The 57,671-nt window shown below is 37.0% G+C and carries 50 protein-coding genes (2 of these 50 running past the window's edge); 26 read left to right on the forward strand and 24 right to left on the reverse strand.

Translation table 11 applies throughout. The features are described 5' to 3' along the window. The 4 genes from SOLCA_RS22580 to SOLCA_RS20425 form a co-directional block, all read left to right on the forward strand. A protein-coding gene (locus tag SOLCA_RS22580; protein WP_014682377.1) for a site-specific recombinase crosses the window boundary here: on the forward strand, positions 1-258 show its end. The gene continues 1,767 nt to the left of window position 1, outside the view; the window shows 258 of its 2,025 coding nt (coding positions 1,768-2,025); its start codon lies beyond the left edge, outside the window; the stop codon is at positions 256-258. Then, complete coding sequence (gene fcl, locus SOLCA_RS20415) at positions 251-1,177, forward strand: GDP-L-fucose synthase (protein WP_014682378.1); 927 nt, start codon at positions 251-253, stop codon at positions 1,175-1,177. Before SOLCA_RS22580 ends, fcl begins: the two co-directional genes overlap by 8 nt. Positions 1,178-1,247: 70 nt before the next feature. After that, entirely contained in the window at positions 1,248-1,937 is a 690-nt protein-coding gene (locus tag SOLCA_RS20420) for an HAD family hydrolase (RefSeq protein WP_014682379.1), read from the forward strand. Beyond that, positions 1,934-2,563 carry a chloramphenicol acetyltransferase gene (locus SOLCA_RS20425; protein WP_014682380.1) on the forward strand — a complete coding sequence of 210 codons (630 nt, stop codon included), beginning with the start codon at positions 1,934-1,936 and terminating at the stop codon, positions 2,561-2,563. Before SOLCA_RS20420 ends, SOLCA_RS20425 begins: the two co-directional genes overlap by 4 nt. A gap of 151 nt (positions 2,564-2,714) precedes the next feature. Here the strand turns inward: SOLCA_RS20425 and SOLCA_RS20430 are convergent, their stop codons facing one another. The 12 genes from SOLCA_RS20430 to SOLCA_RS20485 all read right to left on the reverse strand — a co-directional run bounded on the left by SOLCA_RS20430 (position 2,715) and on the right by SOLCA_RS20485 (position 14,207). Then, positions 2,715-3,143 (reverse strand): hypothetical protein, encoded by a 429-nt coding sequence (locus SOLCA_RS20430; RefSeq protein WP_014682381.1) that lies wholly within the window; start codon positions 3,141-3,143, stop codon positions 2,715-2,717. Next, entirely contained in the window at positions 3,124-3,492 is a 369-nt protein-coding gene (locus tag SOLCA_RS20435) for a phage holin family protein (RefSeq protein ID WP_014682382.1), read from the reverse strand. Before SOLCA_RS20435 ends, SOLCA_RS20430 begins: the two co-directional genes overlap by 20 nt. 50 nt (positions 3,493-3,542) lie before the next feature. Further along, on the reverse strand, positions 3,543-3,773 hold the full coding sequence (locus tag SOLCA_RS20440) for a YtxH domain-containing protein (protein WP_042481783.1): 231 nt from the start codon (positions 3,771-3,773) through the stop codon (positions 3,543-3,545). 76 nt (positions 3,774-3,849) lie between these two features. After that, positions 3,850-4,875, reverse strand: coding sequence for an AI-2E family transporter (locus tag SOLCA_RS20445; protein ID WP_014682384.1), 1,026 nt, complete (start codon positions 4,873-4,875; stop codon positions 3,850-3,852). Between the two features lie 94 nt (positions 4,876-4,969). Continuing rightward, positions 4,970-6,238: an OmpA family protein gene (locus SOLCA_RS20450; protein ID WP_014682385.1), complete on the reverse strand. Its 1,269-nt coding sequence runs from the start codon at positions 6,236-6,238 to the stop codon at positions 4,970-4,972. 131 nt (positions 6,239-6,369) lie between these two features. Next, positions 6,370-9,033, reverse strand: coding sequence for a PAS domain S-box protein (locus tag SOLCA_RS22585; protein WP_052308674.1), 2,664 nt, complete (start codon positions 9,031-9,033; stop codon positions 6,370-6,372). A 128-nt stretch (positions 9,034-9,161) separates the two neighbouring features. Then, positions 9,162-10,604 carry a sigma-54-dependent transcriptional regulator gene (locus SOLCA_RS20460; protein WP_014682387.1) on the reverse strand — a complete coding sequence of 481 codons (1,443 nt, stop codon included), beginning with the start codon at positions 10,602-10,604 and terminating at the stop codon, positions 9,162-9,164. 104 nt (positions 10,605-10,708) lie between these two features. Next, positions 10,709-11,068, reverse strand: a complete 360-nt coding sequence (locus tag SOLCA_RS20465; protein WP_014682388.1) for a response regulator — start codon at positions 11,066-11,068, stop codon at positions 10,709-10,711. A gap of 178 nt (positions 11,069-11,246) precedes the next feature. Next, positions 11,247-12,026, reverse strand: coding sequence for an AMP nucleosidase (locus SOLCA_RS20470; RefSeq protein WP_014682389.1), 780 nt, complete (start codon positions 12,024-12,026; stop codon positions 11,247-11,249). Positions 12,027-12,263: 237 nt separating this feature from the next. Beyond that, a complete protein-coding gene (locus SOLCA_RS20475; protein ID WP_014682390.1) occupies positions 12,264-12,791 on the reverse strand; it encodes a hypothetical protein in 528 nt (175 codons plus the stop codon). Positions 12,792-12,989: 198 nt separating this feature from the next. Next, positions 12,990-13,766 carry an enoyl-CoA hydratase/isomerase family protein gene (locus SOLCA_RS20480; protein ID WP_014682391.1) on the reverse strand — a complete coding sequence of 259 codons (777 nt, stop codon included), beginning with the start codon at positions 13,764-13,766 and terminating at the stop codon, positions 12,990-12,992. Positions 13,767-13,799: 33 nt separating this feature from the next. Beyond that, positions 13,800-14,207 carry a cobalamin B12-binding domain-containing protein gene (locus SOLCA_RS20485; protein ID WP_014682392.1) on the reverse strand — a complete coding sequence of 136 codons (408 nt, stop codon included), beginning with the start codon at positions 14,205-14,207 and terminating at the stop codon, positions 13,800-13,802. Between the two features lie 161 nt (positions 14,208-14,368). Between SOLCA_RS20485 and SOLCA_RS20490 the strand changes: the two genes are divergently transcribed. The 3 genes from SOLCA_RS20490 (at position 14,369) to SOLCA_RS20500 (ending at position 17,423) form a co-directional block, all read left to right on the forward strand. After that, on the forward strand, positions 14,369-14,881 hold the full coding sequence (locus SOLCA_RS20490; protein WP_014682393.1) for a hypothetical protein: 513 nt from the start codon (positions 14,369-14,371) through the stop codon (positions 14,879-14,881). Positions 14,882-14,983: 102 nt separating this feature from the next. Beyond that, positions 14,984-16,657: a glutamine--tRNA ligase/YqeY domain fusion protein gene (locus SOLCA_RS20495; protein WP_014682394.1), complete on the forward strand. Its 1,674-nt coding sequence runs from the start codon at positions 14,984-14,986 to the stop codon at positions 16,655-16,657. A 331-nt stretch (positions 16,658-16,988) separates the two neighbouring features. Next, positions 16,989-17,423, forward strand: a complete 435-nt coding sequence (locus SOLCA_RS20500; RefSeq protein WP_014682396.1) for a hotdog fold thioesterase — start codon at positions 16,989-16,991, stop codon at positions 17,421-17,423. Positions 17,424-17,501: 78 nt separating this feature from the next. Here the strand turns inward: SOLCA_RS20500 and SOLCA_RS20505 are convergent, their stop codons facing one another. Continuing rightward, the gene (locus SOLCA_RS20505; protein WP_014682397.1) at positions 17,502-17,873 is read right to left on the reverse strand and encodes a DUF6249 domain-containing protein; all 372 of its coding nucleotides are present in this window, start codon (positions 17,871-17,873) and stop codon (positions 17,502-17,504) included. A gap of 309 nt (positions 17,874-18,182) precedes the next feature. Here SOLCA_RS20505 and SOLCA_RS20510 point away from each other — a divergent pair, with 309 nt between their 5' ends. The 3 genes from SOLCA_RS20510 (at position 18,183) to SOLCA_RS20520 (ending at position 19,763) form a co-directional block, all read left to right on the forward strand. Continuing rightward, the gene (locus SOLCA_RS20510) at positions 18,183-18,764 is read left to right on the forward strand and encodes an RNA polymerase sigma factor (RefSeq protein ID WP_014682398.1); all 582 of its coding nucleotides are present in this window, start codon (positions 18,183-18,185) and stop codon (positions 18,762-18,764) included. 91 nt (positions 18,765-18,855) lie between these two features. Beyond that, on the forward strand, positions 18,856-19,371 hold the full coding sequence (locus tag SOLCA_RS20515) for a hypothetical protein (RefSeq protein ID WP_014682399.1): 516 nt from the start codon (positions 18,856-18,858) through the stop codon (positions 19,369-19,371). After that, positions 19,371-19,763, forward strand: coding sequence for a hypothetical protein (locus SOLCA_RS20520; RefSeq protein ID WP_014682400.1), 393 nt, complete (start codon positions 19,371-19,373; stop codon positions 19,761-19,763). Before SOLCA_RS20515 ends, SOLCA_RS20520 begins: the two co-directional genes overlap by 1 nt. A 61-nt stretch (positions 19,764-19,824) precedes the next feature. Here the strand turns inward: SOLCA_RS20520 and SOLCA_RS20525 are convergent, their stop codons facing one another. Then, positions 19,825-20,415 (reverse strand): DUF2911 domain-containing protein, encoded by a 591-nt coding sequence (locus tag SOLCA_RS20525; RefSeq protein ID WP_014682401.1) that lies wholly within the window; start codon positions 20,413-20,415, stop codon positions 19,825-19,827. A gap of 58 nt (positions 20,416-20,473) precedes the next feature. Continuing rightward, positions 20,474-22,834 (reverse strand): prolyl oligopeptidase family serine peptidase, encoded by a 2,361-nt coding sequence (locus SOLCA_RS20530; RefSeq protein ID WP_014682402.1) that lies wholly within the window; start codon positions 22,832-22,834, stop codon positions 20,474-20,476. A 292-nt stretch (positions 22,835-23,126) separates the two neighbouring features. Between SOLCA_RS20530 and SOLCA_RS20535 the strand changes: the two genes are divergently transcribed. The 6 genes from SOLCA_RS20535 to SOLCA_RS20560 all read left to right on the forward strand — a co-directional run bounded on the left by SOLCA_RS20535 (position 23,127) and on the right by SOLCA_RS20560 (position 35,420). Then, the gene (locus tag SOLCA_RS20535) at positions 23,127-23,672 is read left to right on the forward strand and encodes an OmpH family outer membrane protein (protein WP_042480295.1); all 546 of its coding nucleotides are present in this window, start codon (positions 23,127-23,129) and stop codon (positions 23,670-23,672) included. Next, positions 23,672-24,289 carry a hypothetical protein gene (locus SOLCA_RS20540; protein WP_014682404.1) on the forward strand — a complete coding sequence of 206 codons (618 nt, stop codon included), beginning with the start codon at positions 23,672-23,674 and terminating at the stop codon, positions 24,287-24,289. The genes SOLCA_RS20535 and SOLCA_RS20540 overlap by 1 nt, the downstream gene beginning before the upstream one ends. A gap of 30 nt (positions 24,290-24,319) precedes the next feature. Then, positions 24,320-29,986, forward strand: coding sequence for a hypothetical protein (locus SOLCA_RS20545; RefSeq protein WP_014682405.1), 5,667 nt, complete (start codon positions 24,320-24,322; stop codon positions 29,984-29,986). A 2-nt stretch (positions 29,987-29,988) separates the two neighbouring features. Beyond that, positions 29,989-34,164, forward strand: coding sequence for an RHS repeat domain-containing protein (locus SOLCA_RS20550; protein WP_014682406.1), 4,176 nt, complete (start codon positions 29,989-29,991; stop codon positions 34,162-34,164). Positions 34,165-34,167: 3 nt separating this feature from the next. Then, positions 34,168-34,524, forward strand: coding sequence for a lipoprotein (locus tag SOLCA_RS20555; protein ID WP_014682407.1), 357 nt, complete (start codon positions 34,168-34,170; stop codon positions 34,522-34,524). 533 nt (positions 34,525-35,057) lie between these two features. Then, positions 35,058-35,420: a hypothetical protein gene (locus SOLCA_RS20560; protein ID WP_157604616.1), complete on the forward strand. Its 363-nt coding sequence runs from the start codon at positions 35,058-35,060 to the stop codon at positions 35,418-35,420. Positions 35,421-35,623: 203 nt separating this feature from the next. Here the strand turns inward: SOLCA_RS20560 and SOLCA_RS20565 are convergent, their stop codons facing one another. After that, a complete protein-coding gene (locus SOLCA_RS20565) occupies positions 35,624-36,307 on the reverse strand; it encodes an OmpA family protein (RefSeq protein WP_014682409.1) in 684 nt (227 codons plus the stop codon). 181 nt (positions 36,308-36,488) lie between these two features. Here SOLCA_RS20565 and SOLCA_RS20570 point away from each other — a divergent pair, with 181 nt between their 5' ends. Genes SOLCA_RS20570 through SOLCA_RS20580 form a run of 3 tightly spaced genes read left to right on the forward strand, consistent with a single transcriptional unit; the run spans position 36,489 to position 38,804 of the window. Next, positions 36,489-37,589, forward strand: a complete 1,101-nt coding sequence (locus SOLCA_RS20570) for a sensor histidine kinase (RefSeq protein WP_014682410.1) — start codon at positions 36,489-36,491, stop codon at positions 37,587-37,589. Then, a complete protein-coding gene (locus SOLCA_RS22590) occupies positions 37,576-38,040 on the forward strand; it encodes a hypothetical protein (RefSeq protein WP_014682411.1) in 465 nt (154 codons plus the stop codon). The genes SOLCA_RS20570 and SOLCA_RS22590 overlap by 14 nt, the downstream gene beginning before the upstream one ends. Then, positions 38,040-38,804 (forward strand): LytR/AlgR family response regulator transcription factor, encoded by a 765-nt coding sequence (locus tag SOLCA_RS20580; protein WP_014682412.1) that lies wholly within the window; start codon positions 38,040-38,042, stop codon positions 38,802-38,804. Before SOLCA_RS22590 ends, SOLCA_RS20580 begins: the two co-directional genes overlap by 1 nt. Positions 38,805-38,872: 68 nt before the next feature. On the opposite strand, the gene SOLCA_RS20585 is transcribed toward SOLCA_RS20580, so the two are convergent. The 6 genes from SOLCA_RS20585 to SOLCA_RS20610 form a co-directional block, all read right to left on the reverse strand. Then, on the reverse strand, positions 38,873-39,661 hold the full coding sequence (locus SOLCA_RS20585) for a hypothetical protein (protein WP_014682413.1): 789 nt from the start codon (positions 39,659-39,661) through the stop codon (positions 38,873-38,875). 102 nt (positions 39,662-39,763) lie between these two features. Beyond that, on the reverse strand, positions 39,764-40,561 hold the full coding sequence (locus tag SOLCA_RS20590; RefSeq protein WP_014682414.1) for a class I SAM-dependent methyltransferase: 798 nt from the start codon (positions 40,559-40,561) through the stop codon (positions 39,764-39,766). Between the two features lie 22 nt (positions 40,562-40,583). Next, positions 40,584-41,126: a DUF2867 domain-containing protein gene (locus tag SOLCA_RS20595; RefSeq protein WP_014682415.1), complete on the reverse strand. Its 543-nt coding sequence runs from the start codon at positions 41,124-41,126 to the stop codon at positions 40,584-40,586. Positions 41,127-41,213: 87 nt separating this feature from the next. Then, positions 41,214-42,596 carry an efflux transporter outer membrane subunit gene (locus SOLCA_RS20600; protein WP_042481801.1) on the reverse strand — a complete coding sequence of 461 codons (1,383 nt, stop codon included), beginning with the start codon at positions 42,594-42,596 and terminating at the stop codon, positions 41,214-41,216. A gap of 1 nt (position 42,597) precedes the next feature. Continuing rightward, positions 42,598-45,750: an efflux RND transporter permease subunit gene (locus SOLCA_RS20605; protein ID WP_014682417.1), complete on the reverse strand. Its 3,153-nt coding sequence runs from the start codon at positions 45,748-45,750 to the stop codon at positions 42,598-42,600. A gap of 67 nt (positions 45,751-45,817) precedes the next feature. After that, on the reverse strand, positions 45,818-46,951 hold the full coding sequence (locus SOLCA_RS20610; RefSeq protein WP_014682418.1) for an efflux RND transporter periplasmic adaptor subunit: 1,134 nt from the start codon (positions 46,949-46,951) through the stop codon (positions 45,818-45,820). Positions 46,952-47,293: 342 nt separating this feature from the next. On the opposite strand from SOLCA_RS20610, the gene SOLCA_RS20615 reads away from it, so the two are divergent. From SOLCA_RS20615 to SOLCA_RS20645, 7 genes are all read left to right on the forward strand, one after another. Then, the gene (locus SOLCA_RS20615) at positions 47,294-49,411 is read left to right on the forward strand and encodes a TonB-dependent receptor (protein ID WP_014682419.1); all 2,118 of its coding nucleotides are present in this window, start codon (positions 47,294-47,296) and stop codon (positions 49,409-49,411) included. Between the two features lie 112 nt (positions 49,412-49,523). Further along, complete coding sequence (locus tag SOLCA_RS22595; RefSeq protein ID WP_014682420.1) at positions 49,524-50,162, forward strand: hypothetical protein; 639 nt, start codon at positions 49,524-49,526, stop codon at positions 50,160-50,162. Positions 50,163-50,290: 128 nt separating this feature from the next. After that, on the forward strand, positions 50,291-50,965 hold the full coding sequence (locus SOLCA_RS20625; protein WP_014682421.1) for a hypothetical protein: 675 nt from the start codon (positions 50,291-50,293) through the stop codon (positions 50,963-50,965). 528 nt (positions 50,966-51,493) lie between these two features. After that, positions 51,494-53,725, forward strand: coding sequence for a hypothetical protein (locus tag SOLCA_RS20630; RefSeq protein WP_014682422.1), 2,232 nt, complete (start codon positions 51,494-51,496; stop codon positions 53,723-53,725). Positions 53,726-53,829: 104 nt separating this feature from the next. Beyond that, positions 53,830-54,042: a CsbD family protein gene (locus SOLCA_RS20635; protein WP_014682423.1), complete on the forward strand. Its 213-nt coding sequence runs from the start codon at positions 53,830-53,832 to the stop codon at positions 54,040-54,042. A gap of 59 nt (positions 54,043-54,101) precedes the next feature. Next, a complete protein-coding gene (locus SOLCA_RS20640; protein WP_014682424.1) occupies positions 54,102-54,383 on the forward strand; it encodes an ATP-dependent Clp protease adaptor ClpS in 282 nt (93 codons plus the stop codon). An 80-nt stretch (positions 54,384-54,463) separates the two neighbouring features. Further along, complete coding sequence (locus tag SOLCA_RS20645; RefSeq protein WP_014682425.1) at positions 54,464-56,227, forward strand: S41 family peptidase; 1,764 nt, start codon at positions 54,464-54,466, stop codon at positions 56,225-56,227. Here SOLCA_RS20645 and SOLCA_RS20650 read toward each other — a convergent pair. Both SOLCA_RS20650 and SOLCA_RS20655 read right to left on the reverse strand, forming a co-directional pair. Then, positions 56,224-56,475: a hypothetical protein gene (locus tag SOLCA_RS20650; protein ID WP_014682426.1), complete on the reverse strand. Its 252-nt coding sequence runs from the start codon at positions 56,473-56,475 to the stop codon at positions 56,224-56,226. The genes SOLCA_RS20645 and SOLCA_RS20650 overlap by 4 nt on opposite strands. Before the next feature lie 2 nt (positions 56,476-56,477). After that, on the reverse strand, positions 56,478-57,671 hold the 3' portion of the coding sequence (locus tag SOLCA_RS20655; RefSeq protein WP_014682427.1) for an elongation factor G. It continues 942 nt past the right edge of the window; 1,194 of the gene's 2,136 nt are visible here — the last part of the coding sequence; its start codon lies off the right edge, out of view; the stop codon is at positions 56,478-56,480.

Here is a 57,671-nt window from a genome sequence, read left to right on the forward strand (position 1 = left end):
GGAGATTACATTTCTGTGGATACCATACTTTCCTCTTTGATTGGTATATTTCTAATCGGACTGATGAACTTCCTGGTAAGCTTCAGTTTGTCGTTGTTTGTTGCACTTCGATCAAGAAAAGTAAACTTTAGTCAGACAGGTGCATTATTAAATCGTGTTTTTGCACATTTTTTGGCCAAACCGATGGATTTCTTTTATCCGCCTCGAAAAAGAAATTTATCTTTGAGCCCTGAAGAATCAACATCAATTCATGAATAAAAACTCAAAAATATATGTGGCTGGCCATCGTGGGATGGTTGGTTCTGCGATTTATCGCAAATTGCAAAAAGAAGGGTATTTAAATCTTATTACTCGAACATCTTCAGCGTTAGATTTAAGAGATAGTGTAGCCGTTGCTGCTTTCTTTAAGGAAGAGAAGCCTGAATTTGTTTTTTTAGCAGCCGCAAAGGTTGGAGGTATTGTAGCCAACAATACGTATCGCGCTGATTTTATTTATGAAAATCTGTGTATTCAGAATAATGTAATTCATCAATCCTACTTAAATGGTGTGGAGAAGTTGATGTTCCTGGGTTCATCATGTATTTATCCGAAGTTAGCTCCTCAACCATTGAAAGAAGAATATCTCTTAACTGGATTGTTGGAATCAACGAATGAGCCTTACGCAATAGCTAAAATTGCAGGTATAAAAATGTGTGAAGCTTACAGAGCGCAGTATGGTTGCAATTTTATTTCGGTAATGCCAACAAATTTATACGGGCCGAATGATAATTACGATCTGGAGAAATCACATGTGTTACCGGCATTAATTCGTAAATTTCATGAAGCCAAAAAGAATAAACAACCGGAAGTAGAGATTTGGGGTACAGGGTCACCTAAGCGTGAATTCTTATTTGCTGATGATCTTGCAGACGCATGTTATTACTTGATGCAAAATTATGACGGAGTTGATTTCTTAAACATTGGAACCGGTCATGATTTGAGTATTAAAGAACTTGCTTTATTGGTAAAAGATATTGTTGGTTACGAAGGCGAACTAACCTTCAATACTTCAAAACCGGATGGTACTCCACGCAAGCTTATGGATGTTAGTAAACTTCATTCATTGGGATGGAAACACACCATTGAATTGCCCGAAGGAATTAAACTTGCTTACCAGGATTTCTTGTCAAAGCAATAAAAATAAATTCATTTCACTCCCGGGCTATCATGTCCGGGAGTGTTGTTTATAAACAAAACAACTTATTGTCATGGCTATAAAAGTAGTTGCATTTGATGCAGATGATACATTATGGATAAACGAACCCTATTTTCAGGAGATTGAAAAGAAGTTCTGCGAACTACTCGAAGATTATATTCCTCATCATACAGTTTCACAAGAGCTGTTTAAAACCGAAATGCAGAACCTGGCTTTGTACGGTTATGGTGTTAAAGGTTTCATGCTTTCTATGATTGAAACTGCGCTAAGAATTTCAAATAAGACGATTAGTATTGATATTGTCGAAAAGGCTATAGCTTATGGTAAAGATCTTTTAGAAAAACCGATTGAACTGTTAGATGGTGTAGAAGAAACCATCAAGGCATTAAAAAAGGATTACCGACTGGTTGTTGCGACAAAAGGAGACTTGTTAGATCAGGAGCGAAAACTTAAGAAATCTGGTTTATCTCATTATTTTCATCATATTGAAATAATGTCTGATAAGCAAGAGGCCGATTACCATAAACTGATTAAACATCTTGATATAAAGCCGGAAGAGATGCTGATGATTGGAAATTCATTAAAATCTGATGTGCTGCCGGTAATAAGTATAGGAGGGCACGCGATTCATGTTCCCTATCACACAACATGGGCACATGAAAAAATAGACCATAACATTGAACATCAAAACTTTAAACAGGTAAGTTCTATTAATGAGGTTCTGCCATTTTTACTGTCATGAGAAAATTATTAGTTATAAATAACTGGGCAAGGAAAGAACATTTTAACTTGTTCAAAAAGTTTGAAGAACCATTTTTTGGAGTCTGTATCGATATTGATTGCACTTATGCATATAGAAATGCTAAAGAAGATGGAGTTTCTTTTTTTCTGTATTACCTGCATAAATCCATTGTTGCAGCCAATGAGATTGAATCATTTAGGTATAGGATTGTTGGTGATGATGTTTTCATCTACGATGAAATTCACGCCTCTTCTACTGTTAATCGTCCCGATGGGACTTTTGGCTTTTCCTACATTCAATATAAAAGACAATTTGATGAGTTTTTAGCTGTCGCAACGGAAGAAGTAGACAAAGTAAGGAACAGCAAAGAATTGATACCAAGTGCAGCACACAATAACATTATTCACTATTCTTCGCTCCCGTGGTTACGTTTTACGTCGCTTTCGCATGCTAGAAGCTTTTCAATAAACGATAGCATACCGAAGGTTTCTTTTGGTAAAATGACCGAGGAAAACGGGAAGAGAATTATGCCGGTATCCATTCACGTGCATCATGCATTAATGGACGGTTATGATGTAGGACTTTATGTTGATCGTTTCCAGCAATTGATGAATGAAGGTTTTTAGTCCTGAGTCTTAAGTCTTCAGTTGAGAGTCATGACTAGCCAACGAGTTTGAATCATAAGTTATTGAGTGGAAATCTTGAGTTTTTACAGGATGAATAATCCCTTCAGAACTCAAGATTCCTAACTCATGACTCATGACTCACGACTGAAAACTAAGTATATATTTCATGTTCCCAATCAATTGGGTCATTACTATCTTTCTTTTTTCCTTTAAACAAGTTACTTACAAAGCCTGCTACTTTATTAATATCAATATTACTAAGGTTTTTTAATAGAAGATCACCGCCAACAGCTGTGATTGCTCCAAAAAAGCCACGTTTTTTACCTGTTAATAAGCTGGTGAGCAGATAAGGGAATATCGATTTTATACCAGTCATAAAGGCTGACCCCAGCATGCTTCCTTCGCCTGATTTATTTCCCATAAAGAAACCTAATGCTTTATAAGCAGGCTTAATACGTTCATTTATTTCTTTAAACTGGCGGTTTAAGGCTGCTTCTTTATCATCGGCTAATATCTTTAACCTTGCTTTTTCAGCTCTTAGCTGTTCGATGTTTTCAATTTTAGTTGTTAGTCTTATCATCGCCGCTGTTTTTAAATAAATTCCTGATCACCGTATTGATTAATGGTTTCTCCAGATACTTTTCTTTAATTAAGAAGATGATTAATCCGAAGAAAAGGTATATGCCTGCAACTATTAGAAAGCCTAATGCATGATTATTCAACTCTTGTCCAAGCCAGAGGCCTAACGCAACACTGCCAAACAAGCAGAACAATAATACAAATAATAGTACTGCGGCATTGGTGATGAGGTTGGCAAGTAAATTTGCGGTAGTATCAGCTACTGTTAATGAGATAATTCTCGCTTTCAGCGAAGCATAATCCTTTAAGTTTTCTAAGAGCGTATCAAGTTGTTCTTTTTGTTCGTCCATTGGTTAGAAATAATTGAAGGGCAGTGCTCATGGCACCGCCCGTAAATTAGTTAAACGCCAAGCTCGTCTGAAGCTTGTTGCACTTTGTGAGAAAAGCGACTCTTAGCTGAGTCAATAGTGGTGTTGATTTTATCAAGGATATCATCACCTGTTTTTTTTAATGAATCACCCAGTTTTTCACGTAAATCTGAACCTTTTTCAGGTGCTAACAGAATCCCAAGGGTAGCTCCTACTGCTAAACCGGCAAAAAATGCCAGCATCGTTTTTGTGTTCTCATTCATAGCGATAAATTTATTTGTTATATTACTAATACGAATTTCTGTGCCAAAACATTGTTCGTACATTGATTTTTATTACTCAAATTGACTCTTCTTCCCTGATTATTTCGCGGTTTGTAGCATAAATATTTGCCAGGATAATAAAGCTAGAAATAAGTAATGGTCCATAGACCAAACCCAAGATACCGAATATTGGAATACCAATAATTACCCCTACAATTACTATAATAGGATGTGTATCGGCAAACTTTTTCGAAATAAAAAAGCGTAAAACATTATCAATATTGGTGATCAGTACAAACCCCCAGATTAGTATTCCAACTCCTGAAAACGTATCGCCGTTCGAAATTTGAATAATAGCGGCAGGTACAAAAATTAATGGAGCCCCTACCACCGGAAGAAATGACAAAAAGATGGTAATTGTTCCCCAAAATATTGCATCCTGAATATGAAAAATGTAAAAACCAATAGTTAATAAAGTTCCCTGTACAAAAGCGATAAAGCCTTGCCCCAAAACATTCGAATAAGTCATGTTTTCAATTTCTTTTCCAAATCTGATACTATTTGATTTGGAAAGAGGAGAGTATTTCATTAGTGCATTTTCAAAAACCCTATAGTTAGCAAACATAAAATAAAGCAAGAAGTACATAATAGAAACTTCCAATAAGACAGTACCTACACGACCCAAAACACTGGAAAAGACACTGACAGCTACAGTTTGAGCTTTAAGAAAGATATCATTTATAAGATGTGGCTGTTTTAATTTTTCGGCTGCAAACTTGTCGATATTTGCCAAAAGTTGTTTTATGTACTGAGTATCCTCACTAAAAGCTTGTATCTTATTCACAATCATAGTAATAGTGAAGAAGAAAGGAAGCACAATGATAAAAAAGGAAAGTATAATTATAAAGATGGACGACAATCCGGCACGCCAGCCTTTTTTCTCAACCAAATATTTATGCATTGGTCTAAAAATGGTATAAAAGATAACTGCCCCTAAAAGAGCTCCAATAATATCTAATGTAGCATAGAATAAAAAAATACCTAATGCCAGGAGTATTATTAAAATAATATTGTTTCGTTCTTTTAATGTATAAAGTGACATATTGGATTGGTTTTTCAGGTCAAGATAGCGATATTTTATCGCACAAAAAAAGGAGAAGCATTGCTTCTCCTTTTTATTTTAGTAAGTAGGTGTCTTATTGTAATTTAATCTCAACACGACGATTACATTGTTTACCTTCTGTAGTTTTGTTGCTGCATTTAGGTTTTTCAGAACCAAAACCACGAGATTTAATACGACTTGCTTCAACGCCATTGTTCTTAAGTGCCTGAGCTACTGCTGCAGCACGTTTCTGTGAAAGTGTTTTGTTCGTTTTTGCATTACCCACATTATCTGTATAACCATCAACGTAAAATTTATATTGAGGGTACTCTGCCATTTCGTTTGCTGCTTTTTCTAAAATTGATAATGATTCAGGGCGAATGGTCGCTTTGCCAGTATCAAATAAGATGTTTTTAAAGTCAGCATTCCATTGAGCTATTTTGTCTTCAACTTTAGGTTTAGAAACAGTTTTTGGGAATACAATAGTACGACCCGCACCGTCAACAACATTACCAGCTGGAGTGTTAGGCTCTTTGTCAAATACATCAGATACACCGTCACCGTCAGCATCTTTCTTAATGTTAGAAACATCACCTTCAGTAGCAGCTACACGAGATTTAAGAGTTTCAACTTCTTGGCGTAATTCGTTGTCTTTCAACTCATCATACATCAATGCATATGGGTTAACCCAATCTAAGTTTTTCTTAGATTTGCTGCCTAATGCAAAGTTCAAACCTGCATAACCGTATGACCACTTGTCGTTAGACGGACCAAACCAAGTTCTGTCTAAGTTGTCAGCATCTAAGAAATTCATGGTATAACCTAAATCTAAGTTAATACCTTCAGTTAATTTGAATTTCAAACCACCACCAACTGGGATAAACTGCTCAGTACGTTTGTTGCCATCTGGTTTATATCCAGTTAAACCGTAACCACCTTGTACATATAACGCAACTTTGCTATCACGTTTTAATAATAAGCTGGTTAAATCAATTTGAGCTTGTAATGAAGCGGCATAGTTGATCTTGGTAGAGAAATCATTAAATGCTGGTTTTCCCTGATTGTTTTCATCAGGATCATAGCTTCCGGAAACCTTGCCGCCTTGATAGTCAAGTTTTAGTCCGAAAGCAGGTGTGATTTGCTTCTGAATGTAGGCTCCATAACCAAAATTGTAATCCGGTTTGTTATAGTCATTATGACCGCCTAAGAAAACGAAAGGAGTAGCAACACCGGCATTAATTCCTAATTGCCATGTTCTGAATTGTTTGGCCCCACCAAACACTTTGGAGCCACCATCTTGCGCTATAGCAGGAGAAACTGCCGCAGCCGCAAAGAAGAGAGTTAAAAATTTAGATTTTTTCATTTAAACATTTGTTAATGTGGCAAATGTAAAATGAAAATATAACTCGCAAATAACGTACACAGTAGAATCTTTTACTTTTAAGCAATATGTTACTGTGTTGTAGTTATTTAAGTTTTATTGTAATAATACTGTTACGATATCTTGAATTTCACAGTAAATTTGGTGCCCTTCCCTAATTGACTTTCCACATCGATTGTGCCGGCATGTGTAAGGATAATATTTTGTGTACTGGTTAATCCTAAACCACTTCCATTTTGTTTTTCGGTATAGAAAGGCTCAAATAGTTTTCCGATATTTTCTTGTTTAATACCTACTCCGTTATCGGAAATCTCAATAATTGCATCATCGTTATTGCAGGTGGTTTTGATGATTAGCACTCCTTTTTGAGGAGCCATTGCTTCTATCGCATTAATAATGATATTTAACAAGGCAATTTTAATTTTTTCGGCATCTACAGCAATTTCACAATCAGGTGTCATGTACTCTTTGATCACCCTTATTTCATTAAGCTGAATACGGTCTATTGCTAATTCAAGTGTTTCATCAATGAGTTTATTTAGGGCACGGTCTTTTAGTTCAAGATACTCAGCGCGTGTACTATTCAATAATTGAGTAATAAGCACATTTATTCGTTTGCAATTTCGCTGAATAATGTCAAAGTAAAATTCATACGCATCGTCATCGGTACTTATTTCCAGTTTTAACTGCTCGAGGGCAAGATTAACATTGGTTAACGGATTTCTTACTTCATGAGCAATTGTGCGTGCAACCCGTTCAGTTGCATCTAATTTTTGAGATAATAAACGTGCTTGTTCGGTGCGCTTAAGATCCGTTATGTCATGTATAATCCCCTGGAAGAAAATGGATCTACCTTCGTTATCATATTGAGCAGATGCAGTGATTAATGCATAGATACGTTGACCGTCCGGTTTGGTGAGTATAACCTCCATATCGGAAACACTTCCACGTTGCGTGAGTTGTTGCTGAAAATCTAGCCAGTCAGTTTTCAGGTAAAAGAATGAACTAAGGTTTAATACTTTCAATTCTCCAAGGCTTTTACCTAATAGCCCTACCGCTGATTGATTAATGTCGATCACATCGCCATCACGGTTAATAATGAAAATAACATCACGCGACTGCTCAAATAAGCTACGGTATTTATGTTCACTCTTTAAAATTTTAGCCTGGTTAAGTTTTCGCTCAGTTATATCTTGCACTACACTTAAAACCTGTGTTGTGTTACCTTCCGTATCTGTTTTGAAAACTACCTGGCGAGAGTACAACCAACGCCATTCACCCGAACGATGTTTAAATCGATATTCATTTTCTACAACCTGGCCTTCTGCGATATTAAATAAACGTCCTGTATAATCTTCGAAACTTGAAAGATTATCTGGGTTGATTATTGAGCGTACAACATTTTCATCAGCATTGTAAAGATCTAGCTCATTAACACCTAATATTTGTGGAAGTTCTTTGTTGCAGTAAATAGGTTTGAGATTATTTATATCGATCACCATAATACCTGTAGGTGTATTATTGGCAATTTTCTCAATAAAGTTTTTACTTTCTTTCAGTTCAATCTCGTTTTCCTTAATTTCAGTTATATCGTCGAACACGATTACAAAACCATCACGATACTTAACCGCATTGATATAAAACCATCGTTTTAAGGTTGTTGAAAAATGCTGACTTTCAAAAAGTGAGTCGGTTTCTACAACTTTAATATATTCGGGGAAAAGTTCTGAATCATCGGGGCTGAAAAATATTTCTGTAAGTGTGCGTCCTCTTAATTCTCCTTCAAAGGGATATTTATATAGTTTACGAAGTAAATATTCAGCAACAGGATTAGTTACAATTGCTCTGAAATCAATCAGTTTTCCATCAATATTACGAATCGATTCAAATGCGATAATGCCATAGGTTGAACTGTTTAATACTCCGCTGATTAATTCTTCTGCTTTTTTTCGTTCCTCGGCTACCTGGTGTAAACTACTTACCATTTGCTTTTCGTTTCGGAGTGTTTCCAGGTAGTTTAGGCCTAACCCACAAAACGGAATAACATATGTTACTAGCTTCATGAAATGGGCTATCATAAAATGATTGTCAAACACCTGTGAACTAAAGGCCATATGTAATTGTGTAAATATGGCAGGGAACAAACTCAATATAAGAGTAAGAGAGAACTTGGAAGGATAGCGTTCATAAAACTTTGGAAATACAAACACTAATGCGATGAAGTAAAGTAATAAAGGAACTCCATCGGCTGGGTGCGTGTAAAACTTGCCGCTCATTGCTGAAACAGGCAAACGTTTCATATTTAAAAGTACATTAATGGTTAAAAATGTAAGCAGGATAAATATGAGGCTGATAAATGTTACAAAACGTGTATTTGAAGATTCATCGTTAGTTTTGCCTACACCACGCATTATTAAAAACATCCCTGTACCGATGATGAGAATAATAGCGTGATAACCACTACTTAATAACCATGTAAAGGACGAGATATCGACCAGTTCGGTAGTAATTGACATTAATTGTGTGGCCGACAATATATGGAACACATCAAATAGGCCAGCACAAAATAAAGCAACCCCAACAATAGGGGTTGTTATATCTCTTTTAATGCTATAATCAACAAAAGCTAATATTACAGTTAAAAAAGCAATGGCTATGGCCATGCTAACCAGTATTATGTGAATAAACCTACCTGCAAGTGCGCTGTATATCAGGTTCTGTTGGCTTTCGTAATTAAGAGTATCTAAACGTGCAATGTCCAGAATGCGATCATGCATCCCAAAATCAACGCCTAAAAGATTTAAAAAGCTAGGGAGAACGCAAAGTACAAGAGTTGACCAAATAAATTGTTTGGGTAACTCATAATTACCAAAAATCCTACTGAAACTATTTTTCACAAACTTTTTTAGTTAAGCTTCATTGCTTTCATTTTATTATAGAGCGTTTTTCGGTCTATATTTAAGATTGCTGCCGCTTTTGTTTTATTAAAATTAACTTCACGTAAAACCTTCATGATCGTGTCTAACTCGGCTTCTTGCGCTGCCGATTTTAAATCATTACGGTTATACGAAATTACACGTGTTGCCTCTTCAAAATGTGGTTCGCTAAAGCTTGAAGTAACCGACGCGTTTAACTCAAGTAATTCTAAAGGCAATGAACGGGTTTCTATTTCACGTCCGTCTTCAGTTAATAGAGCCGCTCTTCTTACCACATTTTTTAATTCACGGATATTTCCCGGCCAACTGTAACGGGTAAAATAACGAATAACATCCGGCGAGAATCCTAAAATATGTTTATTTAATTCATTACTGGTTTGTTTCAAGAAGTGCTCAGCAAAAAGCATTAAATCTCCATGACGTGTTCTTAGAGGAGGAATATGTATGCTAAATTCATTAAATCGGTGATAAAGATCTTCCCGGAATCGTCCTTTTTGAACTGCTTCCCATAAGTTCTCATTTGAAGCAACTAAAATGCGAACATCCAGATCGATTTCTTTATTACCCCCAATGCGTTTTACTTTTCGCTCCTGTATTACACGAAGTAAAGAAACCTGGATATCATAGGATAAGTTGGCTACTTCATCCAAAAAGAGCGTCCCACCATTTGCCATCTCAAAATGACCGATTTTTTGTCCCAAAGCTCCTGTGAAAGAACCTTTTTCATGCCCAAATAGTTCACTACCTGCTAATTCTTTTGATAATGATCCACAATCAAGCGGTATAAAAGGTTTATCTTTTCGTGGAGTATTCTGATGAATCATGTTTGCAACAGACTCTTTTCCGGTTCCACTTTCACCAAATAAAATAACACTATAATTTGTTGGTGCTACCAGGCTGATCTGACGATACAGTTCTCTGGCTGATTCACATTCGCCTAAAATGTAGTTTTTGGTCAATAAGTTTCCTTCAATCGCTTTGCCTGCTTTAGGTGTTTTGCGTGCGCCGTTTTCTTCGGCCACTGTTGCCACGGTTTCTTCTTTACGAACCTGAGCGGTTTCAAGTGCTTTATTAATCGTGTTTAAGATTTCATCTGGATATAATGGTTTTGAAATATAATCATAAGCTCCATTCTTAACCATTTCTACGGCAATTTTTACATCAGAATATCCTGTAATAATAATTACTACCGTTTGAGGATGAATTGCAAGTATTTTGTCAAGCATTTCACGTCCATCTGTATCTTCAAGGCGGTAATCGCATAGAACCAAATCATACTTGTTGATGTTTAGCAAGTCCATAGCTTTAGCCCCACTGGTTGCCGTTTCAACATTAAAGCCGTGTTTGGTTAAAAAACGAGTCAATAATAAACCAATGTTTACCTCGTCGTCGATGATAAGAATATTTTTCATGCCTTTTTCGATATTATTTGTCACAAATCTGGTTGCAGCATGTGAAAATCTTTATACAGCTAAATTGGGTATTTTTTTCCACACTTTTAAGCTTGTTGTAAAAATCAATGCACAATACTGTTAACAATTGAGTTTATTTCATTTATTGTAAATGGTTTCCCTATAAAATAACTTGCTCCGTTTGCTAAAGCCTTTTCTTTTGCATCAAGAGCGCTAATACTAATAATTGTACTTTGTGGATGAGATGATTTTATAGCAGGTAATGCATCTAAACCTGAACCATCCGGTAGGTTTATATCTAAGAAAATTATAGTAGGACTATCAGAAGTCAAGGTTGTTAGTCCATCACTTAAAGTATGTACATAGCGGACCTCGTAGCCATTTTTTACCAGTACAAACTCAAGTAACCGACAAATATCCTGCTCATCATCTACTATAAGTATCTTTTGTCTCAACTTATCCATTAACCTTAGTTAATGCAAAGCTTAAACCAAAAAATAAATGTTGTAAGGAATACAATATTTAAGGAAGTTGTTCTATTGATTAGGGTATAGATGATTGACGATGATTGACGATGATTAACTAAAGAAAGAGGTTGGTGTTGGTCCATGGAAGAATTTACAATTCCATAGACCTATGGCATCAATAATCTTCAAATCGGAGATGCTTGATCGTATTCCCTTTATTGATCAGCTGATACAGAGAGTCAATCCCTATTCGTAAATGTTGTTCTACAAAAGCTTCTGTTACCTTTTTGTCACTTTCGGCGGTTTTTACTCCAGTTGCAATCATCGGTTGGTCTGAAACTAAAAGTAGCGCTCCAATTGGTATTTGATTAGAAAATCCGGCAGAAAACAATGTGGCGGTTTCCATGTCGATGGCCATACTCCTTATCAAACGCAAGTAGTCTTTAAACTCATCATCATGTTCCCACACTCTCCTGTTTGTGGTGTAAACAGTTCCGGTCCAGTAATCACGATTATGCTCCCTTATGGTTGTCGACACCGCTTTCTGCAAGGCAAAAGCCGGTAAAGCAGGAACTTCTGCAGGAAAATAATCGTTTGATGTTCCTTCTCCTCTTATTGCTGCAATTGGCAATACCAGATCCCCTAATTCATTTTTCTTTTTTAATCCGCCACATTTACCTAAAAACAAAGAAGCTTTTGGCTTAATGGCAGAGAGCAAATCCATAATAAGGGCAGCATTAGGGCTTCCCATACCGAAGTTAATAATAGTAATATCCCTTGAAGTGGCATTTAACATCGGTTTGTCCTGACCTCTTAACTCAACACCTTCCCATTCAGCAAAGAGTCGTACATAATTATTGAAGTTTGTAAGGAGGATATATTCACCAAAGTCTTTCAGTTCGGTACCTGTGTAGCGTGGTAGCCAATTGGCCACGATTTCATCTTTATTTTTCATACTTTATTGATTGATTTCATCTTGTTTGCAAAAGCAACCTTTGCCTTGCAGTCAATCTTATTACTGACTATTAAAGTCACAAGATAGGAAAAAAACAACAGAGCAAGATGGTGAAAAGGCCCTTAAAGCCTATTTGTTGGATTTTAAAGAAGGTAGTGTTCTAATATTTAGATAGATAAAAAAATCCCGTCCCGGCTAACCGAGACGGGATAATAAATATCCTAATTGATCGGGTTATTAGAAACCGAAAGAATACGCGAAACGTAGTCCGAAGAATGACATACTTCCACCCTCAACTGAATGACCTTCGTAGCGTGCAGATACATCTACAAATTTGTTGTCAGCAACAGGGAATGAATAACCGATGCCTGGAGCATAAACAAAAGCAGTTGAAGCACCTTCGCCAGTTCCGAAAGCAGCACCTAATTCACCAATACCGTAGAAGTTACTTCCGAAGTAATATTTACCACCAACTTTTACAGGAACAAAACCATAGCCATCCAAAATATCCTTAAATTCTGATTTTGGTTGGAATGATGAATAACCAGCAGTACCGGTTACAGAGAATTTTTCAGAGATAGGGAATTCAGCTTGAAGAGATCCTCCTAAAACAACTGAATAAACATCCTTAGCATCACCAATAGGGAAACCTGATTCAAATGCAATGTTTAATAATTTTTTGCCAGCTGGAGCTTGAGCGTTTACGTTTTTAGAAGCTGTTAATGCAATAAATAATACTGCAGCTAATACGAAAATACGTTTCATAAGACTGTTTTTGTTTTAGTTTTTACTTTTTTACAGATAAAATGCTCTGTGAAGAGCTTTATTTAAATAGACGTGTAGAAATGAGATAAGCCAACCGGTATGATCAGCCTAACAATTCACATGATAAAAGAATTGCTAAACTGCGCCATCCATTTCTAAATGCAGGGCGAATTTAGCAATTCAACTTATATCTAATGTTTATTTTCCTGTAAAATTAGCTTTACGTTTTTCTAAAAAGGATTGGGTTCCCTCTTTAAAGTCTTCAGTTCCAAATAGTTTTCCAAATGCTTCAATTTCAGCTTTAAAGCCGTTTTTATCTTTATGATAGAAATCATTGATTACTGAAATGGCTGCTCCAATAGCTAATGGCGCTCTACTTAACATTTTTGTTAGCAACTCCTCACATTTGGCTATCAATTCATCCTGGGTAGTCACGTGATTTACCAACCCCAATGTTTTAGCTTCATCAGCAGTGATCATATCAGCGGTTAAAATCATTTCTAATGCTTTAGCTTTCCCCACTAGTTGTGTTAAACGTTGAGTTCCTCCATAACCAGGGATTAAGCCTAAGGTAACTTCCGGCAACCCTAATTTTGCATTATCACTAGCAATACGCAAATGACAAGCCATTGCCAATTCTAATCCTCCGCCAAGTGCAAAGCCATTAATTGCGGCAATGACTGGTTTAGGCGAATTTTCAATTAAATCAAATACTGATTCATGGCCATTTGCAGCTAATTGTTGGCCCTGTTCAATTGAAAAACTTGAAAATTCAGAAATATCCGCTCCGGCAACAAATGCTTTTGGCCCGTCTCCGGTAATTATCGCACCACCGACAGACTCGTCAGTGTAAAGACTTTTAACTATGCTGCTTAAGTCGGCAAGTGTTTCTTTATTTAGGGCGTTTAATTTCGTTGCACGGTCAATTGTAATGTATAAGATGCGGTTTTTTACCTCTGTTTTAATCGTATTCATCGGATTTAGTATAAAAGTGTAAATGACAAGGAATTAAAAGCTACGATGCGTTTTAGTCCAGTCAGTTATGTAATTAACAATTTCAGATGTGGTAGTTCCCGGCGGAAATAACGTGCCTACACCCATCTCATGCAATTGTCTCATATCCTCTTCCGGTATAATTCCTCCCCCTGTCAGCAACACATCATCCAACTGTTTTTCTTTCATCAGCTTCATGATCTTAGGAAACACGGTCATGTGTGCACCCGATAAAATACTGATGCCAATGGCGTCGACATCTTCTTGTAGGGCAGTATTAACAATCATTTCGGGAGTTTGGCGCAGGCCGGTATAGATAACCTCCATTCCGGCGTCGCGAAGGGATGTTGCAATTATTTTGGCGCCACGATCATGGCCATCTAGGCCGCACTTGGCTACTAATACACGTATTGGTCTATTCATTTTGATTGGTGGTCAGCGCTAAGCTTGGCTTGAGCAATGGTTACAAATGTAATTTTTTACAGGAAGATTGTGAAATTGAATAATATGAGCCTCAAAGTGCAAAATTATAAAGTCATGTTTTATAGATTTGGCGTTTTATTTAAGCTTATAACTGAAGCCTTATGGAGCGAAAAAATCAAAATGGGAAACAATATTTAAGGAGTATTTCAATTATTTTTTATGCTATTATGAGCGGTATGACCTTGTTCATGATAGCTGTACTTTTTATAACTACGACTCCGGAACAAATGGAGCGATTAGAAAATCCGCCAGTTTATTATGCTATCATTGGTGTTTTGTTTTTAATAGCGGTTTTCATCAAACTTTTTTGGAAACCTCGTCGTCTTGAAACCATTAAAAACATGGAATCAATAAAAGAAAAGCTGAACAACTACAGAAGTCTGTTGATTGTTCAATGGGCAATAGCAGAATTTATTTCTTTATTTTCATCTATGTTTTATTTACTCACTCATCAGTTATTTTTTATTGGTGTGACTATAGGTGTTATTGCGTCCTATTTGCTGCTTCGTCCGTCAAAAGACAGGTTAATTAATGAATTAACGCTAAGTGATGCAGAGGTATTTTTACTTGAAGATCAGGAAGCTGTTGTTGCTGATGTAAAAAACACTAGGTAATTTTGGTGTTTTACCTGATTATTAACTGATTTTCTGCTCCTCTCACAAAAAAATCAGGTGGGAACTGGCTATATTTGCATTTTATTTTTTTGAAGATACTATATGAGTGAAGAACGATCGCTTAATTTTTTAGAAGAGATTATTGAAAAGGATATTACCGACGGTAAACATGACGGACGTGTTTTAACACGTTTCCCTCCTGAACCTAATGGTTATTTACATATTGGTCATGCTAAATCTATCTGTCTGAATTTTAGCCTGGCAAAAAAGTATAAGGGTAAGACCAATCTTCGTTTTGATGATACTAATCCTGTAACAGAAGATACCGAATACGTTGAAAGTATAAAAAAAGATATTCAATGGTTGGGTTTCGAATGGGCAGAAGAGTTATACACTTCCGATTACTTTGATAAATTATATGATTTTGCAGTAGCACTAATCAAAAAAGGATTGGCTTATGTTGATGATTCAACATCGGAAGAAATTGCAGCGCAAAAAGGTAACCCAACTGAGCCCGGAACGCCTAGTCCTTATCGCGACAGATCTGTAGAAGAAAACCTTCGTTTGTTTGAAGAAATGAAAGAAGGGAAATATAAGGATGGAGAGAAAGTGTTGAGGGCTAAAGTTGATTTGGCATCTCCTAATATGCACATGCGCGATCCAATCATCTATCGTATTAAGCATGCTCACCACCATCGCACAGGTGATAAATGGTGTATTTATCCGATGTATGACTTTGCACATGGACAAAGTGATTCAATTGAAGAGATTACTCATTCAATTTGTACACTTGAGTTTATTCCGCACCGTCCGTTGTACGATTGGTTTATTGAAAATCTTTCGATTTTTCCATCAAAACAATATGAATTCTCCCGCTTAAACATGACTTATACAGTTATGAGCAAGCGTAAGTTGTTGCAATTGGTAAACGAAGGCTATGTAACCAGTTGGGATGATCCGCGTATGCCTACGATTAGTGGCTTGCGTCGTCGTGGTTATACCTCTGCGTCAATTCGCGAGTTTTGTGATCGAATTGGTATCCAAAAACGTGAGAATATAATCGATGTAAGTTTATTGGAGTTTTGTATACGAGAAGATCTGAATAAAACCTCATGGCGTCGTATGGCTGTTCTTGATCCGATTAAGATGGTGATTACGAATTATCCGGAGGGTCAGGTGGAGGTGCTTGAAGGAGAAAACAATCCGGAAGTTGAAGGAGGAGAAGGTTCTCGTGAATTGCCTTTCAGTCGTGAACTTTGGATTGAACGTGAAGATTTTATGGAAAATCCTCCGAAAAAATTCTTCCGCTTGGGTCCAGGGCTTTCAACTCGTTTAAAACATGCCTACATCGTAACCTGCACTGATTTTGTAAAGGATGCAGAGGGTAATGTAACAGAAATTCATTGTACTTATGCTCCAGATTCCAAATCGGGCAATGATACAAGTGGTATTAACGTTAAAGGCACCATCCACTGGGTAAGTGTTCCACATGCGAAAACGGCGGAAGTACGTTTGTATGAACGCTTATTTAAAGTAGAGAATCCAGCTAACGAAGAAGGTGATTTTAAAGATTACATTAATCCTGAAAGTTTACAGGTGATTAAAGAAGCTTATATTGAGCCTGCTTTAGCCAATGACTTTAATCCTGAGCACAGATTCCAGTTCATTCGAAAAGGATATTTTGTTATGGATGTAGATTCAACTCCTGAGCATTTAGTATTTAACCGTACTGTTACCCTGAAAGATTCATGGACAAAAGAGGTTAAAAAAGCATAATTTAAAAACGGCGCTAATAGTTTCATTAGCGCCGTTCTTTTTAATAGTAATGTTCCGTCCTGAAATAAGTTAGTTGATGTATCGAATCGTTTCTGCTACACATACTATTTTCTAAGATATTTTTTCAGACCCGCCATTTTACCGTTTCCCAAGGTTTTTATGTTGATCATTAACGAAGGCCGCAATGCCTATTGGTGCCTACTATCCTAAAATTATCTTTTTTATGCGTCAAGGTTTTATTCTCCAAGGATGCGTAACTAATAATCCATTGATGAAAAAGTTCAATAAGAACCTTAATAAGTTCTATTTTTAGGCACCAAAAAATAAATTTATGATCTGGACTAAATCATTCACGCTAGAAGAAATAAATAATCGATATAATCATTCCAAGCATCTTGGGGCATTACTGGATATTAATTTTACAGAGATAGGAGAAGATTTTATTAAAGGAACAATGCCTGTTAATGAACGAACTCATCAGCCATATGGAATTTTGCATGGAGGAGCTTCTGTTGTATTAGCAGAAACATTAGGGAGTGTGGCATCAAATCTTTGTATTAATTCAGACAAGTTTACAGCTGTAGGATTGGAAATTAATGCCAATCACCTTAGAGCAGTTAGAAGTGGATTAGTAACCGGTATTTGCAGTCCGATAAAACTAGGGCCGACACTTCATGTGTGGGAGATTAAGATGTTTAATGATGCAGGAAAGATGAATTGTATAAGTCGCTTAACAACTATGGTTGTTCCTTTAGGGAAAGTATAGTTTTAATAGAAAAAATAAAGGCCTAAGCTCGACTAAAAGCTTAGGCCTTATTTATGTTTTGTAGGTGTAATAACCAGGTTATAGGTTTATTGATTGATGTTCGTATTTTTTTTCTTCTTCAATCTCTTTTTTTGTTCTGTTGTGTGAGGCCATTAAACCTAAACCTCCGCAGATAAAGATCATTCCGAAATATACCGCTACCTGATTATCCTCGTCCATTCCAACAAAAATATATTCCGTAAATATTAAGGCTAATATCAATCCGGTTCCAACACCTATAAATAATAGACCCCATTTTAAAGCGCCTGACGGGCTTGTTTTTTTACGAATCCCCGGATCTATTCCGCGTTCGATCATTGCCATTCTTTCTTTATTCTCAAGGTATCTTAAGCCGAATACCATTAAAAATGCACCAAGTGAAATTAAAATTGGAACTAATATGCCTTCCATGACTTTTATTTTTTATTCGTTAAACAATCGTTAGTTAATTAAATAATCGTGTTGCAAGCGATCTGTTAACTATGACTACGACTTCTTCGAACAGGTTACACCTAAGTCGAATTTTTTTTGAATGCCTCAATATACAAGTATTGATGAAAATCAATCACCTCTAAATTAAATTTTATTTTAAATAATTGTGTATTGTTAAAATATATTAACTTTCAGTATTAAATCAATACTACTTATAGTGTTAAACTACCCACTTTTTTAGTGTAAATTAGTGTAACCTTGTCAATTTAAACAGCGTCATAGTTTAAAATGCTGAAACAATTATCGAATATAGAGTTAATCGACCTGGCCTTAAATGGCAATCAGGGTGCTTATGTTGATTTGTTAAACAGGCATCAGCGTTATGCATTTACCCTGGCTTTGCGTTTTACCAAGAGCCGTGAAGATGCTGAAGAAATTGCACAAGATAGTTTTCTTAAAGCGTTCAGATCATTAGCTTCATTTCAGCGTACTTCAAAGTTTACTACATGGCTGTATTCTATTGTATATACAACTGCAATGAGTAAATTAAGAAAGGGTAAACTTGAAACTGATTCTCTTGACGACGAAGAACATCCGATCGTTGTTGGTGATTTTGCATCGGAGGAGAGCAGCAGTTTGATTGAAAATAAAATAAGGAGTGAATACTTAAAACAAGCAATTGAAAAGTTATTGCCGGATGATGGTGTAATTATTACTCTGTTTTACTTGCATGAACAATCACTTGAAGAAATTGCTGCCGTGGTAGGATTGCCGGCTAATACGGTTAAAGTGAAGCTGCATAGGGCCCGCCAACGATTAAAAGTTCAGTTGGAGCTCTTATTAAAACACGAAGTAAATGAATTGCTATAAGGCAACATTATAAATAAAGCGAGTGCTCTTTACAACAAACACAGTATCTTTGAGTTTTATAGTAAGGAGATAAGATAGGAAAGGATTTATTATGAATCAGATTACGGAAGAACAACTATGGGACCTTGCCGATGGTTTAATTGAAGAACCTCTTGCAAGTGAATTGATGCAAGTTATTGCATTGAATCCTGGGTTGAAGCAAAAGTATGACGAGATAAAAGCAATTAACAGCTCTCTTGCTTCAATGCAGCTTGATACCCCTTCTGCAAACTTTACAGCCAATGTAATGGCTCAGTTTCGCACAGAAATGGGGAAGCCTGAAGCGTTAAAAACGCTGGTAAATCGTAAAATAATCTACGGTATAGCTGCTGTTTTTTCTGCAATTATCATTGGATTGTTATTCTTCACTATTTGGAATGCTCCGGCAGAACCTTCAGCTCAATTCATGGCCACCTCTAATCAGGTGCAACAGGCAGTTGATTCTCAAGTTGATTCATTATTGAATAATAAAGTTTTTTGGCGTAGCTTTTTAATGATCGATGCTGTTTTATTACTTATTTTTGCGGATAAATTGTTGAGCCGTAGAAGTTTGAAAAATATAGCATAATGAAATTTGTAAATAGGTGGCTATTAGGAATATCGGTATTGGCATTGATTGTAGCAGGATGTGTGGATTCAGGCAATGAAGATATTCGTTATAAACAAATAGCTCGTTCTTGGGTAGAAATTAAAGCAATTAAAGACGGACAAACAACCCAATTGCCAGGCAGAATGCATGTTTTTTTGGATAACATGCGATATTATCGGGTTTGTGCTGTAAATGAGGTGAATTGTGTTTCGGCAAGTGACGGGGAGTGGGCATTGTTAAATGATAGCACCTTGCAAACAAGGTTTAATACAGAAATACATATTTATACCATCAAGAAGTTGAGTGAAATAGATTTTTGGGTGGAAGACAGAGGTGAACGAGGAACAGTAATACAGATGAAATCAAGATAATTGATTGATACAGATAAAATAAAAACGTCTGCCTTGGTTAGTAAGGCAGACGTTTTTTGTTTTATAAAGAGTTTTTACTTTTTAGCACTTTGAAAGGAACTTCAACGTAGCTGGTGTCCCATCCCATAATCATCCTGATATTTTTATTTGTATCATCTTTAAACAAGATGGTAAATGCTTCAATTGGATTAATAGGCGTTTTAACAGGAACGTCAAATCTTAATACATCTTTGGCTTTGTCGTAAAAGTAAGCCCCCCATTTATCGGTAACACTATTAAGGATGATCGTCCATTTTTCTTTGTTAGGAATTGTAAACAATGAATAGGATCCGGCTTTAATTGTTTTGTCACCTACCTGTACATCCTGATAAAACTTAATCTCTGTACACTCATTTGCACCGGTTCTCCAAACTTTACCATAATCTTCTAGTTTGCCGAAAATTTCACGGCCGTTTTTTTGAGGGCGAGAGTATACTACACGGATGTTTGGAGTTTTATCTTCGTTTCTGTCAAAAGCTGCGCGACTCGGGTAGTAAACAATATCGGCCGGACTTTTGTCGATTGGAATTACTTGCATGCTGTCTTTTGACTGTGCAAGAGCGCTTGTCGCTAAGGCAATAAAGGTGATTATTGCAACACTTACTTTCTTCATCGATTAAAATAGATTCTTAGTTTTATAGTAGTAATGACTAATGAACGTACAACAATTATTAATGTTTTAGTTGCTGTTCAAATAATTTAAAAATTCGTTTATATTCATCTGTCCAGCTGCTGGGTTCAACAAAAGCGTGATCTTCCATTGGATATACGGCTAATTCCCAGTTGTCCTTTTTCAGTTCGATCAATCGCTGCGAAAGCTGAATAATATCCTGGAAGTGTACGTTTACATCCACCATTCCATGGCACATCAACAAATGACCTTTTAATCCGTTTGCAAAGTAAATCGGAGAACTCCGCTTATAAGCAATGCTATCATATGCCGGTTCATTCAGGATGTTTGCCGTATAACCGTGGTTATAATTAGCCCAGTCAGTAACTGAACGTAAAGCTGCTCCTGCTTTGAAAACCTCAGGCTGCGTAAACAGGGCCATCAGTGTCATAAAACCACCATATGAACCACCGTATATCCCAATAGCTTTAGGATTTACACCATATTTCTCTACCAAAAGCTTGGCCCCATCTACCTGATCATTAAGATCAGCCCCGCCCATATGACGATAAATGTTAGTACGACAATTACGACCATAACCAGAACTTCCCTGGTAATCTATGTCTAAAACTGTATAACCTTTATCAGCTAATAGGTTATGGAACATATATTCGCGAAAATACTGGCTCCACCAGTAATGAGCATTTTGTAAATAACCAGCACCGTGAACAAAAATTACGGCAGGCTTGTTGGGGTTAGCATTTAAAGGTTTGTACAAACGAGCAAAAACTTCATTGCCTGATCTGTTTTTAAAGCTGATAACCTCCGGAGTGCGCCATTGATACGATTTAAACTCCTCGGAAACAGAATTGGTGATTTGCTGAGGCGTAGCACCGGATTTATTTTCCTGCAAATATAATTCCCAAGGTTTATTGATAAAAGAAAATCTGATAGCCAACCATTTTTCATCCGGAGAAAGTGTTACCTCGTTAGCCCCCTTCATTGTTGTAAGCTTTTCAGGTGCTCCTCCTGACACTGGTAATCGGTAAAAATCTTTTACTCCCGGATGTTCCATGTTGGCAGTAAAGTAGAAGGTCTTTTTATTAGTCGATAGCTTAACTGTTTGTACTTCCCAGTTTCCCTGTGTCAATTGTTGCTTCTTACCTGAAACAATATTGAACGTGTATAGATGGGAAAATCCTGTTGCTTCACTTTGAAAGAACACCGTTTCATTGTCAATCCATCCAATATTGTTCTTAGCATCCCAACTGTCAATTCCCGGGCCTCCAATCCATGCATTATCCCGCTGACGATCTATCAGTTTTAATTTCCCTTCTTTAGCCTCCAAACTCAAGATCCAACGGTCTTTATTGTCGATAGAATAGGCTGTCACGAAGGCATTTTTACCATCCTCGCTCCAATAAGGTCCGTAGAAAGTAACTTCTCGTGCTTCCTTACTTTTTTCACGAGCTTTTTTTTCTGCCGGATAATCTTTTAAATAATCTGGCAAATCATAAATACCAGGAAGTTGTAATGAAGAAACGGAGTATACAGAATCACATTTTTTATCAAAAATGAAAAACTCTGAGGTAGACTGCGTACCTCCAACTTTAGAACGTGTATGAATATCTTCCGTGTACCCTGATTCTGTTACGTAATTTGGGACAATTGTATTTTTTCCATCTTCATCATTGACCAAATTGAACGTAATGTACTGTTCATCGGGACTAATGACTAAATTATCGACAGTTCTTCCTTCCAGGTAGATTTCCTTTAGACGTTTCGGCTGATCAGCCTTGCGAGCTTTGGTTGTTGCATCACGCATTTCCTTACGTTGCTGTAAAACCATAAACGCCGATAGCTTATCATCTTTTAACCATTGATCCTGATCATTCAATTTAGAATCACGAATTTTTGATCCTCTTAAAAAACTTGTAAGCTGAATTAGTTCTCCATTATTAATGGAAATGCTAAACAAGTCGTTCCCTTTTCTGAAAACAACCTTTTGTTCATCTTCTGAAAATGAAGGGAATGCCTCAATATCAGTTGTATTGGTCAACTGGCGAGTAATGCCTGTTTTCAGATCAGTAAGAAACAGATCTCCATATTTCTCAAATACCTTTAGTGTTCGGCTTTTATTGATAGTACTAAGTTTTACCAATGCCCGGCGAGCCGTTGAATTAACCTTTTCTGTTTGAGTGCCGCCTACTGTAACTGCATACAATGAATCGGCTTTGTTTTTATCCGGGTTCCAGTTAAAATAAACCGTTTTACTGTCATCACTCCAGCTGATATTAGAAGGTGAAACCCCAATCCATTTAGGATCGCGCATAATTTTCTCAACGCTTAGAGAATCCAGTTTCTGGGCTGATGAAATAAAAGGAATTAAAAAGAACGAAGCGGATAAGTATATTTTCTTCATGTATCGCAAGGATTTGGCCGCAATATACTAAGAGGTTCGTTTCTGTCGAATTTTCAACATGATTGATACAGAAAGATGGATGCTCGATGATACGCAAATTAGGTGGTCGTATGTTTTTTTGGAATATTGATTTAATATAAAATTGTTCAATATGCTTATTGGTGAGGTAATGGTTTAACCCTGCCTCAAGAAATAAGTAAACTATTTAAATACTTATATGATTTTTAGGGATAGTAGGTATTATTATCATGTTATAGCTTTGCACGGAATCTACTTAATAGACCTTTATTATATGAAAAAAAACCTTCAAGCTATTTTCAATGGAATTTCAGTATGTCTTTTTCTAATTCTTTTTTACTTCTTTTTTTTCCATAACGAAAAAATTGCCTACGTAGATTCAGCCAAATTGTTGAATGGCTATAAAGCTATGACGGATGCGCGGGGTGAATACGAAAAGAAAGCAACTACGTGGAAAGCCAACGTGGACACCTTGATGGTGGACGTGCAAAACCAGATCAAAAAGTACGAACGTGCTGCAGGTTCAATGAGTGCCAGTGAAAAGCAAATGGCCCAGGAGCTGATCCGTACCAAACAAAAACAGTTAAACGATTATCAGCAGGCCTTGCAACAAACTGCGGGAGAAGAAAATACACGTTTAACTCAAAAAGTAATCTCTCAAGTTAATTCATTTTTAGAACGTTACGGTAAAAAACACAATTACAAAATTATATTAGTGGCCAACCAAACCGGAAACATTGCCTATGCAAGTGAAGGTATGGATATCACGGAAAAAGTGGTGGAAGAGCTAAATAACGAATACTCAAAACCAACCAAGTAATGCGAAAGAGATGCTACCTAATCGGCCTTTCGATACTTCTGTTTTTTAGTTGCACCCGACATCCATTTGATGAACAACAATTACAAGCTTATGTAAGTGATGCAGATAATGGCTTGATCAAAGAACAACAAGTCAAAGGCCTGGATGTAAAGGTGATGTTCCGGCCAGCTGGTTTATTAATAGCCCAGGAATTAAATGGGCAACCAGCCAGTGAAGCATTAATTGATTCCTTAAAACGCAAATACAGCAATCACTATTACTTTATCCTGAACCTCTCAAAAAATGACAAGGAAGTGCTGCACAGCCAGGGAAACTTTAGTGACTATAGTGCCTTGCTTCAAACGCTGTCCTTCAGCATGGGACAATATATAAGCCTGACCACTTCTTCAAGAGATACCCTGGAGATGGTGGATTACACCTTTGACCGGACATACGGAATGAGCGGAGGTAACGCATTAATGTTTGCCTTTTCCAAGGAAAAGTTAAAAGAATCGAAAGAAGTGAGTTTTAACTTGGATGAGTTCGGAATAGGGACAGGATTGCTTCATTTTGAATTTAAACGAAAGGACCTGAACGCAGTTCCTGAATTAGCAACAGCGCAATATTTAAAAAGATAACATCTACCATAATTAGCATTGTACCAAATTATGATCAAACTAACCAAGTTGAGGAAGGCGATAGCCATGTTCTTCCTTATAAACATTGTTTTTGAAATAGTGGCACCTCATGTTTCCTATGCTTTAACAGCAGGGCCAACAGCACCAGAAGCTACCAGTTTTGAACCGGTAGACACCACCGATATGGTGAATTTATTAACAGGTGATTTAGCTTATAATATTCCATTGTTAGAAGTTCCAGGTCCGGAAGGAGGCTACCCTCTTTCATTGTCTTATCATGGAGGTATACAGCCGAATGAGGAGGCGAGTTGGGTGGGTTTGGGTTGGACCCTAAATCCTGGCGCTATTAATAGGACTGTGAATGGGTATGCAGATGATTTTTCAGATGTACCAAATGTAAAAAGAGACTATTGGAATGGAGGAACACGTAAAACACTTGGAGTAGATGTTGGAATTGGCTTAGGACCAGCCTCTGTATCATTTGGATTATCTTTTGCTCAAGACACATATTTGGGTTTTGGATTAGGTTTTTCGTTTGGCGCAGGAACAGGCTTAGGAGGGGCTAATTCAATACTAGGGATAGGTGCAAGTGTAGGCGTAGGTCCTTATGGAGATGCATTTGCAGGTGTTGGATTAAGCATTAAGAGTGGGAAGGGGTCTAAAGAAGGCTTAAGCCTAAGCGCTAATATTGGTCTTTCCACTAATTTTGAATCAGTTAGTTCTAATGCGGGCGGAGGTGTAAGCTACCAAACTACCAATGAGAATGGAAAAACTACAAATGTATCGGTCTTAGATGCATCAATTAGCTCATCCGGAGGGAAAGCTAAATTATCTATTGGAAGTGGTAGTTCAAGCGTTTATAATGCAAATGCAGGAAGAATACAAACAGAATCTTCAAGCTGGGGTTTTTCACTGCCATTCCCTGGCCTAAGTATAGGTATTAGTTATAACTATATGCGTTATTGGTCAGACGAAACAGTAAATGTTCGAACAAGTGGTGTTTTGTACTTTCCTCAAACATCTTTTAATAATGTTACTGATCTTAATGAGAAAGCATACGACATGTACAGACTTGTCGATTTTGATCATAACGATGTCAATTCTAGCCCAGATCCAGACCTGCAATTAGGAGGCTCCTTTCCAGAGTTTGATGAATATTCAGTGTCAGGACAAGGAATTAGCGGTAGCATTAGGCCTTTTTTATATCAGGGCTATTTGTTTTCCCAGAATAAAAGTAAAATTTATGAAACTAATGTAACAAAGCTTGGTGGAAATAATCGACTTAATTTTCGTTTTATTAATGATTTTTCAAACTCTTACAGACAAACTCCAGAAAATTTTGATAACACATTTAAATTCAATAATGAAAAATTTCTTGCAGATCATGGTGTTGTAAAGCTTTCTGATATTGAAGGTTATGATAATTCCACTAATCATTTAGCTGGCTCAAAACATATTGAATGGTTCACAAATGAACAGATAGTTGATGGTAGCTCTGCTGGTGCTAAGGCAAAAGGTTTTATTAATACTAATTCTCAAGGTTTCAAAAGACTACAAAATGTTTTGCCCACTAACACATCTGCAGCCAAGCAACAAATTGGAGGATTTATGATAACAAATGCGAGTGGGGTTACTTATCACTACGCATTGCCGGCTTATAGTTTTGATGAAGCAATAAAAAATACCAATCTAACAAAAGGAGAACAATGGTCAAGATTAACAAAAGATATGCCCTATGCATATACATGGTATTTAACTGCTATAACAGGTCCTGATTTTGTAGACAGAAATAATAATGGATTGGCTGATGATGAAGACTGGGGCTATTGGGTAACTTTTAATTATGGTAAATGGGCTGACGGTTATTGTTGGAGAAATCCAAGCGAGGGTTGCCACAGGGATATTGATCCAAATTTCAAAAGCTTTTCATCAGGGAAAAAAGAGCTATATTATCTTAATACCATTAAAACCAGATCGCATACAGCCATTTTCCTCAAACAATTAAGAACAGATGGAAAAGGAGTGACAAATTCAGAATTTGGAGGTTTTGATTTCACACTTAGTGTTCTTCCTATTGCAACTTTACGGCTAAGTAAGATTTTTTTATTGAATAATGAAGATTATCAAAGTTTAGGGGGAGATAACATTTGCGGATTAGATGGAATCAAACAATCTGTAATTGTTAATTCCTCTGATATATCACATCGGGCTTTGTACAATCATACCTATGAAAATGTTATTGATGGAATTGATATTGCGAAACTTGGAAATGCTGTAGAGCAGAAGTCTATACGAGTAATTGATTTTAACCATGATTACTCCCTCTTGCCGGAAACCGTAAATAGTTTTGATCCTAATGGAGATATTTATAATCAGACTACTGGTTTGACCTCACCTAAATCAGGTAAACTAACTCTAAGGTCTATAAATTTAAAAGGCAAAGGAGGCTCCGCCGTAACCCCCCCTATTATATTTAACTATGATTATCCTGATGAAGATCAATACAAGGGACAGATCGCTGTTTCTTCTGTTCCTCAAGCATCAGACAGAAAGGGAACAATACAGATTTCAGGCAATAACTTAAAGATAGGTGATATAATTAAATTCACAGTTAATGGCATCCTTTATTACTGTACCATATTAAAATTAGATACAGGAACAACTTATCAGGTTTTGTACTTGGATAAGCTTCCTGGTGCAATCTCAGGTTACATTTCTGCCACAAAAACAAAAAATCCTCCATATAATAAGGATGCTTATGATATGTGGGGAGCTTATAAATCGGATTATATTCAAATGAATAATGAGAATATATCAAGAATAACAACTCCAATTTCTTCACAAAATACAGATGTATGGTCATTACGTCAAATAAGATCAAGTTTAGGTGCTATTACCAAAATTGATTATGAATCTGATGACTACAATAATTCTGTTCTTGTTAAAAATAGCTCTTTTACGATTTCTGATATTGGACCGGGCAATTCTGGTCTAAAACTAACAATTAATAATGGGGGATATGATTTAAGAAACATACTAAAGGCAGGTAATAAAATAGAGTTGCTTTTTTTGCGTTACGTAACTCCATCTCTTTGGGGAGATATAGCAGGTTTTTACGAACCATATCCAATTAGTAATGCGATCATTAAATCAGTATCAGATAACTCAATTGAAGTAACAGAACTTGGTAATTTGTATGAATCAGGAGACTATGGCTACGGAAACGTTTATTCTAAGAGTCCTATTGGAGGCAACGTTTTTATTGGAAATGGGAATAGATTTTATGGAGGTGGAATTAGAACCAAAAGCATTAGTATAAGTGATCCAATTCAGAAGAATACACATATTACCTCATATGAATATAATAAAAATGCATCACAAAGTTCAGGTGTAACATCTTTTGAACCCACAACATTTCCTATTTATGATTTTCCTAATGTGCCAATTAGTGAATTAAATGCATACAAGAAAGTGCTTTATAAGAGTATGCATAAATTATTGACGATTGCCAGGGAAATTCCATCCCCCGGGGTAATGTATGAATATGTGACAGTTAAAGATTTTGTTATTGGAGAAGATGGAGAAAAGAGGCCGGTTTTGGGTAAGTCAACTTATCAATATGAAGTTTTTAATGAAAATATGTTAGGTATTAAAGAATATCAGTTTACGCAAAGTGCTTCAATTGATACACGTAATATTTCATTGATCGATTATACTACACGGGTGGGTAATTTAAAAAGAATAATTCATTATGATGATAAAGACAAAAAGTTGAATGAGACAATTAATCATTTTTTACATGATGACGAGTCTTCAAAAAGTTTCGCAAGTAACGTTGAATCCTATCAGTCTAAATTAGGAGCTTTTAATTATCAAGGATTGATTCAAGAACGATATGCAGATGCAAGGAGGTTGGTAAATGGTAATAATTCATTTATAAAGGAACTAATGATAATGAGTCAAAGAGAGCAATATCCTTCAATCCCACTTGGGACAACAATAATCGACTATAAAAATGGCACAAAAGCGACTAGTGAGAATTTAGCGTTTGATTTTTATAGTGGAACTGTTATAAAATCACTTACAACAGATTCTTACGGGAATAGATTTTTATCAGAGGTAACACCTGCTTATAAAAAGTATCCGAATTCTAACATGGGATTAAAAGTAAAGAACATCCTAAATAAGAACATGTTGATTCAGGAAGCAACTAATTATACTTTTAAGGTTGATGGAAATAATAACAAGATAGGGTTGGTTTCAGCTAATGTTCAAACCTGGAGTAACAATGTTTTAGTGCTAACAGGAGATAATGCTGGCAGTTCTATAAAACAAGATGGTGTAAACAATCTTGTTGGAAACGTTTGGCGCAAACAAAGTGCTTACAAATGGTTATATAGTGTAGCATCCAAAGATGGATTAACTCCAATCGGGAACTTTTTGGCGTTTGATTTTTCTGTCGGAGCTAATAATAGTAGTAATTGGGTAAAAAGCTCAGAAATTACCCTGTATAATGTATATTCAAAAGACTTAGAGGGGATAGATATTAATGGTAATTCAGCAACTACCAAAATTGGCCATAATAATTCAAAGGTGATTGTTTCAGGGGGGCCGGCAAAATATAACGAAATTGCTTTTTCAGGTGCAGAAGAAATTCCTGATCTCAACGGCAAATTTAGTGGGAACGTTTCAAAAGGAGATGCTACAATCATAAATACTATTGCTCATACGGGTAGGCAGAGCTTAAAAACAATGAATGGGCAGAGGGGATTTATCTACACTATTTCCTCGCCTAATTTGATAGTAGGTAAAGATTATGTAGCAAGTGTTTGGGTGAAAAACTTTACAACGTCTGCTCCTGCAGCCTCAGCCTTGTATTACAAGATAAACGGAGGAGCCCCTATATATTCTAATGTTACTTCAAAGAAAGCAGGAGACTGGTATCTCATTAATTTGCGTATTCCTGGTTCTCAAATACCAACTGGAGCTGTTCTGGAAGTCGGTGCAGTTAATAACGCCACTTCGGGTGAGGTTTATTTTGATGACTTTCGTTTCCAACCCCTTAACTCATCGAGTTTGGCCTATGTATATGATCCATGGACCGGAGAATTAAACTATATTTTGGATAATAATAATTTATTTTCCAAGTATGAGTATGATAATGCAGGTAGATTAGTTAAGACGAGTAGGGAGACATTAAATTATGGAGTGAAGCTAGTTGCAGAATCAAACTATAACTATGGGCAACAATATGGTTCAATAGAAGATTGGAAAAGAACAGGAATCACTCGATGTCAACTTATAAATGGTGTATATACAGGTTTCTTAGAAGAAGAACAAAAAGATACCAATTCCAAGAGTGCAACATATAACTCTACAAGATGGGTTAGAACGGAACAATCAGCAAACTGCAGATATACAACTATATTCTTATATACTCAAGTATCTTCTGGCTATGAAATGGTTCTTCAAAATGCTTATAAATCATATACATTTTCACTTCCTATTAGTGGTAGCATGCAACAGCAGGAATTGAATATTCTTCCGGGTAATTATTCCGTTTATGTGCGATCCTTATCAGGTAATGCCCCTTATGGAGAATATAGGGTTCAGGTTGGAGGAAACACCCAGTCAACTCCAACTGGTTTTTCTAATGTCAATCTAAATGCAGATCAAACAATTATGATTTATAAGTAGTTATGAAGGCTTTTTGTTTTTTTATAATAATAGTTAGTTCACTCCTGATAGCTGATTTAGCTAATGCACAGATAATACAATCTCAGGATGCAATTGTATTACCTGTAAGTGGACAACCCTCTCTTACAATCGGGAATGGTTCAAATATTCAATATATAAGTGGACAGTCAATAACGTTATTACCTGGTGTTCATATTCAAGGTGGTGCAAATTTCGAGGCAAAAATCAGTTCTTTTGTGATCAATCCTGCACCTTCAAATCCCAATACAAACAATGAAATGAATTGGATTGTAAACAAGATTTTTGATGAAAACGGCAATGCTATTAGTGAAAATAAGTCCTTTTTTGATTATAGTGGAAAGCCTTTGCAAAATCAATGGAGAGATATCAGTCGGGGGCATGTTTTAGCCTCGCAAACACTTTATGATGCTTTTCAGCAGCCTGTAATATCTACCCTGCCGGCTCCTACTAATAATGGTGCATTCGCTTACAAGGGTGATTTTGTTCAGAATGCATCAGGAACAGTGTATAACTATCAGAACTTTGATACGAACGGTAAACTTAATGCTCCGGATGTTGTAGGTAAAACTACAATTGGAACTCTTGGCTGGTATTATAGTACAAATAATACCTTTGAGAAATATGTACCCGAAACTAGCTATCCTTACAGTCGTTCTGATTTCTATAATGATGGTTCAGGTGAAGGTCGACGAGCTGCCGGAGTTGGAGATCAATTAAAAATGGGTAGTGGTCATGAATCGCAAGCAATGACATTACCCGTTACCAGTGAATTAAACAATTATATAGCTGTACGAAATAAGTTCTTTGCGGTTGATAGTGTGGGCAGCTTGCCGTCTTCTTTATTGAATGAGACTTATCAAACTGTGGGAATCGATCCAAACGGGCAAAAAGGCATTTCTATTACAGATAAAAACGGAAAAGCCTTAATGAGTGCCCGATGGTTAAGTACTGCAACAGCTGCCTGGTATGCACCTGTCAATACGGTAACTCTGAGTTCCAATCAATATACCTATACAATTGATCCTGCGAGTTCAGTTAATAGTAATTATTCATACCTGGAGAAAATTACATTAGTTGGAGATGGGACAGTGCGTGTATTTCATTCAGGGGGCTTGGTGTATACGGGAATTGCTTCAGGTTATTCATCACCTCCAATTGTAGGAGGTGCAATGATTGTTAGAATTGAATCAGATAAACCTTTTAAGGTGAATTATAATGGGGTTTCGGGTAGTGTTTCACAAACAGCTTGTTCAGACTGTGATGCCGATTACAAAGGTAACGCGTTTCATTATTTTTCCTTGTTAAAACCTTCCGCAATTACTGTTACGGGAGGAGCTTATACTATATATGATCTGACCACTGATCTCGTGGTAAGTGGAACAACTCTTCCTGCTGGGTTTTACAAAATTATTCCGGATAGTCTAAAGAGTGATATAACATTAACTTACACTAATGCCTTTGAGGACATCAGCTATAATTTCTATAACCAACTAGGGCAATTAGTAGCCACTATTGCTCCTGAAGGTGTAAAACAGTTATTGCAGACTAATTTTAACAATATTTCCAAAAAGGAGAATATTCCTTTTAGTACTTTTTATAATTACGATGCCAGAGGACAATTAATGAGAGTAAAAGTATGGGATGGAGGAACGACAGAATACGCCTACCGTAAAGATGGTAACATTCGTTTCTCGCAAAACTCCTTGCAGGTTGCCAAAAATAGTTTTTCTTATACTAATTACGATCAATATGGCAGAGCGGTTGAATCAGGTGAATATGTGTATGGCACTACAGGAACTAATTTTACTTCCGCAAAGGCATCATCTACCATTTTAGAAAGTATTGCAAATGATGGCGGTCTTGCTAATTTTTCAACCTTAAAAATGGATTGGGTAAGAACGGAATATGATGTAGCATCCAAAAATGTAAATGCAGTAGCTTCCGGATATGTCCAGGATTTTACCTACGGCGGGATCGCCTATACGCAAAGTGCTAACAGTGAAACTTGGTACAGCTATGATGACCAGGGACAATTGACCTGGAAAGTGCAGAATATTACTGGTTTGGGAACAAAAACCATCGACTATACTTACGATTTTAATGGCAATGTACTGCAGGTTGTTTATCAAAAGAATACTCCGGCAGAACGCTTCTACCATGATTATGAATATGATCTGGATAAGCGGTTAAGTGTTGTATACACCAGCAAAGATGGCGCAAGTAAAACCCTTGAAGCCAAGTATTACTATTATTTGCATGGTCCTTTGAAGCGGGTGGAACTCGCCGATAATTTACAGGGCATCGACTATACATATACGCCCCAAGGGTGGTTAAAAACTATCAATCATCCAAGTGGCGACAAATCCAAAGACCCGGGACAAGATGGTAGTACCAATTCATTCGCACAGGATGTATTTGGAATGAGTATGGAATATTTTAGCGGGGATTATATTCGATCAGGTAGCAATATAGCTAGTGTGAGTCCTGGAACTGGGTATACGCCATATTATAATGGAAATATTCAGGGCCTGACTTGGAGTAATAAACAAACTACTGGTGGAACAGCTAGTGCAAAAATGTCAGCCTTTAAATATGATGCAAAATACCAATTAAATGAATCAGTTCAAGGTACGCCCGATTATTCAAAAGGAACTTTTATCGGGTCAAACGCTTATAAAGAAACGTTTACCTATCGGGATGCTCACGGAAATATCGGCTCTCTGACAAGAAATGATGGATTAGGAAATGTAGTGGATAACTTTAGCTATACATATGGAGCCAATAGCAACAGGTTAACAGCTGTACCAGGATACTCCAGTTATGAATACGATGCATTAGGTCAATTAACCCGACAAAATAAAAGTACCACTAATGATATAAAAGTAAAGTATGATGTAACTGGAAAAGTAATCGCATTATATGACAAAGATGATAATCTTAAAGTAAGTTATACTTACGATGAGAATGGCCAGCGGATAAAAAAAGAAGATAAAACAACCGGACTCATTACCTGGTACGTAAGTGATGTTGCTGGTGCAACAATGGCCATTTATGAGAAACAGAGTACAGGTGCGATAAACCTGATGGAACAGCCAATTTATGGAGCTGATCGTTTGGGGACATTCTTCGTACAAGGTAGTATTAGAAGATATGAACTGAAAGATCACATGGGAAATGTGCGAGGGCTCTTGTTACGTAGCAAAAATGGAATTAATGCTGATATTTACAGTTTCAAAGATTATTATGCCTTTGGTAGTAAATCTCAAAGTGGCGGAACTGATGATTATCGTTATGACTACCAAGGGCAATATGCTGAAAAAGATAAGGAAACTGATTGGAATGCCTTTGATCTACGCATGTACGATGCCAAAATAGGCCGTTGGTTGAGTGTGGATCCTAAAAATCAATACTGGTCTCCTTATGTGGGGATGGGAAATAATCCAGTTTCAAGAACTGACCCTGACGGAGGTTTAGATGGTTGGTATAATGATGAAAATGGAAATGCGACTTTTAATAAAGATGTTAATAGTCAAGGAGATTTAGCAACATTAGGTATAAAGGGTTCTTATATTGGGCAATCCTTTTCGGGACACGACAAAAATGGATACGGAATTGCAGGAGATAAATTTGGGAATTTGTCAATGAGTTTACCTGAAGTTGAAGTATCTACTCAAAGAGATTTTTGGAGGAATGCAACAAAGAATAATCCATATATGCCAACTCAATTTTTCGATGGTATAGGAATTCAGGTTACCTTTTCTGCTTCAACTTATTTTGGCACATATAATTACACCGCTGGTTTATATTTAGATAATTATGGTTTTCGTGGTTTTGTTAACACTGGATTAGGATTTGGAGCTCATACACCAGGATTTGGTGTCACTCCAAGTGTCTTTGGAGTGAATTATAATTCATCTAGGATTCCAGACCCAGATAATGCGTTTGCTGGTAATTCAGTTGCTAGTGCTTTTGGTGCTGGACCAATTAGCTTTTCCATTGCCCAAAGTTCAAAAGATAAAAATCCATTTATTGATATTCCTAGTTGTACCGTTTATACGTTTGGGCGAAATCTAATTTCCTCCTACAGCTTTGAAACCAATATTAGTAGAACATTTCTAATGGGATTTGATTTTCATGATCGTCATTTAAAACAGTAAATAATGAAAAAAAATATTTTATACATTCTGATTGCACTGATTTTAGCTGGATGTTATGGCCAAGATTGCAACAAGGAGAATATCAGAATCCAAAAATTGTCTTACAATTTCAAAATAACAAAAAAATACAAGGAAGATCATCAAGGAGTTATTGAAGGAATTGATAGCTTAGGTAAAATTCAAAAATTTCAATATACGAGTTTTTTTTATTTAGATGATCTAGCTCAACCAGGTGATTCCTTTCAAAAGGATAGCACTAATTTTATCTTCATTTTAAGAAAGGAAAAAATAAAATATTCATTCAAATGGGACTGTACTACTTCAGGCGTTTTATTACAAACAGACACCTTACATAAATGATGTATCAGTTGGATTTGAAATGTTTTTTTCAGATCCGATTTTTAACTCTCTGTTGTCGAGCGTCTTAGCCTAAGAGTGTTACTTTCAACCAATAAATAAATAAACGATCTCTAACCGACAAAAAGCATTAAACTTAGTCTAGTGCTTTTTGTCAGTCAGAGACTTCCCAACCATAAAAGCGTAATTCAAATAATCATTTACCTATTTTCCATTCGATAAAAATCCATTCCTCCAAATTGATATCTTTATCGCTATGAATGTCAGACTTACCGAAGAACAGAAATCAAAATCCTTCAGCCGATATTTTTAAAGTAATGCAACAGGTGTTGTTGCGTGAGAATAAGATTGACCGAAACAAAGAACATTTCTGGATAATATGTTTGCTTCTAATAACCAGCTATTGTTAATAGAGCTCATTTCACTAGGAGCTGTTAAACAAGCGAGTTGAAATTTGGATATCACTTAGGGTTGATTCTTTTTAATGTATTAAGCGGAGTTAGCAATACACTGGTATTATATGACTTTAAATGAATATGAAAAGATTTCTTTTTATCTGTAGAATAATAGGTCTAATAGTTGTAGCATGCATTATGTTTTGGGGGAGGAAGTACATGGATAATTTGGTGATCAATGATTTTGATAAATTTAATTCAAGTGCTATAAAAGGCAAGATAGAAAAGATTGAAATAGTTCATCATATGTCTTCCTTTACAATTTTGGAGACAAACGAAAGATATGTATTCGCGCCATATACTAGCGATCTTAATGAAAATAATTCTTTTGATCTTTTTGCTAAAAAAGGTGATTTAGTGGTTAAAAAATCATATTCTGATACATTAAAGCTTATAAAAGGGAATAAAACCTATTTATATACTTTTCGAAAGATCAACCAGTAAGGTTTTGCTAGCAACGGATATTAGTTTCAGAATTGACTTAAGGATTTTGGATCTCCTTTGAGAGAGATGGAAGTTGTTGATAGTCATTTGATATAAAGATTTATACTTTTACCTCATCGGTGAAATATATTACCCTATAACAACAAGGCCTGTGTCGATTATCAACCCAGGCCTTGTTAGTTATAGCCTAAGCTTAAACTTAATTATTTCTTACCACCAGAAGATTTAGCAGCTTCTTGTTTCAATTTATCATTCGCTACGATAAAGAACTCAACACGACGGTTTTGAGCGCGACCAGCAGTAGTGTTATTGTCAGCCACAGGCTCAGTGATACCCATACCTTGAGCCATCATACGTTTAGGATCAACACCAATTGTGGTAGCATAAGCCATTACAGCTTCTGCACGTTTTTGAGAAAGTGTCATGTTATATTCCGGCTTACCAGTATTATCAGTATGACCTTTGATTTGAACATAAGTATCAGGGTATTTAACCATGATTTCTGATAACTGTTTAACAGATTTCTTTGAAGCATCTTTTAAGTCGTATTTGTTTACATCAAATAATACACCTGACTCAAGGGTAACCTTCAAAGCCTCGCCATTGTTGATCTCTTCAACTTTTGCGTTAGGAACTGTTTCCTCGATTTCTTTCTTCTGTTTGTCCATGTACTTACCGATGTAAGCACCACTCACTCCTCCAACTGCACCGCCAATTAAAGCGCCGATTGCAGTATTTCCTGCTGCTTTTCCGATAAGAGCTCCGATTGCCGCGCCAGAACCTGCTCCAATAGCTGCTCCTTTTTGTGTTCCGGTCATGTTTTTACAGCCGGGCATTATGCTTACGAGTGTTATTAATGCGGCTAATACTAGTGCTTTAGTTTTCATAAGAAATTTATTTTTACTATTTAATTTACAAAGGTTTTATGACAATTGGAGTGCCAATTGTTATAAACGTTTAATTATTGTCTCATGTTATCTGCCTACAAAATTCGTCATTTTATCCTTTAAAAATGTCCATCTGTCGTTAAAAATATCTTTACATCACTCTTAATTGTATTTTAGCGTTATGAGTCAGCCAGATAAAAAAAAGGAAGATCAAAAACATTCGCTTTTATACTACAATTTGAAGTATGCGCGGGTTGGACTATTAGTTGGTGTGGGAATTTGTGCCCTCAACTTCTTCCATGATTTTACGCTTTCATGGAAATCCGTTTTTGCCTGCTTCCTCTTTTCCATGACTATCACCTTATCCATTACCAATCTTATCTACTTGTCTCACTGCTTGTTTAAACGTCAGGATGTTAGGAATGTTAGATTTGTGGTGTTGAATTTTATCCTAATGGGAGTCGGTATTTTTGTCGCTACTGAATTCTGTTTTTTTGTGTTGTATTTGCTCGATGGAAAATGGACACCGATGAAAGAGCAATACAACAATTTGGTATTTAACCTGTTCCTAGGATTTTTTATTGGTGGTTACAATCACATAATTACACTGCAAAAAGAAAATTACGAGTATAGATTAAAAGAAAACGAATATCAGCTTACAAAGCTGCAAGAATTAAAAATACGAGCTGAATTAGAAACGTTGCAAGCCAAGATCAATCCACATTTTCTTTACAACTCACTTAATTCAATTGCCTCATTGGTTTATACTGACCCTGAAAAAGCTGAGAAAATGGTACTGATGCTTTCCAAATTGTTCAGAGTCTCCATTAATTCGGGTGAAGAAAACTTTGGAACTATCGCTAATGAAATTGATATTGTTAAAACCTACCTTGATATTGAAAACATTCGCCTTGGAGATCGACTTTCCGTGAAAATTTCTGTTAAAGATGAATTGCAGGATGTAAAAATACCAAGGTTTCTATTACAACCATTAGTGGAGAACTCCATTAAACATGGTATTTCAAAAGTGGCCGAAAAAGGAGAAGTAATCATAGAAGTAAAGGCTTTGCCAGATAATAAGTTAGCTATTTGGGTTGCAGATAACGGACCTGCATTCCCCGAAGTTTTAGAGCCAGGATATGGGATGCAAAGCACATTTGACAAGTTAAAATTGCTCTACGGAGATGATCACGTGCTTAATATATTGTCGACTCCCCATAAAGGAATACAAATTATTATTCCGAACTTAGTTGTTAAACAATTAGCACATGAAATTTATTAATCGCTTCTCGCTGCATATTCATTTTTTGCAGCCTTATCTCGAATGGTACAATTCAATATTTCCGGAAGAAGCCTTTCCTTCAGTAGAAGAAATAAATAAAACGGAAAAAACCACTTATCTGATCCCTGTTTTTGATAATGATGAAGAGATAGAAGAATATTTGAAAGAAAATTTTGAGACATTCTTTGTTGATGAACTTTTTGCGGTTTCTATGGCACAGGAAACCTGGCCGCAAGATATTACGTGGGAACTTTTCAATGAATGGTTCGAAATTGATGTTACGCCAATGGTAGTTGATTATGGTGAAGAAGAGCTGATCGATGAAGGCGAAGGGTTTGTGGAATTTTGGGATGAAGAAGAGGAAGAGGATGGAAAACCTAATGATGAAGATAGTGCTGATTTTGACAGTGACGATAAAATACGTCACCTGCCTAAGCCTCCCCAAAATTAATGCAACAGTTTAAAACAATTATTATTGATGATGAACCTTTAGCTCGTAATCGCTTGCGTCGGTTACTTGGGGCGTTTTCATCTGTTTTCTCCATAGAGGCCGAGGCTGCCAATGGACAAGAAGGGCTGGAATTAATAGAGGAAATCCAACCTGATCTTATTTTTCTTGATATCGAAATGCCTGTTTTAACAGGCTTCGATATGCTAAAGAAGCTCATTTTTTTTCCGTTGGTTATTTTCACTACAGCTTATGATCAATATGCAATTAAAGCTTTTGAAGAAAATTCTATTGATTATTTGCTAAAGCCCATTGAACCGGAGCGTCTTGAATTAACCGTTGCCAAGCTTCAGAAGCTATCTTTAAGTAATAGCAATGGCGGTAATAACGCAATGTTGTTAGGCTTAATTGATAAACTTCAGCCTAAAAAGGAGCTTAAATCAATCCCGGTAAAAATTGGAGACCGGATACTATTGATTAAAACTTCTGAAATCAGTCATATTGAAGCTGACGATAAGTATGTTTCTCTTAAAACGCTTAAGGGAGAATCTTATCTGACAGATTATACTTTGTCTTCATTGGAATTAAAGTTGCCTGAAGCATTTACCCGTGTTCATCGAGGCTGTATTATTAATACGGAGAACATGAAAGAAATCAGGAAAGGATTTAATGGAGGATTAATCGCTATGATGAATGATATTCACGGGACAAAGGTAAACACAAGCCGTGGGTATACCGATAATTTAAAACGGTTGTTAGAGATATAAAATTTCAAGCAAAGCCGTAAGGGGGCAAAGTAATTAAACTTTTTAACCTTGCGGCTTTGCAGGCCTTTTTACTTAGTCTTGTAAAGAGGTGTTCTTTTTGCTAAGTAATCAATCCCAGATAAATAGGCATTATAGGTTGGATAGAACGATAACCAGTTTTGGTCAAACGATTTCTCTCCTTTAGCATTATAAACTTTTATCGTCACAGTGGAGTTGAAATTGTCTTCGTTAGTTTGTGTGTATTTTTCCGTTTTTTCTTTTTCTAAGCTTGAGGTATCAGTTTTTCGCGAATAGTCTTCTTTAATAGTGTTACTTACTTTGGCCCTTGTAACACTTCCTAATACAATCCACTCCACCCCTAAGATTTTGCAGAGTTCGCTTGGGGTATAGTTCCTTACAGAAACGTCTATGCCACTTCGTTTTAATAGAATGTTGGTTTCATACACATCTTGATAAACGTAAGTACCCGACTTCTCTGAAATTTTTCGATGAAAGGCATCCTGAGCGTCAAAAGGAATATTGTCATTTGCAAACCCCTCACTATTAAAGATAAAAGGTAAAATCGCTACGGAGTTTTTTATGATTTCTTTTGTCGATGCGGATGAGGTTTCACGAGGCTTTGAATAATACTCGATTCTACCATTACCGAAAATAACCTGTGCAATTTCCTCTTTATGGTAAACATAACTTGTATTTTCTCCTTTAGGAGAGAAGTAAACGTTGTCTCGGGTTATGTCAGAAATATTCCCAACATTAATTTTCCCACTGTTAAATTTCAGCGTGTCGCTTACACTATAACTTTGTCCATAACTGCTGTATGCAATTAAGGTGCATACAATAAAAATCATCCTTTTCATTTTCTCGATATTTCCGTTTTTCAATTCAGATAAGATATCTGCTAATTGTTGGCAAAATATAGAAAAGGAGGATTTCAAAAAACGCTTAGCCAATTTGTTACCTTATTTAACAGCAACAAGCGCATAAACCATAGGAATTTTACCCTCCATTGATTTGATCATGAACTTGCCCGGCTCCACTTCAATGGTATTGTTAAAACAATTATAAGGCGAGTAATTGAACTCCTCAAATTTTTGAATTGATAATCCTTGATTAATTAAGGCTGTAAAAACTTCACTTAAGCTGTGGTTCCATGAAATCTCAGTATTTGTGATGTCTGCATCACGGTCGGCATAAGTCCCTGAGTTCGTTTCAATGATCGGATCTGCCTTAAAATATTCATAAGCAATCGTCTTAAACTCATAATCAAACATCCATACAAAAGGATGAAACTCCGCAAATACAAACTTGCCGCCAGGTTTAAGAAATTTGGAAATTATTGCTGCCCATTTGTCAAGATCAGGTAGCCATCCAATTGTACCATAGCTGGTATAAACAATATCAAATTGCTGTTCAAGATGATTTGGAAGTTCATACAGATCGCAACAATAAAATTGAGCGTCCAATCCTAATTCCTTATTTAACTTCCTGGCCGCATCGATGGCCTTATCTGAAAAATCAACACCGGTAACTTTAGCGCCTAAACGAGCTAATGATAATGTATCCTGACCGAAATGACATTGCAAGTGCAGCACTGATTTTTTGCTTATATCTCCTAAGAGATCAAGTTCAATTGATTTTAGGGATGAAACACCCTGAATAAAATCATCAACACCATAAAATCCAGAGTTTAGATGATAATCAACCTTATCATTCCAAAGCTTACGGTTAATTTCAATATAGTTGGGTGTATTAGTCATAATTTGCAATAGTTTATAATAGTTAATTGCCGACAAAATCCGGCGAAGCTGCTATCTTTTTTAACATAACAGGCACAATACGCTTATGAAATGGTTTTACAAAAAAGAAGTAAAATTTTCCGAACCAATTATGGTAATTAACAACTGTTGAGATGGTAATTGAAGAGTTGGTGTTTCCTGTTTGTTGAGCTAGCAATGAAACTTTAAAATCAAGATGCCTATCATTCTCTCCCATTATTATTTCATTTTCCGTCTTCTCTAGTATTTTGAACAAACCAACTGAAGTCCCAACCTGGTAAGAAGTCGGAAGATTCTGACGTGAACTTTCCTTGCCTGTTTTCAGTCCAAAGATAGCTACAACCTTATTCCGAAGTTCAAATAATCCTTTTATCCACTTTGAATCGGATGAAAAGAATGCTTTGGCTAATGAATCAGGAGAAATAGTTTTGGAAGATGGTACAACTATTTGGTAAGCATCAACATAATCATAAAGTTGATTATTGCTTAAAACAGACTGGTCAGGTAAATAACTGTGAAATACAGAAGCTGAAGAGGCGTTTTTCATGCTGTAAAGCTAAGCATTTCAGATGAAAGTCTTGAAAGCTCAGCTTTACAGGATAATGACTTAGCTATTGACAGAGTCGGGGAAAGTTTACCATCCCCCGCCCAAAGCCTTATACAGTTGCACAGTGGCAGAAAGTTGATTCTGTTTTGTGATGGATTTTTGTAACTCTGATTCATAAAGCTGCCTTTCTGACTCCAACACCTCTAAAAAGGTAGTGAAACCGCCATCATAACGTGCGCGTGAAAGACGGGCAATGTTTCTGTTGGCAGTTACCTCACGATTACGGGCTGCGTATTCGTCCTGATAAGTGTTAACTGCTTTTAAAGAAGTTTCAACATCACTAAAGGCGATGAGAACAGTTTTTTCATATTGATACATCAACTGTTCTGTTCTACTTCGTTCTATTTCCACCCGCCTTTTGTTTTGTCCGAAACGGAAAATTGGTCCGAAGAGCTGGCCGGCAATACCTGTTGCCAGAGAACCATTATCAATTAAGTTACTTAGATCAGAGCTAGACACACCTCCAAATCCGGTCAATGATAATGAAGGAAACCGAAGTGCTTGAGCAACTCCTATCTGTTCATTTTGTGATATTAGTGATTGTTCAGCAGCTCGTACATCAGGTCTTTTTTCCAATAATTCGGATGGCAATCCGGCAGGGATTTCAAGCTGAATGTTTTGTTCACTATTTTGCATACCACGAATAATACTTCCTGGTGAACGGCCCAATAAAACCTGAAGCGCATTTTCTACACTAACGATATCACGTTCAATAGAAGGAATATTAGCTGCGGCAAAAGCAACCTGTTGCTCTGCTTGAAATTTATCTATTTCTGCAACATATCCTTTCTCAAAACGAGCACTTATTAGCACATAACTTTCTTCGCGGGTTTGAACTGTATTTCTTGAGATAGCCAGGCGTTCATCAAGTCCCCTAAGTTGAAAATAAAGATCGGCTACCTGCGCAATAACACTAATCGTTATGGCTTTCTGGTTTTCCTGGTCTGCTAACAGTTGTGCATAAGCCGAACGATTTGCATGGCGAAATTTTCCCCATAGATCAATTTCCCAGTTAAGACTTCCAAGTAAGCTATAGCTTTCTCCATCAATGCCAATTCCGGTAGTTTGAGCATTCTCATTTAGTTTTGTATAGGAAGCCTTTGCATTGTAATCGAGGAATGGGTATAGGTTTGCCTTGTTAAAACCTAAAACTGCCTTCGATTCTTCCACTCGTGCAATAGCTGTCTTCAGGTCCTTATTTTCATCCAGGGCAACTCTTACCAGTGATTGTAATGTAGTATCCTGATAGAGCTCCCACCATTTAATATTGGCAATTGAATCTCTTCTAAGTGAGTCTGATTGCTGAGCGTAATTATTAGGCACATTCATCTGTGGCCTCGAATATTTAGGACCGACCAGACAACTCGAAACCAGTGGCAACAGGCTTATGAATAGGATAAATCTTTTCATGTTAATTTCCCGTTTTTTGTTCAGCACTTTGATCCGTTTTATTTTTTTTCTTTCCAAGTGTTTCAATCCAATTAAAGAAAGAAGGCACCAGCAATACCCCTAAAAATGTGGCAACCAGCATTCCTGCAAAAACGGCCATTCCCATTACCTTACGCGCTTCAGCGCCGGCACCTGCAGCTGTTAATAGAGGAACTACGCCAAGAATGAATGCAAAAGCAGTCATTAGGATTGGCCTAAAACGAAGGCGTGCGGCTTCAATTGCCGAATCAAAAATGGATTTTCCATGTTTTTCGTGCGCTTCTTTGGCGAACTCAACGATCAGGATGGCATTTTTGGCCGACAAGCCTATCAGCATAACCAGACCAATTTGAGCAAAAACATTGTTTTGATAACTCGAGCTAAAGAAACCACATAGCCATAAACCCAGGAAGGCTCCGAAAACTGCTATTGGCGTTCCAAGCAAAACACTGAAAGGTAATCGCCAGCTTTCATATTGGGCAGCTAAGATTAAGAATACGAATACAAGTGCCGTAGCAAACATTACAGCAGCAGTTCCTTCCGCAGCCTTTTCTTGGTATGACATGTTACTCCATGAATAACCCATGCCTTTGGGCAGAACCTCATTTGCTGTTTCTTCAAGTGCTGCCAAAGCTTGTGAGGAACTGTATCCTTCGGCTGGTGTCCCGTTTACCTCTGCTGCTCTAAACATATTAAAGCGGTTGGTATATTCTGGTCCTGTAGTATCAGAAACTGTAACTAACGTGTTTACCGGGACTATTGTGCCATTTCTACTCCTTACAAAGAATAGGTTTAAATCTTGCGGACTAAGCCGGTATTGAGATTCGGCCTGTACAAATACTTTATATTGCCGCCCAAATTTGTTAAAGTCATTTACATAAGAACTACCCAGATAAGCCGAGATAGTACTGTTGATTTCAGAGATATCCACTCCAAGTTTTTCTGCTTTATCCAGATCAAGGACTATTCTTTTCTGAGGAACGTTTGAGCGATAAACAGAGTATATTTTGCCAATTTCAGGTCTTTTTGAGGCCGCAGCGATAAACTTCCTTGTTTCATTACTTAAATATTCAGGTGTGTTACCTGTTTTATCCTGTATCATAATCGTAAAACCGGCCCCTGTTCCTAGACCAACAATTGGAGGCGGACCAAAAGCAATAGCGGTTGCTTCAGTTATTTCACGGGCAAATTCACTATTAGTTTGTTTAATAATATCAAAAACAGTGTGTTTACGTTCTTCCCAGGGCTTTAATGCCACAAACACAAATGCTGTATTGGTGGAGTACGATCCGGTGATCATACTGTACCCCATAATGGTGGAGTAATACTGCACACCATCAATTTTGGACATGATCTGTTCTATCTTTCTTGCCACTTCATCACTTCTGTTTAGTGACGCTGCATCCGGCAATTGAATATTTAGCATGAAATATCCCTGATCTTCTTCAGGAACAAATCCTGCAGGAATTGCTTTTCCTAATAAACCAACTGCAACAACAAGTATGATAATGAATAAAATAGCCCGATATGATTTTCTCAGCAAGGCAGTTACCGCGTTCACATACTTATTGGTAAAGCGGTCGAACATGTTGTTAAACTTGGTAAAGAAACGGTCTAACCAACCCTTTTGTTCCTGCTTCGGCCGTAATAACATCGCAGCCAGTGCCGGACTTAAGGTTAACGCGTTGAAGGCAGAGAATATAACGGAAATAGCAATGGTAATTGCGAACTGTTGGTAAAGCCGCCCGGTAATGCCTCCAGCCAAAGCTACCGGAATAAATACTGCTGCTAAAATCAGGGCAATGGCTACAACGGGCCCACCTACTTCCTTCATCGCCTTTTGTGTTGCCTCCTTCGGATTCATGCCGTGTTCAATGTTATGAATTACAGCTTCCACTACCACAATGGCATCATCCACCACAATACCGATGGCCAATACCAAACCCAATAAGGATAGCACATTTACTGAAAAACCCAAAAGTGGGAAAATAATAAACGTTCCTATCAAAGAAACGGGTACGGTTAGTAATGGAATAAGGGTGGCTCGCCAGTCTTGTAGGAAGATGAAAACAACCAAGATCACTAATATAACGGCTTCAAATAAGGTATGGACAATTTCATTAATACCTGCGCTAATGGCGGCGGTTGTATCTAGTGAAACATCGTATTTTAAATTTGGAGGGAAACGCTTTCTAAGTTCTTCCATGGTGGCTTTTACCTTATCTGCTACTTCCAATGCATTAGAACCTGGTAACTGGTAAACACCAATTGATGCTGCCGGCTTTCCATTAATACGGCTATAGGAATTGTAGTTCTCTGTTCCGAGTTCAATCCTGGCAACATCTTTTAACCGAACCAGTGCTCCCTGTTCACTGGATTTGATAATGATGTTTCCAAACTCTTCTTCAGTAGCCAAACGGTCTTGTAAGCGTACAGTATAAGTATTGTCAACTGTTTTTGGAGTTGGGGGGGCACCAAATTTACCGCCAGGAACAATTGTATTTTGTTTTTTTACAGCATTAATAACGTCATTAGCAGTAAGATTCAATTTTGATAGCCTGTCAGGGTTGATCCATACGCGCATTGAATAATCAAATCCACCAAATAAACTTACACTACCAACGCCGGGTAAGCGGGCTAGCTCATCTATAATGTTGATGTTCGCATAATTGCTCAGGAATTCTGAATTGTAGGTTTCATTTGGAGACGAAAGGGATATCAGGAGCATTGGAAAAACCAGGGATTTCTTGGTTACTACACCAAAGTTTTTTACCTCTATTGGTAAACGAGCGTTAGCTTGAGAAACCTTGTTTTGGGTAAGCATATTCGCATTATCGAGATCGGCACCTACTTCAAATGAAACCTGTAATACTAATGAACCATCATTTGCATTAATTGATTTCATGTAAAGCATTTTTTCAACACCATTTACCTGTTGTTCAATAGGTGTGGCTACGGCTTGCTCTACGTTAACGGCATTTGCTCCGGTGTAGGTAGTGGTTACCTGTATCATTGGCGGAGTAATCTCCGGGTATTGTGCAATAGGAATATTTCTGAGCGTCAATAATCCCATGATCACCATGATGATTGAAATAACCATGGCAACTATTGGTCTGCGGATGAAAAACTCACTCATGTATGTTTAAATTATGGAAGATGATTACTTATAATTTAGTTCTCAATATGGATAATTGATAGCAGAGTTATTCAAGTTTAGCAGCCGGAGTCCATTTGGTTTCCACGGGTGTAACTTTAGACTTGTCTGTTAATGCCATTGTACCAATAAGTGCAACTCGCTCGCCTGGAGTAAGGCCTTTAGTTATTATCCACATATCACCAACTCTTGGTCCTGGCTCAATAACCTTAACTTTAAGCGTATTGGTGTTATCCACAATAAATACCTGGTAAAGATTTTGAAGTTGAGTTACTGCTCGCTGCGGAACAACTATCGCATTTGAGAAGCTTTGGGTTAATAACTGAACCTTAACATATAGTCCTGGCCTTAACAAGCCCGACTGATTATCAAATGATGCTTCAAGTGTGATTGATCCTGTTTGAGGGTCAATTTGGCGGTTGGCAAAATCTACGTGACCTTTTTCGTTGAACACACTGTTATCGGGAAGTATTAATGATACCTCACGCATCCTCTCATTAATTTTCTTGAACTCACGCGCAAATCGTAAATACTCCGTTTCAGTGATCTGGAATCGTACACGAACGGTTCCGGTTTGAGAAACGGTTGAAAGGATATTAGATGATGTCCGGCTTACATAATCGCCTACCCGAACATTTGAAATACCAATAATGCCGTCTATCGGTGCATATACTTTTGCATAACCGAGTTCTATTTTAGCATTTTGAAGTGCAGCTTCAGTAACTTGTTGACGTGCCTTTGCTGCATTGAATTCTGCAACAGCATTATCAAGATCCTGCTTGCTTAATGCATTCATATCTGCTAAAGGTTTTACCCTATTTAGTTGACTTTGTGCTCTGGCAACTTCAGTTTTTGCTGATGCTAGATTTCCTGCTGCCTGATCAACCCTAGTTTGGTATTGGATATCGTCTATCGTATAGAGGAGTGTGCCCTTTTTTACTTTGGTGCCTTCTTTGAAGTGAACACCAGTAACCCATCCTTCTACGCGTGCCCGAATATCAACATCGGATAAGCCATACGTTTGACCTACGTATTCCTGGTATATGGGCACATCTGTTTGTTGTGCTTTGATAACTGAAACTTCAACCGGAGGACTAGTTTTAGCAGTTTTAGGTTTGCAGGAAGTGAAACTTGCAAACAAAACGGTTGACAGAATAAGGAACCTTGTTGTACAAAGAGTCATGTTTAGAGAGTCGTAATTTGCTTTAAGTTAATTAAATATATTGTAGATTACTATAGTTACTATAAAAAAACATCTCTTAAGATCAGCGACAGAAATTCGTAAAAACGTACTTATTGTTGCTTTGAGTTTGACTTTCGGGAAGAATTTCGGCGACTTTAGCGTATTTCGAACACAATGGGTAATAGATCAGTTAAACAACTGTACTTTCTCGGTTAACTGAATTATACAATTTTCGCCGACGTTTTTTTGCTATTCGTCGGTCTAATAATTCCACTCATCGGTAAACTATTCAAAAAAAGCTTTCTTGTTTTCATTTTTGAATCGTCAACAGAAACTAATTAAATGAAAACACCATTACTAACCCTTTCGTTCTTACTGATGTTAACATCAGCTGTATTTGCTCAGACTAAAATATCCGGTACGATCAAAAGTCAAAAAGGAAAACCTCTTTCCAACGCCGGAATTGCCATAAAAGATTCATATGATGGATCAACTTCTGATAAAGATGGAAAATTCAGTTTTACTACTGATGAAAAAGACAGCAAGCAACTACTAGTAACCCTTGTGGGTTACGAACCTCATATACAAACCGTTCAGCTTACCGGATCTGCTATTGAATTAACAATAGAGTTAGATGAGCTGGCTACCGAGCTCAATACGGTTGTTGTATCGGCCGGAACAATGGAGGCGAACGACAACCGTAAAATGGCTCAGCTAAAATCATTAGATATAGCCACAACTGCCGGAGCTGAAGCAGATATTGTTTCAGCATTGCAAACATTGCCGGGTACACAAGCTACAAGTTCTCAACAAGGTTTATTGGTTCGCGGTGGTGCGGCTAATGAAACTAAAATGTATTTCGATGGTATGTTGATCAAAAATCCATATCTGAATGATCTTCCGGATATTGCTTCTCGTGGTCGCTTTTCTCCATTTATGTTTAAAGGGATGAGCTTTAGCGCAGGAGGTTATTCTGCTCAATATGGTCAGGCGCTTTCATCGGCTCTTGTGTTAGAAAGTAAAGATCTTGAGCCTAGAACAACTACAGGTGTAAGTTTAATGAGTGTTGGTGGAGGAATTGTTCAAACTAATAAATTCAAAAACAGCTCGCTTCAAGTAGGCGGTCAATATATAAATCTTCAACCTTATTATGGATTAGTAAAGCAGGATGCAAATTGGAATTATGCACCACGCAGTTATGGAGGTTCTGTAAATTATAAGCAAAAAACAGGTTCTACAGGAATGTTTAAATTCTTTTCAGAGTTCTCAAGTGGAAAAGTTGGACTAGATGTAGATAACCTGGATGACCTTTCTAAGCCGGGTAATTACCTGAATAAAAACAATAACCTTTTGGTCAACAGTACTTATCGTCAGTTCTTAAGTGATAAAGTAAAATTGGATGCCGGCGTAACATTTAGTACTGATCGTGATAGTTTAAAATACAACACCGATAAGATTGGTGATTATGATCGTATGGCCGAAGGTCGCGGTATGATTACCTATTTCTACGGTCGTTTATCCAGTTTGAGAACAGGTGTTGAGTATTATAATTCGCACAAATATCAACGATTTAATGATAAAGAACGTGAGTTTACCGATAATATGGCTGCTGCGTTTGTGGAAACCGATCATTATTTCACTCGCTCATTGGTAGCACGTTTAGGTTTACGGGTAGAAAATTCAAGCTTGCTTAATCAGGCTAATTTGGCGCCCAGAGCTTCTTTAAGCTATAAACTAAGCCAGTTTTCTCAAGTATCGGTAGCTTATGGTAAATTTTATCAGAGTCCGGAAGATATCGTTTTGGTCCAAAGCAAAAACCTTGATTACCAATCTGCGGATCACTACATACTTAATTATCAATACATGAGTGATAAACGTACATTTCGTGTAGAAGCTTATTATAAAAATTATGATGGATTAGTTAAAAACAGTGGAGATTATTTTAACAATTCGGGAAGGGGATACGCTCGTGGAGTAGATATTTTCTGGAGAGATAGTAAGACAATTCCAACTGCAGATTATTGGATTAGTTACTCTTACTTGGATACAAAAAGAAACTTTAATGATTTCCCGGTAGAAGCACGTCCAAACTTTGCAGCTACACATACAGCTAACCTGGTTTATAAACAATATGTGCGTCCAATTCACTCTCAGGTAGGTTTTACTTACACATTTGCATCGGGAAGGCCTTATTACAATCCCAATAATCCAGTGTTTATGTCAGACAAAACCAGAGATTTTCATAACCTGAGCATGAACGTAAGCTATTTAACACGCATAATGAACCAATTTACAGTGGTGTATTTATCTGTAAGTAATATACCTGGGTTCAATAATGTGTACGGCTATAATTACTCAACCGATGGTTCTGTTCGAAAAGCGATAGAGCCTCCTGCAAAACGTACGTTGTTTTTAGGTGTATTTATCACCATCGGTGGATCAGATTTTAATGCATTGTAATTAACCAATAGTTATTGGCCGTTAGCAATTAGCCATTAGGAAGTCAAAAATACTAACTGCTAATAGCCAACAACCAACAGCTCAAAAAATAAAAGACTTAAATTCAATACTCATGAAAACCACATTATTAACTTGCTTCGCAATTTTCGCAACAACGGTAGCTTTTGCACAAAGTCCGAATTTTGAAAAAGGGATGACCAAAGGAATGGATATGATGAAAAACGCTAAAACCAGTGAAGATTTTACTGCCAATGCCAATTTCTTTGAAAGAGTTGCTACAACAGAAAAAACGCAATGGCTTCCCTTTTACTATGCCGCCTACAACCAACTTATCAGTGGAGCCCTTGAAAAGGACAACTCCAAGAAAGACGCCATCTATAGTAAAGCTCTTGACTTCGTCTCGGAAGCCGCAGCGCTCAAGTCAAACGATTCGGAAATCGAAACATTGACTGGTTATATTAAGTTGATGACGGTTTATGTTGATCCGATGAATAGGTATACACAAATTGGTCCGGCAATGACCTATTTAGAAAAAGCTAAACAATTGGATAGTGCTAACCCTCGTCCATTATTTATCATCGCTCAAAATTCATTCTACACACCTGAGGCTTTTGGTGGAGGTAAAAAAGTAGCATTGCCACAGCTTAAAGATGCAATGGAGAAATACAATGCATTTAAACCAGCTTACACATTTGCTCCAAGTTGGGGTTCTGAACATTGCCAAGCTTTATTAACAGAAGCTGAGAAATAATTCTCGAATTTTCTTACATCATTATAACTTTCGTTTTTGATAAGCATTGCTATAACTGCAATGCTTTTTTGTTTTGCATTTATGGAATTTGAATAGATTCGGAATCATATTCTAAAATCAAAAGCGCTATGGACTATAAAATACAGATACCTGAACCATGTCATGAAGATTGGAACCAAATGACGATTGAAGATAAAGGCCGACGTTGTGCACTTTGCTGTAAAACCGTAGTTGATTTTACTGATTGGGAAACTACAGCAATTATTGATTACTTAAAGGGGAAAAAGGAAGTGCTTGTTTGCGGCAGGTTTAAGAACAGTCAGGTGGAGCAGGATTTTGATAGTTCTACAAAAGACAGAATGAAACAAATTTGGTTTTCAAACGCATCGTTCCTTAAGAAAATAGCAGCGATTATTTTAGTTGCATTCGGATTAACTACCACTTCTTGTGATAATTCAACTGTGGGGAAGGCTGATGCCAATTCCACTGACTCGATAAAAGCCAAAGAAACTCCTCTTCTCCATGGCAATAAGGCCCAACTTGTCGATAGCTTGCTTGAAGGAGGACATTTAGTTGGCATTGTCGACAGACCTGAGGGACGTATTGTATTGGTGGCACCTCCACAACTTCCGGTCAAACCCAAAGAATGTATCAGTTATCCATCGATTACTATGGGTGATGTGGTTATTGACACGATGCAAGATTCTGTAACTAAGCCAGCTATAGAGCCCACTGATAACGAAAGTCTCGTATTGGGCAAAGTTATTGTTCCCAAAGCAGATACTATTAAAAAGAAGTTTTAGTTGTTTTAAGTTGTATATAATGGTGAAAGACAACCTCGGAGAGGTTGTCTTTTTTGTTAGTTGTTTTTTAGAAAAATAATATTGTTGATTTTCAGTTTGTTATAGTCTTGTTTTTTATCGGATTTTACTGCGCAAAAAGATTGCATATAAGCTTTTCACCTTTGTACTGTCAAAAGCAGGTCAAGTAAAAGTTACTTCAAACTCTTTTAGGTAGAACTACTTTCACCATTACCTCTTTTACACTGAAGCAGTAGCTCAGGCGGTAGAGCAACGAAAAGTTTTAAGATTACCTTAAAAATTATTCAAATGTTATTTAGGGAGACTTTTTCAGTTACTTGAAGGAGTGTGGTTCAAGTCCACAAGCGTTTAAGAATTATCAAAGGTCAATTAAAACTTACATCCAGACTCCAAATCCGTGTGTCGTGAGTTCGAATCTCACCTGCTTCGCAAAAATTGAGGTCAATTGTCGCTTACTTCTTTTCAGATAAAAATAGCGACATGATTATCTGATTATTAAAAACAAAAACTATGAACGCTTTAGTAAAAGTAAGTATCCGACAGCAAGCTGTTTTCGTTCCATTATCTGTTATTGGAAATGAACGAACAGCATTAAGTCCGGCAACTACGTCGCTTGTGGCAAATCTGGCGTCGCTGGGTTATGGCGTATCAGAATCATTATTACGAGCTTTAAATAATATAAATCCTTCTTACCAGACCGATCTATTAAAGACATTCTGTACGGTAATGGGTGTAAATAAAAATTGGACCCCGTTGGTAAAAGGTTGGGACGTACCAACGGGCGAATCAGTAGTGGATCATATCGTTACATTATTTGCAAATATCTTCAAGACAAAAGGAGTTAGTTTAGCATGTGGACACGTTATTCCAGCTAATACATTTCCACTTGAACGTTATAACGGATGCCCTTTCTGTGGAACCCCGTTTGAGTTTGGAAATCTTGAATATAAAAGTCAGGGAAGCAAGTTGAAAACACTTGAATTATGGACGGTTGACGATGCTCGTTCATTCCTGACAAGCCTGCTTCAGTCAAAGACCCCGTTGGATGCTACTCAGATAGATAGCCTGAGACTATTATTATCTGAGTTACAAATTCCTGAGGTGAAAATCGAGATGAAAGAAACATTGATGACGGTGATTGATGTTTTGGTGGAACAAAATAATGAAGCAAGTGCTCAAAGTTTGTTTACTTCTCCGGTTGATATAATGCGGTACTTATGGTATAAGCATACAGGTTTCCTTCAGATTATTGAGCCTAAAACAATTATTGAACGTACCGCAAAAAATGGTCGCCACATTGGTTTGAATCAGGGAAATAGTGCTATCGCAAAGTTAAAATCAACCGCCGATCTTAAATTGAAATACGGTCGTAAAGAATCGTTGATGATAGCTTCATGGTTAAATCACCTTGAAATGGACGTAGCAAAGATCTGCGAAGCTATGCATCCAAAACGAAGTATGTGGGTACGTTTTATCAGAGCCTTACGTTTAGCGGAATTCAGTAAACGTGCGGGATTTGAAAAGTTAAGAGAAGTATTGGATGTTTTTTACAATCAAACTTATGAGGTGTGGAACGGGCAAGTAAGCTATTATCGTTTACGTTTGGATGCAGAAAACACATTCGATTTACTAAAACAGCGTCCGGGTTTATTTGCCCGCTCTTTGTTTGCCAATATGTTATGGTTTGGTGCTGATGTGGCTGTTTCTGCTTTTGAAGAAATTATAGAAAAAGTACCTGCTCGATTGGTGTTCACTTTAAATATGTATGCCGAAAATTATTTCGATAAAGGGAATAGTCGAATTGTTAAACCGTTAGGAGGTGTTGCAAAGTCAATTCCTGCCAATAATTTATTGCAATTGTATACTGAAGATCAGTTAGAAGAGATGAAAAAAGCTGTTGAAGGGCTGTGCATTGTCGCAATGAAAAAACGTTTTGCAAAGGTTGAAAATTCCGCTAAGACCATGTTTATTGATTCGATGTTGTTTAAGATACCGGTTGCAATCGGCGATAGAAGTGATTCAATTCAGGATATGCCTTCTGCATTAATGGGGACCCGTTTTAAGGTTGAGGGAGATAAGGTTCGTTTGTTTATGCAATGGGGAGAGGGTTTGCCTGCTCAACATTTAGACATGGATTTAAGTTGTCATATTGCCTATGAGGCTAAAAATGATTTTTGCTCATATTCTCATTTGTTAACAACCGGATGTAAACATAGTGGCGATATCAGAAGTATTCCTGCTAAAGTAGGTACGGCTGAGTACATTGATATCGATATTAATCAGTTACAAAAGGCTAATGCTCAATATGTAACTTTTACCTGTAATGCCTACAGCAACGGAAGTATTACTCCAAACCTGGTTGTTGGATGGATGAATAGTAAGTTTCCGATGAAAGTTTCTGAGCTTACAGGAGTGGCTTACGATCCTTCATGTGTGCAACATCAGGTTCGGGTTGTCAATAATCTCACTAAGGGTTTAATTTTTGGTGTTTTAGACGTTTCAAACAGTGAAATAATATGGTTGGAAATGCCTTTTTCTGGTCAGGTTGTTCAAGGACTGGAACTTAAGAACGTGAAGAATATGCTAAAGAAATTGGATAGTAAATTAAGTGTCGGACAGTTATTAACCATTAAGGCCGAATCACAAAATATTGAATTAGTAAATGAGACTTCAGCCGATGAGGTTTATTCCCTTGAATGGGTAACAAATACTGCTGCAGTAACTCAATTATTGATTGATTAATATTCCATCCGGCAATTCGCCGGATGGTTAAACCATGACCTACTTTTATCAAAGCATTTGCCTTAGATACATTATTCTTTTAAATTTGCAGGAAATAACATAGAATGAGCAAACTGGCTATAACTGCAAACTGGGATAAGATCAAAACAAAGATCAAACGTAAATATAACAGATTAACAGACGAGGAATTAGCTTTTGTTCCCGGACAAGAGGAAGATTTGGTCAACAGAATCATGAAATCGATTAATAAAGACCGCGATTATGTTGAGTTTATGCTTAGCAAAATGCAGTCGAACATGGAAAACAACCGTTTGTAATCTCTATTGATTTTTTATCGATTAGCTTACTAATTGTTAACCATTAACAAAAAATATTCATGAGCACGGTGATAGAAACCGAAGTACTCGAAGAAGTTGAAGTTTCTTCAGATATAGGTGAGCCTGTAAAACTGATTTTGTGGAATGACGATTTCAATACTTTTGAACATGTTATTGCCTGTTTAATCAAATATATTAAAAAAACGTATGATGAGGCTGAGGCTATAGCATGGATCGTTCACACTAAAGGTAAGTCTATATTGCTTGAAGGTTCTCGCCCAAATCTTGTTGAATATTACAATATCTTAAAGTTTAAAGGTCTTACGGTAAGTCTGGACTAGGTATTGTACTGCATTTTCGGGAAAATCCTCAGTCATTTTTATTTCCATTTTTACATAGTATTTGCTTAGTTTTAGGTGATATGATGAATGTAATGAACAAGATTGGTGTTTTCTTCCGGTCGCCTAAAAGGCTTTTTTTAACAGCTGGCATTGGTGCTGCGCTGTTTTTTTCGTTTAAGGCCGTCGACGAACAATTCGAGATCACTAAGAATCTTGACATTTTTGCCGGCATATACCGCGAGGTCAACTTAAATTATGTTGACGAGGTGCAATCGGCACGATTAATTGGCACTGCAGCTAATGCAATGATGAGTTCATTAGATCCTTATACAGAATATGTTCCTGAAGATGATGTAGAGGATTTTAAAATGAATTATGTTTCCAATGAATATGGGGGAATTGGAGCGTTAATTCTTCAAAAGGATAATAAAACCTTTGTTTCAGAAGTTTATGAAAATTTTCCAGCTCAAAAAGCTGATATCAGGGCAGGTGATGAATTACTGTCGATTAACTCGATTTCTTTAGCTGGTAAAACGAACCAGGAAGTTAGCGATCTCTTGAAAGGACAAAAAAATTCAAATATCATTATCAAAATACTTCGTCCGGGTGATTCAAAACCTATTGATAAGAAATTATTGAGGGAAGATATTAAGTTTCCGAATGTATCTTATTCAGGAGCGGTTGGTGAACGCATCGGATATATTAAATTGGATCGTTTTCTTGAAGGGTCTGCATTAGAAGTTAAAAACGCCTTCCTGAATCTTAAAAAAAGAGATAAAATTAGTTCACTTATACTTGATCTTAGGGGGAATGGCGGAGGTATACTTCAGGAAGCCGTTAAGATTGTTAACTATTTTGTTCCAAAAGGTGAAACTGTTGTTTCTCAAAAAGGACGTGGAGAGCAGAATAATTACGTTTATCACGCCGGCTCAATTCCTTTAGATAGTACAATTCCATTAGTTGTTCTGGTTGATGATGGAACGGCTTCTGCATCAGAAATTGTAGCAGGGGCGGTACAGGATCTTGACAGAGGTGCAGTTGTGGGACAGTCAAGTTTCGGGAAGGGACTGGTTCAGCAGACGTTTAAATTGCCTTATAATACTTTAGCAAAAGTAACGATAGCTAAATATTATACGCCAAGCGGCCGATGCATTCAGAAAATTGACTATTTGCACAAAAATAGCCGTGGGCAGGCGGAGAATATAGCAGATTCACTAATTACCGAATTTAGAACTAAGAATGGCCGTGTAGTTTATGATGGAAGAGGAATTACTCCTGATGTGTATGTAAAGCCGTATTATTTCAGTTCAGTAATTGCTGCATTGGTTGAAGATAATTTCATTTTTGATTATGGTACCTATTACCGTCAAAAAAATAATGGCATCAAAAATCCTAAGGAATATCGTTTGAAACCTGATGATTACGACAATTTTGTTCGTTATGTTACTGAAAGACACTTTAGCTTTACCACAAAGAGTGATAATGTGTTGAATGATCTTGAAAGAGTAGCAAAAAAAGAAAAATATTTCGATCAGATCCAGGCGCAGTATGAGGTGCTAAAGAGCAAAACCAAGCAAAACAGGGACGATGATCTAAAACAGTTTAAACCAGAAATCTCGCAGGTGCTTGAAAACGAAATCATTTCTCGTTATTATTACCAAAGGGGCAGAATAGAGGCCTCATTCAAATACGATACTGAGCTAAAGGAAGCCATTAAGGTACTAAGTCAGAAAGAGCAATATGCAAACATTCTGAAAGGAGCCGGTGATTATAAAATCATTGGCAAAAACAGCGCACAATTAAGAACTGCCGATGTTAAAATGTCGGCTGGAAATAAGCGTTAACAAATACCTCCGAAATCGGAGGTGGATAGTCCATTGGTGTTAACAATTCTGTCAATTCTTATTTCTTTTCCGTTGTCGAGCTTTAGATAATCGATTTTATCTCTTTCAAAAAACTCCGTAATTAGTCCCATTGTGTGCTCTTGTTGATCATTTTGATCCATAAATATAATTGCACATGGAGTACGGCTGGAGGCAAAAGCCTCCAGCTGATCATAAAATGTACTCTGTGATGATCTTTTTGATTTCATAATCAATGCCCTTCTAAAGCAGCTTCTTTTTGGTGTTCTTCTGTTAATTTCCGCTGTAATTCAGAAGGAACTGGAGAGTACTCCGCAAATTGAATTTCAACTTTGGCCTTGCCCTGACTGATATTTCTAAGTACAGAAAAATACTTATCCAATTCCGCTAACGGAGTACGAGATTTTATTACCTGGTAACCGTTGCGGTTATCCATTCCGGTAATAACGCTCCTCCTGCTTTGAAGTTCGGTCATTACATCGCCCATTATTTCATCCGGAACGGTTGTTTCCACATCGTACACAGGTTCAAGTAATTGAGGTTCAGCTTGATGAAAGGCTTCTTTAAAAGCCATCATCCCGGCTATTTTAAATGAAATATCATTGCTATCTACCGGATGCATCTTGCCATCGTATACACTTACCCGAATGTCCCGAACATACGATCCGGTTAATGGTCCTTCTTGCATTTTCTCCATCACACCTTTCAATATTGAAGGGATGAAGCGTGAATCAATAACACCTCCAACAATACAGTTGTTAAAAACGAGTTTTCCTCCCCAGGCAAGATCATGTGTTTCACTATCTCGAACAGGAAACTCTTTCAACTGTGGCATATTCTCATAATAAGGTTCAATTTTCATAAATACTTCGCCAAACTGTCCCGCTCCTCCCGACTGCTTTTTATGCCTATACGATGAAAGTGCTGCTTTTTGGATGGTTTCCCGATAAGGGATTTTAGCCTTGTTAAATTCGACCTGCATTTTATAAATGTTCTCCAATCGCCATTTGGTTAGCGCCAGGTGCAATTCGCCTTGCCCATGTAAAATTACTTGCTTAAGCTCCCTGTTATATTCAATTTCTATTGTTGGATCTTCCAGGTGGATTTCGGCTAACACTTCACTTAGTTTTTCATCATCTTGCTTATTTTTTGCTACTACAGCAACTCTTACCTTTGGTCTTGGGAAGTGAATAGGGTCTATGTTTCCTGTAGCTCCTTTGCCATTAAGCGTATGGTTGGTTGAACTGTTTTTTAACTTAAGCGTGCAGCCAATATCTCCTGCTTTCAGTTTATCAACTGCGTTTCTATTTTTACCGTCTGCTATAAATAACTGGTTAAGCCGCTCCACCGTATTGGTTTTCTCGTTGGTAAGCTCTTGTCCTACCGCAATTTCACCGGAAATTACTTTGAAAAATGATAATTTTCC

Source organism: Solitalea canadensis DSM 3403, assembly GCF_000242635.2.
Lineage (GTDB): Bacteria > Bacteroidota > Bacteroidia > Sphingobacteriales > Sphingobacteriaceae > Solitalea > Solitalea canadensis.

Excerpts from the sequence above, each read along its gene's own strand:
- fcl (WP_014682378.1), top strand. The coding sequence starts at position 251 with ATGAATAAAAACTCAAAAATATATGTGGCTGGCCATCGTGGGATGGTT.
- SOLCA_RS20420 (WP_014682379.1), top strand. The coding sequence starts at position 1,248 with ATGGCTATAAAAGTAGTTGCATTTGATGCAGATGATACATTATGGATA.
- SOLCA_RS20425 (WP_014682380.1), top strand. The coding sequence starts at position 1,934 with ATGAGAAAATTATTAGTTATAAATAACTGGGCAAGGAAAGAACATTTT.
- SOLCA_RS20430 (WP_014682381.1), bottom strand. The coding sequence starts at position 3,143 with ATGATAAGACTAACAACTAAAATTGAAAACATCGAACAGCTAAGAGCT.
- SOLCA_RS20435 (WP_014682382.1), bottom strand. The coding sequence starts at position 3,492 with ATGGACGAACAAAAAGAACAACTTGATACGCTCTTAGAAAACTTAAAG.
- SOLCA_RS20440 (WP_042481783.1), bottom strand. The coding sequence starts at position 3,773 with ATGAATGAGAACACAAAAACGATGCTGGCATTTTTTGCCGGTTTAGCA.
- SOLCA_RS20445 (WP_014682384.1), bottom strand. The coding sequence starts at position 4,875 with ATGTCACTTTATACATTAAAAGAACGAAACAATATTATTTTAATAATA.
- SOLCA_RS20450 (WP_014682385.1), bottom strand. The coding sequence starts at position 6,238 with ATGAAAAAATCTAAATTTTTAACTCTCTTCTTTGCGGCTGCGGCAGTT.
- SOLCA_RS22585 (WP_052308674.1), bottom strand. The coding sequence starts at position 9,033 with ATGCATGATCGCATTCTGGACATTGCACGTTTAGATACTCTTAATTAC.
- SOLCA_RS20460 (WP_014682387.1), bottom strand. The coding sequence starts at position 10,604 with ATGAAAAATATTCTTATCATCGACGACGAGGTAAACATTGGTTTATTA.
- SOLCA_RS20465 (WP_014682388.1), bottom strand. The coding sequence starts at position 11,068 with ATGGATAAGTTGAGACAAAAGATACTTATAGTAGATGATGAGCAGGAT.
- SOLCA_RS20470 (WP_014682389.1), bottom strand. The coding sequence starts at position 12,026 with ATGAAAAATAAAGATGAAATCGTGGCCAATTGGCTACCACGCTACACA.
- SOLCA_RS20475 (WP_014682390.1), bottom strand. The coding sequence starts at position 12,791 with ATGAAACGTATTTTCGTATTAGCTGCAGTATTATTTATTGCATTAACA.
- SOLCA_RS20480 (WP_014682391.1), bottom strand. The coding sequence starts at position 13,766 with ATGAATACGATTAAAACAGAGGTAAAAAACCGCATCTTATACATTACA.
- SOLCA_RS20485 (WP_014682392.1), bottom strand. The coding sequence starts at position 14,207 with ATGAATAGACCAATACGTGTATTAGTAGCCAAGTGCGGCCTAGATGGC.
- SOLCA_RS20490 (WP_014682393.1), top strand. The coding sequence starts at position 14,369 with ATGGAGCGAAAAAATCAAAATGGGAAACAATATTTAAGGAGTATTTCA.
- SOLCA_RS20495 (WP_014682394.1), top strand. The coding sequence starts at position 14,984 with ATGAGTGAAGAACGATCGCTTAATTTTTTAGAAGAGATTATTGAAAAG.
- SOLCA_RS20500 (WP_014682396.1), top strand. The coding sequence starts at position 16,989 with ATGATCTGGACTAAATCATTCACGCTAGAAGAAATAAATAATCGATAT.
- SOLCA_RS20505 (WP_014682397.1), bottom strand. The coding sequence starts at position 17,873 with ATGGAAGGCATATTAGTTCCAATTTTAATTTCACTTGGTGCATTTTTA.
- SOLCA_RS20510 (WP_014682398.1), top strand. The coding sequence starts at position 18,183 with ATGCTGAAACAATTATCGAATATAGAGTTAATCGACCTGGCCTTAAAT.
- SOLCA_RS20515 (WP_014682399.1), top strand. The coding sequence starts at position 18,856 with ATGAATCAGATTACGGAAGAACAACTATGGGACCTTGCCGATGGTTTA.
- SOLCA_RS20520 (WP_014682400.1), top strand. The coding sequence starts at position 19,371 with ATGAAATTTGTAAATAGGTGGCTATTAGGAATATCGGTATTGGCATTG.
- SOLCA_RS20525 (WP_014682401.1), bottom strand. The coding sequence starts at position 20,415 with ATGAAGAAAGTAAGTGTTGCAATAATCACCTTTATTGCCTTAGCGACA.
- SOLCA_RS20530 (WP_014682402.1), bottom strand. The coding sequence starts at position 22,834 with ATGAAGAAAATATACTTATCCGCTTCGTTCTTTTTAATTCCTTTTATT.
- SOLCA_RS20535 (WP_042480295.1), top strand. The coding sequence starts at position 23,127 with ATGAAAAAAAACCTTCAAGCTATTTTCAATGGAATTTCAGTATGTCTT.
- SOLCA_RS20540 (WP_014682404.1), top strand. The coding sequence starts at position 23,672 with ATGCGAAAGAGATGCTACCTAATCGGCCTTTCGATACTTCTGTTTTTT.
- SOLCA_RS20545 (WP_014682405.1), top strand. The coding sequence starts at position 24,320 with ATGATCAAACTAACCAAGTTGAGGAAGGCGATAGCCATGTTCTTCCTT.
- SOLCA_RS20550 (WP_014682406.1), top strand. The coding sequence starts at position 29,989 with ATGAAGGCTTTTTGTTTTTTTATAATAATAGTTAGTTCACTCCTGATA.
- SOLCA_RS20555 (WP_014682407.1), top strand. The coding sequence starts at position 34,168 with ATGAAAAAAAATATTTTATACATTCTGATTGCACTGATTTTAGCTGGA.
- SOLCA_RS20560 (WP_157604616.1), top strand. The coding sequence starts at position 35,058 with ATGAAAAGATTTCTTTTTATCTGTAGAATAATAGGTCTAATAGTTGTA.
- SOLCA_RS20565 (WP_014682409.1), bottom strand. The coding sequence starts at position 36,307 with ATGAAAACTAAAGCACTAGTATTAGCCGCATTAATAACACTCGTAAGC.
- SOLCA_RS20570 (WP_014682410.1), top strand. The coding sequence starts at position 36,489 with ATGAGTCAGCCAGATAAAAAAAAGGAAGATCAAAAACATTCGCTTTTA.
- SOLCA_RS22590 (WP_014682411.1), top strand. The coding sequence starts at position 37,576 with ATGAAATTTATTAATCGCTTCTCGCTGCATATTCATTTTTTGCAGCCT.
- SOLCA_RS20580 (WP_014682412.1), top strand. The coding sequence starts at position 38,040 with ATGCAACAGTTTAAAACAATTATTATTGATGATGAACCTTTAGCTCGT.
- SOLCA_RS20585 (WP_014682413.1), bottom strand. The coding sequence starts at position 39,661 with ATGAAAAGGATGATTTTTATTGTATGCACCTTAATTGCATACAGCAGT.
- SOLCA_RS20590 (WP_014682414.1), bottom strand. The coding sequence starts at position 40,561 with ATGACTAATACACCCAACTATATTGAAATTAACCGTAAGCTTTGGAAT.
- SOLCA_RS20595 (WP_014682415.1), bottom strand. The coding sequence starts at position 41,126 with ATGAAAAACGCCTCTTCAGCTTCTGTATTTCACAGTTATTTACCTGAC.
- SOLCA_RS20600 (WP_042481801.1), bottom strand. The coding sequence starts at position 42,596 with ATGAAAAGATTTATCCTATTCATAAGCCTGTTGCCACTGGTTTCGAGT.
- SOLCA_RS20605 (WP_014682417.1), bottom strand. The coding sequence starts at position 45,750 with ATGAGTGAGTTTTTCATCCGCAGACCAATAGTTGCCATGGTTATTTCA.
- SOLCA_RS20610 (WP_014682418.1), bottom strand. The coding sequence starts at position 46,951 with ATGACTCTTTGTACAACAAGGTTCCTTATTCTGTCAACCGTTTTGTTT.
- SOLCA_RS20615 (WP_014682419.1), top strand. The coding sequence starts at position 47,294 with ATGAAAACACCATTACTAACCCTTTCGTTCTTACTGATGTTAACATCA.
- SOLCA_RS22595 (WP_014682420.1), top strand. The coding sequence starts at position 49,524 with ATGAAAACCACATTATTAACTTGCTTCGCAATTTTCGCAACAACGGTA.
- SOLCA_RS20625 (WP_014682421.1), top strand. The coding sequence starts at position 50,291 with ATGGACTATAAAATACAGATACCTGAACCATGTCATGAAGATTGGAAC.
- SOLCA_RS20630 (WP_014682422.1), top strand. The coding sequence starts at position 51,494 with ATGAACGCTTTAGTAAAAGTAAGTATCCGACAGCAAGCTGTTTTCGTT.
- SOLCA_RS20635 (WP_014682423.1), top strand. The coding sequence starts at position 53,830 with ATGAGCAAACTGGCTATAACTGCAAACTGGGATAAGATCAAAACAAAG.
- SOLCA_RS20640 (WP_014682424.1), top strand. The coding sequence starts at position 54,102 with ATGAGCACGGTGATAGAAACCGAAGTACTCGAAGAAGTTGAAGTTTCT.
- SOLCA_RS20645 (WP_014682425.1), top strand. The coding sequence starts at position 54,464 with ATGATGAATGTAATGAACAAGATTGGTGTTTTCTTCCGGTCGCCTAAA.
- SOLCA_RS20650 (WP_014682426.1), bottom strand. The coding sequence starts at position 56,475 with ATGAAATCAAAAAGATCATCACAGAGTACATTTTATGATCAGCTGGAG.